The sequence below is a fragment of the Gemmatimonadaceae bacterium genome (assembly GCA_035606695.1).
Classification (GTDB): Bacteria; Gemmatimonadota; Gemmatimonadetes; order Gemmatimonadales; family Gemmatimonadaceae; genus JAQBQB01.
The window spans coordinates 57,672-115,342 of record DATNEW010000034.1; the positions used below are offsets into that span (position 1 = coordinate 57,672).

The following is a 57,671-nucleotide window of genomic DNA, read 5'->3' on the forward strand; positions in this document are numbered from 1 at the left end:
CGATCATCATGATTGCGTTCTTTTCCACGATGCCGATCAGCATGATGATGCCGACGTAGCCGTACACGCCAAGCTCCACGTGCGTGAGATAGAGCGCGAGCAGCGCGCCGAACGCGGCGAACGGCAATCCAGTCAGAATCGTGACCGGATGGATGAAGCTCTCGTAGAGAATTCCGAGAATGATGTAGATGATGAAGATCGTGATCAGGAGCAGCAGGCCCATGCCCTTCTGCGAGTCCTGGAACGCCTGCGCGGTCCCCGAGAAACCACCGGTGATCGTTGCCGGCAGCATCTGGTGCGCGATCTTGTCGACGTCCGACGTCGCGGCGCCCAGCGACACGCCCGGCGCGAGGTTGAACGAGATCGTCGTCGACGCCATCTGGCCCGAGTGCGCGACGCTCAACGGCCCCGTCGTCTGCTCGAAGTACGCGACTTCGGTCAGCGGGATTTGCTTTCCGCCCGCGCCCGGCACGAAGAACTTGTCGAGCGCATTCGCGTCGAGCTGCGCACTGGGCACCGTCTCCATCACGACGTAGTACTGATTCGTCTCGCCGAAGATCGTCGAGACTTGCTGCTGGTTGAACGCGTTCGCGAGCGCCGACTCGATACCCTGCGGCGTCACCCCGAGCTCGAGCGCGCGCTGGCGATCGATGTGAATGCGCAGAATCGGCGCGCGGTTCTGAAGATCCGAGGTCACGCCGCTCAGCATCGGATCATCCTGCAGCCGCGTGAGGAGCTTTCCGGCCTGATCGTACAGCTGCGTGATATCCGGTCCGCGCAGCGTGTACTGATACGCCGTCTTCGACCCGCGCCCACCAATGCGAATGCTCGGCGGATTGGTGACGAACACTTGCAGGCCCTGAATCCCGCGCATGCGGTCCGTCAGCTCGTGCACCATCTCGTCCGCCGGCGGACGCTGGCCCGCGGGCTTGAGCGTGATGTTCACGCCGACCTGATTCGAGCTGGCGCCCATGCCGCCGCCGGCATTGGTCGTGTACGACGCGACGTTCGTGTCCGCGTCGAGCCGGTCGCTCACGAGCTTCCGGAAACGCAGCATCTCGACGAACGTCGTGCCCTGCGCCGCTTCCGCGGTCATGTTGAGCGAGCCGGTATCGTCGGGCGGAAACAGCCCCTTCGGAATGTTCGTGAACAGAAGCGCCGTCGCCGCGAGAATCGCCGCCGAGAAGACGAGCGTGACCACCCGATGACGCATGACCCAACCCAGGCTGCGCTCGTATCCGTTCAGCAACGCCTGAAACGCGCGCTCGGTCGCGGTGAAGAAGCGGCCGTGTTCCTCGTGATGATGCTTGGCCTTGAGGAGCCGGCTGCACAGCATTGGCGTGAGTGTGAGCGCGACGAATCCGGAGACGAGAATCGCGACACTGATCGTCACCGCGAACTCCCGGAACAACCGGCCGATCACACCGCCCATGAACATCAGCGGAATGAAGACCGCCGACAGCGACAGGCACATCGACAGCACGGTGAAGCCAACTTCCGCCGAGCCTTCGAGCGCCGCGTCCATCGGTTGCTTCCCCATCTCGAGATGCCGCACGATGTTCTCGAGCATCACGATCGCGTCGTCGACCACGAAGCCGACCGCGAGCGTGAGCGCCATCAGCGACAGATTGTCGACGCTGAAGTCCAGCATGAACATCACCGAGAACGTGCCGATGACGGCCAAGGGCAGCGTGAGGCTCGGAATGAGCGTCGCGACCGGATTCCGCAGAAACACGAAGATCACGAGGACGACGAGCACGAGCGCGACGAGCAGCGACTCCTTCACGTCCTTCACCGCGCTCTCGATGCCGACCGAGCGATCGAACTGCACGTGAAGCCCAAGCGTCGGCGGCAGCGACGGCCGAATCTCGTCGAGCGCGTCGCGCACACGCTTCGCGACTTCGACGGTGTTGGTTCCCGGCTGGCGATTGATGAAGAGATTGATCGAGCGTTCCTGATCGTACCACGCCGCCGACTTGTTGTTCTGAATGTCGTCGAGCACGTTCGCGACGTCGCCCAGGCGCACCGCGGCGCCGTTCCGATAGGCGATGATCAGCCTCCGAAACTCGTTGGCGTTGTTGAGCTGCCCGGTCGCTTGAATCGTGAGCGTCTTGTCCTTGCCGTACAGCACGCCGGTCGGCAGCATCACACTATTCTGACGAATCGCCGTCGCGACCTGCGACACGCTGATGTTGCGGCTCGCGAGCTGACTCGGATCGAGCTGCACGCGCACCGCGTACTTCGCCGAGCCCCACACGTTGACCGAGGCCACGCCTTCGATCATCGACAGGCGCTGCGCGATCGTCGTTTCGGCGTACTCGTCGACTTGCTGCATCGGCAGCACGTTCGACGTCAGCGCGATGTTGATGATCGGCGCCGCCGACTGATTCTGCTTGTGGTAATTCGGCGGGAGAATGGTCGACGGCAGGAACGGCAGCGTCTTGCCGATCGCCGCGTTCACGTCCTGCGCCGCCGCTTCGACGTCGCGGTCGAGCGAGAACGTGATGTTGATGTTCGTATTGCCGTTCCCGGAGTTCGACGTCATCTCGTCGATACCGGCGATCGCGCTGAACGCTTTTTCCAGCGGGGTCGCCACGGTCGCGGCCATGGTCTCGGGACTCGCGCCCGGAAGATTGGCGCCGACGCTGATCGACGGCGAATCGACGGTCGGCAGATCGCTCACCGGCAGCTTCCGGTACGACACGATGCCGAACACGAGGACGCCGATCATGAGCAATGTCGTCATGACCGGCCGTCGCACAAACAAGCCAGTGAAGTTCATGGCAACGCCTCAGACTTGGGGCTAACGACTCCGGCGTCCGCGGCGCTGGCCTCCGCCCTGCCCTCTGCCTGCTCCGCCCGCGGAATCGGCGCGGGCGGACGGGGCATCGTCGGCATCAGCGCGCGCGGTCTCGGTGTTTGCCGGAGCCGCGGCAGCTGCAGTCGTACCGCCACGGCGACCGCCGCGACGACCACCGCCGTTATCGCTTGCGCCGCGAATGCGCACCGGGGAGTCGGGCGTCAAGCGCGACTGACCATCCGTCACCACGCGATCGCCTTCCTGAATTCCGGTCGAGACGATCGCCAGTCCGCCCGATACGCGCTCGACGATCACCGCGCGCTGGCGCGCCGTATCCGCGCGATCGACGACGTACACGTACGACCCGCGCTGACCCGTGACGATCGCCGACTGCGGAACGACCAGCGCGTTCTCCTCATCGTAGAGATGCAGCGACGTCGTCGCGAACTGTCCCGCCCACAGGCGGCCGGTCGAGTTGTCGAACGTCGCCTTGAGCTGCACCGTGCCCGTCGCGGTATCGACCGCGTTGTCGATGAACGAGAGCTTGCCGGTCATGCGCTCGCCGGCAATCGGGCCGCCCTGCTGCACCGCCTGTGTGAGCGCGCTCTGGCCGCCTACGCCGCCCGGGCCACCGGCCGCTCCCGCCCCGCCCTGCGAGTTGGAGACGCCGTGCATCGCGCCGGACGCTGCGTCGGTCGGCTGCGCCATCGCCGCGGCGGCCAACGAGTCGATCGACGGCGACGCGGGCGCAACACCGCCCGGAACCGCCGCGACCGGGAGGCCGCCTTGCGCGCCGTACTGCAGCACGACAGGCAGCTGGGACGACGGAATCGCGAAGCGCACGAGAATTGGCCGCACCTGGTTGATCACGACGAGCGGAGCCGCGCCACCTGCATGAACCAGGTTCCCGCGCTTCACGAGCAAGCTTCCCGTCTTGCCGCCGATGGGTGCGCGAACGATGGTGTTCTCGAGGTTGAACTTCGCCTGCTCGACCGCGGCGCGGTCGGCCCGCAGCGTGGCTTCAGACGTTGCCGCGCTCGTCAGCTGCTGATCGCCTTCTTCCTGGGTGATCACCTTGGCCGTCAACAACCGCTTGTAGCGGTCGGCGTTCGCCTTGGCGTTGACCCACGACGCACTATCTCGCGACAAGACGGCCGAGGCCTGTTCATATGCGTTCTGGTACGGCCGAGGATCGATATGGAAGAGCGGCTGGCCCTGGCGGACCTCCTGGCCTTCCTGGAAATCGACGGACACGACGATCCCATCGACCTGGGGAGTGACGGCGACACTCTGCAGCGGCGTGACGACGCCGTTGGCCTCGATCACGTACGGGACGGTCGCCCGGCGAGCGGGCACGACGGCGACGGTCGGGACTTGGCGTTGTTGACGTTCCTGCTTGGCCTTACAGGCCGTCGACCCAAGGGCGACGACAATAAGCGGCAACGATGCGCGACGTAGGTGCGAGCGCAATCCGGTCATCTGAAGTGGCAGATCAGCGTTGAAAGGCGGCGCGCTCCTCGCGCACCAAGGCGGGCTCGGCAACCAGGAGGTGGGGGCCGAACGAGTCACTCAAAAAGTAGTACGTGCAGCGGCGCCAATCTGTTCGGAAGTTGGCGCGGGCCCCGGATCGTGCCGAGATTGCGTCACAACTCGCATCTCAGGGGGCGACTCGTGCTTCGGTCCGCTCATTCGTACACGCGCTCGACGCGATTCCGGCCGCTCCTCGCTGCCGGTTTTCTGGCGGCCGGATTCGTCGCGCCAGCCGCAGTGCTGTCCGCCCAGGCCGGCCCCGGAGCGCCCGTCGCGGTGGCGTCCGACCGGGCCAGACTCCTTCAGCTGGAAGACGATTGGGCCAAGGCCCTCGTCAAGCGCGACCGGGGCGTGTTTCAGCGCCTGCTCGCCCCGGGATTTGTCTACACCGAAGACGACAAGCTTTCGACTCGCGACGAAGTTCTGCGCGACATCATCACCGCGGGCGACACGGTGAAATCGTCCCACAACGAAGACATGGTGACGCACTTCCGCGGCAGCACCGGCGTCGTGACCGGGTTGCTCGTGATCGAGGGCCGCGCGAACGGCGCGGGCTACGTCCACCGCTATCGATTCACCGACACCTGGGTCAAGAACGCCGACGGTTCGTGGCAGATCTTTGCCGCCGAAGACTATCTGATCCCGGCTAAGAAGTCTTAGCTGGCGACCGCATTCGGCGCGTAGATCGCCAGCGCGTCGGAGATGACGCCGAACAGCCGTTCCTGGCTGAACGGCTTTTCGACGAACCAGCAGCCGATCTCGCGCAGACGCTCGGTGTCCATGGTGTCCTTGGTGTAGCCGGACATCAGTACGAGCGGAATGTTCGGGCGGCGCGAGTGCACGTGCGCGAGAAACTCCGGACCACTGATGCCGGGCATCACGGCATCGCTCAATACCAGCGTCACCTCGGCGGCGTGCGCCTCGAACGTTCGCAGCGCGTCGGCGCTCGATCGCACCGCAAGCACGCGATGCCCCCGGCGCTCGAGCGTGCGGCGTACCGACTCGAGCACGACGGATTCGTCCTCGACGAGCAGAATCGTTCCCGCCGGCGCCAGCGTTACCGTCACGGGCCGTTGCCGCGCGCGAATCACCGCGACGGGACGAATCGTTCGCGGCAGCGTGATCCGGAATTCGGCGCCCTCGCCCGGCTCGCTCTGCAGCTGGATCGAACCACCGGCTTGATGCACGATGCCGTACACCGTGGCGAGCCCGAGGCCCGTTCCGTTCCCCGACGACTTCGTCGTGAAGAAGGGCTCGAAGACTCGCTCGCGCGTCGCGGCGTCCATGCCGTGGCCGGTGTCGCGAACGGTCAATAGCACGTGCGCGTCGTCGAGCTGCCGCGTTTCGATCGATACGATGCCGCCGTCCGGCATCGCGTCGCGCGCATTCACGACGAGGTTCACGAGCGCCTGTTCGAGCTGCCCGCGATCGGCCTCGATGAAGCAGGGGCGCGCGTCGAGCACGCACGTCAGCTGGACGCTCGCGTTGACCAGCCGGTGCAGCATGCGCTCGAGATCGCGCACCACGAGATTGACATCGAGCACCTCGGGACGAAATCCCTGCTTGCGGCTGAACGCCAGCAGCTGCCTCGTCAACAACGCCGCGCGCTCCGCGGCGCGCTTGATCTCGATGACCTCGTCATACTGATCGCCGAACAGCACGCCTTCGTCCAGCAGCAGCTCGGCGTTGCACGTGATGCCCGCCAGCAGATTGTTGAAGTCGTGCGCGACCCCGCCGGCCAGGCGTCCGAGCGCTTCCATTTTCTGCGCGTGACGAAGCTGCTGCTCCAGGTCGCGTTGGTCGGTGACGTCCTGCGTCGTACCGACGAGAATGCGCTCACTCGGCTCCCCGTACGCTTGCACGCGCGTGTGAACGGACCGCGTCGTCGGCGCGGCGACGATGCCGTGATACACCGTCCCCGGCGTGTGCGCGCGTTCCGCCTGCTCCACGGCGCGGCGGACTCGCTCGGCATCGGACGTGGGAATGCGCGTCCAGAAGGCGTCGCCCGATATCGTGGGCTCGGCGGCATCGATGCCGAGGAGGCGGCACATCTCCAGCGAGCAGGTGATCCGATCGCTGGCGCGATCCCACTCCCAGCTGCCGATTTTCGCGATTCGCTGCGCTTCGGCGAGCTGGGCTTCGGTGCCTAGAAAGCGAGTCATGAATGGGACGCGGTGGCGGGAGGGACGCGTTGTGAGAGATCTTTAATAGCCAGGTATCGCGCGGCGAGCGAGGCATAGCCCATCGTCGCGGCGACCGGGGCGTACCGATCGGCCTCGGCGACGGCATCGCCGTATCCGGCCGCGACGAGATCCGACACGACTTCGGCGACGAACCACGCCGCGCCGTACGGATCGCGCGCTTCGGCCAGGCCAACGGCGCGGCGAAATTCCGTCGTCGCCGCCGCGGTCTCGCCCGACTCGAGGGCGCAGCGTACGAGGAGCGCCTCGACCATGTCGCGACCCTGGAACCAGCGATCGCCTTCGGTGGCGATCTCGACGCGAAGTGTATCGGCGGCGAGTTGCGCCGCACCCGTCCGACCCTGGCGCAGTGCGGCCAGACCGGCGCCCGCTTCGGCGCCGAGCGCCACATCGCGGTGGCCGAGCTTCTTCGCGAGATCGCGTGTGCGAGTGAAGAGATCGAACGCGGCCGCCGCATTGCCGGACTCGCGCTCCACGGCCGCGGCATTGTATAACGCGGCCAAGCGGCAGGATTCGTTGTGCACCAGCGTGAAGAGCGTGATCGCGATAGAGAACTGTTCGCGCGCCGAATCGAGCTCGCCGGCATGCAGCTGCAGCACGCCGAGATTGATTGCGGCAAGGCCCGAGATCTCCGGTGCACGAACGCGGTCCGCGATGTCGCGCGCTGCGTGATACGCCGTGCGCGCCGCGTCGTTCCGCTGCGCGCGCGCACTCGCCACGCCGATCGCAACATGACTCCGCGCTTCGGCGTGCGCGTCGCCCAGCTCGCGCGCGAGCACCAGCGCTTCGCCGTAGACCGAGAGCGCCTGCTCGGCGTCGCGCTCGAGAATCATCGTGCCGTAGCGAACCCGCGACGTGATGCGCAACGCGCGATCGCTCGCGTCTTCAGACAGGTGCACTGCCTCCGCCGCGGCCGCCTCGGCGAGCGCTACCTCCCCGCAGCGCCCGTGTGCCATCGACCGCAGCACCGTCAGGGAGACATGCTCGTCGGTGCAGCCGAGGCGTTGGGCCTCGCTCGAGAGGGCATCGCAGGCACCGAGCGTGTCCGCCGGCGTGGTGCCGGTGCGGAATCGCGCGCGCGCACGCTGCGTCGACAGCCACAGGGCTTCGCAGGGCATCAACTCGGCGCCGACTTCACTCAACGCGCGATCGCAGAACGATTCACAGCGCGCGTGCGTCGCCATGCGCTCGGCGGCGCGAATGAGCGCGCGGTACGCATCGAATTTCTGGCGGGCGCCGGCGGCGTGACGCACCGCCATCTCGAAGAACGAGATCGCGTCGTCGGGCGCATGCAGATTCGCCGCCGCCTCGCCGGCGCGCAATGCATAGTCGTACGCGTGCTGACTAGTGCCGGCGCGATCGTAGTGCTGCGCCAACCGGGCGACCGCACTCGGCTCCCGCCGCTCGAGCGCGACGGCGATTTGCTCGTGCACCCGCTGCACGCGCCGGGGATTCAGGCCGCGGAGCAGCGACTCGCGGAGCAGCGTATGGCGAAACGCGAATTGACGTCCGTCGGCGTTGCCGACAGGAGCCACCACGTCAGCCTCGATCGCGTCATCGAGCGCTTCGAGCACGTCGTCTTCGCCCCAGCCGCCGGCTTCGATGAGAATATCCACATCGAACCCGCGGCCGATCACCGAAGCAAACGCCAACATGCGGCGTGACAACGGCGCCAAACGCTCGACGCGGCGCGCGAACAGATCGTACGACCGCTCCGGCAGCGCGACGTCCAGCGGCGTCCGCCACTGCCAGCGGGTTCCGTCATGCCACAGCGCATGCGCGTCGAGCATGGCGCGCAACAGCTGATTCACCAGCAGCGGATTGCCCTCGGTGCGCGATTGCACGAGCTCGACGAACTCCGCCGACAAATCACGCCGGTCGAGCACCGCCTCGAGCCAAATGCGCAACTCGCCCGGCGACAACGCGCCCAGATGCAGCGTGCGTACGCGCTCGTCGCGCGACAGTCGAATGCGGCGGTCCGAGTCCAACGCGCGCGACGGATCGTCGAGCACGGTGATGCACAGCAGCAGGCGCTCGCTCGTCAGGCGCGACTGCACGTGCTCGAACAAATCCCACGCGGCGCTGTCCGCCCACTGCATGTCCTCGAGCACGATCGTCAACGGCTGCGCCTCGCTCGCCGCGCGAAGCAGCTCCGCCACTTCCTCGTACAGCGCGTACTTGCTGGGCGACGCTTCGAGTGCCGGCGTGCCAAGACTCGGAATCAGGCGTGGCAGTTCGTGCCACACGCGCGGCGGGCATGCTTCGAGCGCCGCCACGCCGGCGAGCGCTTCCGCCCAGGGGCTGTATGGCGGACGAACATCGGTCTCGACGCATTGGCCGGACACGAACGCTCCGCCGCGCAGCGCGACGTCGCTCGCGAGCTGCCGCAGCAGCGTCGTCTTGCCGACGCCGGCATCGCCGCTCAACAACAGGATCTGCGGGCGGCGGCGCATCGACTGATCGAGCAGCATCGCGAGCTGCTCGAGCTCTCGGCCGCGGCCCACGAAGCGCTCGGCGCTGAGCACGGGCTCGCGGCGCGCGCGTGACTCGACGGCCGCGCCAACCTGATTGCGGCCGTTCCGCTTCGCGTCGTACATCGCGCGATCGGCCGACGCGAACAGCTGCTCGAAGGTTTCGCCGTCGCGCGGGGCCGCCGCGACGCCGACGGATATCGTCACACCGACGGATGGCTCACCGGTGTCGCCGGGGATACGGCGGCGCAGCACCGCGTCCCGCACCACCTCGGCGAACCGGCTCGCCTCATCCGCGTCGGTATACGAAAGCCACACGACAAATTCATCGCCGGCGAAGCGGCCGACGAAACCGCGGCCGTCAGCATGGGTGCGCAAGACGTCGGCGACGCCGCGCAGCACGTCGTCGCCGCGCAAGTGCCCGAAGGCGTCATTCACACGCTTGAACAAATCGACATCGACCACGAGCAGTGCGGCGGGCGTCACCGGCCCGTGTGTATCGAGCGACGCGCCCACGAGGTCGACGAACGCGCGGCGCGTGAGAACGCCCGTGAGGTCATCGGTTTCATCGTGCGCGGGCATCACCGCGACGCCGAGCGCGGGGGACGCCATCCGGCGTGCGAGCCGTGGCGGCGTGCCCGTCTCGCGCATCAGCTCCTCGAACACCGCGAAGATGGCGGGGTCGAAGCGGCGGCCGACGTCGCGCCGCATGATCTCCATCGTTTCGAGATGCGTATACGGCTTCTGATATGCGCGCTGCGAGGTCAATGCATCGTACACGTCCGCGATGCACACGACGCGCGCCGCGAGCGGAATTTCCTCGCCCGCGCTCTGGTCGGGGTAGCCGCTGCCGTCCCAATGCTCGTGGTGGCTGCGCACGATCGGCAGAACGTCTCCGGGGAAATCGACCTCGGACAGGAGCGCGACACCGGCCCCCGGATGCATGCGTACGATTTCCCACTCCGCGCTCGTGAGCGGAGCCGGCTTGTTCAGGATGTCCGACGATACCACGAGCTTGCCGACGTCGTGCAGCAACGCGCCGATCCGGAACCAGAACATCGATTCGCGCGGCACGCCGGCGCGCGCGGCGAGCGCGCAGGCAAGATTCGCCACCCGCTCGCAATGGCCGTGCGTATAGTCGTCCTTCGCTTCGATCGAATCGCCCCAGCGCTGCACCAGCTCCAGAAATTGCGACTCGAGCTTCGCATTCCGCCGCTCGATGTCGGCGACCTCGCGGCGCGACCGCAGCAGCGAGAACAAGCGATGCGACCGTGCCAGGTAGTTCAGCGCTTCCCGGTTGCGCCCTTGGCGACGATACAACTCCGCGAGCTCGCGCGACGCTTCGGCCTCGAGCGAGGCGTCGCCGCTCGCCGTCGCGAAGTCGATCGCGCGGCGGAACGCGGCCTCGCTGTCCGCGACCGCCATGCGCTCGCGCGCGAGCACGCCGGTGATGCGCGCCAGCTCGCCGTCGGCGTGGTGGTCGCCCAGCGTCCGCGCGAGCTGCTCCGCCCGCGCCGTGGCTTCCGTGGCGCGCGTCACGTCCCCGCGCGCGATCCACAGCTCCGCCACGTTTGAGTGAATCGTAATGAGCGTACTCATATCGCCGCACGACGTGCCGAGCTCGATCGCCTCGGCGTAGGCGCGCTGCGCGGCGTCCCACCGCTCGAGATCCTTGTACAGCATGCCGAGGTTGCTCAGGGCACGCAGCGTCTCGACGGAGAGACCGAGCGCGCGATAGTCCGCAAGGCTCGAGGTGTAGAAGCGAAGCGCGCCGCGGAGATCGCCGCTCATGCTGGCCATGATCCCCAGGTTCTGCGCGGTCATCGCGGCAAGCCGCGTGTCGCCGCAGCGGCGGGCGCAGGCGCGCGCCGCCACGTACAGCCGCTCCGCCTCATCGAGCCGGCCGCGCCGCCACTCGACGATGGCCAGCAGGTTCAACGCGTGCCCGACCCCCGCTTCGTCGCCGTTCGCTTCGCTGACGGCGCGCGCGGCCGTCGCGCAATCCTCCGACGCGTCGAGATCGCGGTCGACCTGATACGTGAACGCGATGCGCCGCAGAAGCATCGCCGCGGTGCTCGCCTCGTCGCCGTGACGCAGCAGCGAGAGGCCGCGCTCATAGTGCCAGCGCGCCTCGTCGCGGCGACCCGCGCGCTCGGCCTCCTGGCCGAGCGTGAACTCCTCGGTCACGTCACGACCATCACGAATATCACGAACATCACGAGCGTCGTGCGCGTTCAGCGGAACGAGCTCGAGCCCCGTGTCGCGAACCATGCGAGCGGTCATGATGATCGGCTACCAGTCGCGGCCGGCGGCCACCAAGTACCCCGAGAAGTGCCGGATCTTCGTGCTGATCGTGCCCGCCACCGCATTGTAGTCAATCGACAACAGCTCGCGCACGGTCGCGGAGTTGCTCCAACTCGACAGATCGTCGTCGTGCGCGAAGTAGCCGACCTGGGCGAAGTCCACACCGGGCCGCAGGCGCAAGGCGCTCACATCCTGCGTGAACGTCAACGCAACCGGAAAGACGTTGCCGTGCGGCTCGAAGTCGTACGCGGCCATGCGGCCGCTCAACGCCGTCACTGAAAACGTGGTGACGCGACTTACCGCTCCCATCGGCACATGCAGATGAAGCCCCGCGGTCGGAATCTCCAGATCACCGCCGCCTGGGCCGATGTCCGCCGACACTGTGATGGCCGAACCCAGCGGGCTCACCCGCTGCACACCATACACACGCGTCGCCCAATTCCCATCGTCGCGGTCATTGACGCGCGATCCTGGTGCGAGCGTGGACGTCGGGCCCGTGGCGAGCGAGCTCGCCGGCGAATTGTCAGAGCAACCGAAGGCGACGAGGACGGCGGCGGCCATGGCCGCGCGGCAGATCATGCGAGAGTTCATGGCTCACAACCCGCCGGTCGAATCGCTGTCCCGGCCTTCGGCGACATTGTAGCCGCTGAAGTGCTTGATCTTGCGGTACACCCAGTTGCCGCTGGGGTCGTACCACGTCTGCAGCTGATACGCGTTCGAGGGAAGCTGCGTTTCGTCCACGCACGTCGTATCGCTCGTCGGGCACCAGTTGATCTTCGCCGTGCTCGACGCGCTGTCGTCGCGCAGGTACAGCATCACGACGCCAGGAGCGTAATCCTGCACGGGCTTGAAGCGCAGATGCGTGTCGAACTCCACGAGCGGATGGCCGTTCACGATCGACGCGGTCGCGGTCACGGTGATCGGAGCAGTGATGGTGCTGCACGGATTGTCCCACGTGCCGTCGCCATAGCCCGACGTGGCCGGATCGCACACGGAATTCGCCGGGATCACCAGCGCGTGCGGTCCGATGAGGACCGTGTTGTCGCTCGATGGCTGAATCGTAAAGGTGACGCTGATCGGCCCCGAGGTCGTGGTCGACGTCGCGTCGAACGAGGCGAAGTTTGGCGGGGGCGGCGGCGTCAGCCACGACGGCGCGGTGTGAGGCTGAGTCGCGAGCTCATGGCCGCACGCGGCGGCGGCGATGGCGAAGCCGAAAGTCAGGACGGCCGCAAGGCGTGCACGATCTCTACGCATCTACCCTCCGTCGGGTGATGAGATGTTTTGTTCGCGGAACTCAAGTCGGCCGATCCGGCGCCCGATACTAAGCATTGCCGGCCGCGTCGCGCACCGCTCGAAGGAACCAAAGTTGAGGGGGCCAGGTTATTAGCTGGTTCAATTCGCGGCAAGCCCGAGGTTTGTCCCGTCGGACGATGGCCAAGCTGCGCCAAACCGCGCCAAAGCGCGCGATCTGACGGATTCCAGGGACCCCAGCCCGCTCGCCGGTCAGAGTGTCTAGCGCTCCAGCCGAGCCGAGTCGCCGAAAACGGACGATGTGACTCGAGCGCCGCCGAGGCCGATTGGCGCGCAACGTGCCGCTACGCGCCGGGATGGACGGCTCGACTGCCCCAGACGCCCCGCTCGAGCCTGCTCGCACCGATCGGCGCTCGGCACCGCGACCCTATCGTCCACGGCTCTCCAAACCGCATCAACGCTTGCGGTCGCGGACGAGAGAGCTTGGACCCGGGCTGATCACCGGCGCCGCCGACGACGATCCATCCGGCATCGCGACCTACTCGCAAGCCGGCGCCGCGTTCGGCTACCAGATGCTCTGGATCGCGCTGGTCAGTCTGCCGCTCATGGCCGCCATACAATTGATGTGCGCGCGCATTGGCATCGTCGCCCGCAGCGGATTGGCGAGCGTGCTACGCCAGCATTATCCGCGATGGCTGCTCTGGGTAGCCTGTTTGCTTCTGCTGTTCGGCAACACCGTGAACATCGCCGCCGACCTCGGCGGCATGGCGGCCGCCGCGGCGCTGCTCACCGGATTGCCTTCGCTGCTATTCGTACCGGCCTTCACCATCGTCATTCTCGCGCTGCTCGTCTACGCGTCGTACGAACGCATGACGCGCGTCCTCAAGTGGCTCACGATCGCGCTGTTCAGCTACGTACTCGCGGGCCTGCTCGCGCGTCCGAACGCGCTGTCCGTCGTAACCGGCACCCTCGTTCCACACATCAGCTGGTCCAGGGATTTCCTGCTGATGTTCGTCGCCATCCTCGGCACGACGATCTCTCCCTATCTCTTCTTCTGGCAAGCAGCGCAGAACGCCGAGCACGATGCCTTCTGGCGGAATCGCCTAGTCGGCCGGCCGCAACGAGCGGTACATCGCGAGCTGCGCGCCGCCGCGCGCGACGTCAACGCCGGCATGTTCTTCTCGAACGCCATCATGTACTTCATCATCCTCACGGCGGCGGCAACGTTGCATCGCGCCGGGATGACGGACGTGCGAACCGCTGAAGAAGCCGCGGCGGCGCTCCGACCGCTGGCCGGCGCGGGCGCGGCGTGGCTGTTCACCGCGGGACTCATCGGAACCGGAATGCTCGGCGTGCCGGTCCTTGCCGGATCCGGCGCATACGCGGTGGCCGAGGCAGCGGCGTGGCGCGCGGGAATGGATGAGAAAGTTCATACGGCGCGGCAGTTCTATGGTGTGATCGCGCTCGCGATGCTCGTGGGCATGGTGTTGAACTTCGCGCACGTGAACGCCATCCGCCTGCTCATCTGGTCGGCCGTGATCAACGGCCTGCTCGCGCCACCGCTCATCGCGATCATTCTGGTGGTGTGCAACAACGAGCGCGTGATGGGCAATCACAAGAACGGCTGGGGTCTCAACACGCTCGGCGGGCTGGCAACGTTGCTGATGACGGCCGCGGGAGTGGCGCTGGTCGTCTCCTGGTTGTAAGTCACGTCCGAGCGATGCGGGATTACGCGCCTCCGGGCACGGATGACGCCGGTGAGACTGGCGTTCGTGCGCCTGCGCTGAGCCCACGGACTGGGGCGTGTCGTGCGCCGATGGCGTGAGCCGTGCATTTTCGGGTATGTGACGCTGGCCCCGGGGACCGACGATGAGACACCGTACGGTAGGCATTCCGTGGTATCGCAGACAGACGTATCACACGGCGCGCGCGGTGTTCGCGGATCGCGCCGCGTTGCCGGCCAGCTACGATGAGTGGCTGCGCGTCGCCGTCGAAGATGAACGCCGAGTGACGCAGAGCGGCCAGGTTCCGGTGCGCGCCTACATCGATCCTACCGAGCTCAAGTCGTGGTGCACGTCGCGCGGGCTGCCTCTCGATTCTCGCGCGCGGCGTGAGTTCGCCGCGAAGCTGGCCCAGGAGACGTATCTGACCAGCATGGACCCCGCGCCCGTACAAGTGGCGTACTCGAACGGGCGCGAGGAGGTCGGCATTCAGATCGCGCCGACCGTAGTCGAAGTCGGCGCGGACGGCATGCTCGTCGCGCTCAACGATCGGCTCGAGCTGGACGGACGCACCGTGCGTGTCACGGCAATCAATCAGGCGTGCAAAGCGGGAGCGGCGCCGGATGGATCGGCGGAGATCACGGTGCGCCTGAGCTTCATCGAGTCAGTTCGCGCATAGCTCCATTCCGAATCGTGCGAAGACGGGACCGACCGCCTGAGGCGTCTTCTCGCGATCGTACGGCCCGGCCCACGCCGAGGCCAGCGCGCGAAAGAACTGCTCGTACTCCGGCCCGCCGATGGTCAGCAGGCGCGACGGAGTATTCCCCGCTCCGGCGAACTTGTGCTTCGCACCGCGAGGCACAGTGACCGTGTCGCCCGCGTGCGCCGTCCACGTCTCGAGTTGTCCGTCGCGCTCGAGCGTCCATTCGACCTCGCCTTCGATGACGTGGAAGACTTCGATCCATTGATCGGTATGCAGTGCCGTCGCGCCGCCGCGTGGTTGAATGACGAGCTCCATCACCGAGAACGCGCCGCCGGACTCCTCGCCAGAGACGAGGACCGTGATTTCGTTGTTGCCGAGAAAGCGAATGGATCGGGTGGTGCCGGTGTCAGCTGCGATCGACGTCATTGTGCATCTCCCTTCGGTTTGGCGTGTGGCCCGCGCGCAACTGCGCGAGCAGGGACTCGATAGCCCACACCACCGCGGTCTGCGCGCTCGATGCGCTCAGGCCCGTCTCGTCCTGGACCGCGATCCACGCGCTCGAGCTACAGAGATATCCGAGCACGCCGGCCGCGCGATCCAGCTCCGAGCGGCCGAGGCCGGGCACCTCGCGCCGCAGCGCGCGACGAATCGCCTCGGCGCGCGCCGTTCGGTACTCGCCGCGCACGGCTCGGCCGGTCGCGGTGTGCAGCAGCGCGCGCGCGAGTCGCGGCCGCTGCTCGAGGCGCTTCGCGGCCTCGCGAAAGCTGGCGGCGATTCCTTCGTCGCCGACTTCGACGGGCAGCTGCAACAACTCGCCCCGAATCCACTCGCCTGCCGCGGCGAGGAGATCGGCGCGTGTTGGGAAGTAGCGGTAGAGCGTGCGGCGCGAGACGCCGGCTTCGCGGGCGAGATCGTCCATCGAGACGTCGTCGGCGTCGCCGGCCTCGAGGTGGACGACGAGTGCCTGGAAGACGGCGTGAGTCGCGAGGGCGGCCTGCCGGTCGCGGAGCGAGAGCGGTGACTGCGTTGGTGCGGACATGAGGTAACGTTACGGGTGTGACACATTTGTGTCAAGCTGTCTCAGGTGTGTCAGAGCCTCATTCACGCGGCGACAAGTCTAGCCGCCGGAAGGTACCGTTCCCATGTTTGGCCGAGCGGTTCCCTTCCAACGCCTAGCTCACACAGAGATGCGACGACGCAGAATCCTTGGTGATCAAGAACCGGCGGCGGGCGGCTCCCTAGTCTCGACGGCGCCCTTTCCCCGGTACGAGGGCCAGGCAAGTCAACGGTTTGAGGCAAGGCGGCGTCGAATGGGACATGCTCAGTCTCATCATCGCCATTCTTGCCGCCGCCTCGGCGCCTCCGGCCCACTGCGCCTTCCATGAAGCCAACGCCCTCGTCCACCGATGGGAAGGTGGTTGCGGGCCACTGTTCGAGCAGACGCCACGCATGAAACTCGAGCCGGCGCGCGGGCTAGAGAGCGGACGTTGGCGCGCCGACATCTCACCGAGCGCGGTGTGGGCCGGCACCATGAGCGACTCGGGATACGACGACGCGGCGCTTGAACTAGAGTTATATAATGATAAAACTGGCATTCTTCGGACGGCGTATGGGTGGTACGCCGTCCGATCGTTTGCCCGCACGCGCGACTCCATGACGTTCGCGCTGGACACCTCCGCCGAGGTACCGCCGTCGCCGCTCGACGTGGAGATCATTCGGCGAGCGGACGCGATGCTGTCATCGAACGCCGTGTGGAACCGGGCCGACAACCGACGGTGTCCGGCGCGCGCGACGACGTGGAGCATCTACTGCGTGCTTGACCGCGCGGCGGTCGCAACGTCATGCGGCACACACCATCGCCGGCCGGCCATGGAGGCGGTGCGCGGCATCATCGACGAACGCACGGCCAATCGCGACTATCACCACCGTCTGATGGACTACAACAACGATTCGACGACCACGCTCGCCGACGTACACTCGCTCTTTCGCGAAGCGCTCGCGCGTCTGCACGGGTCGGAGGATCAACCGCTCGGTCCACCCGCCGTCTGTCCCCCGCCGCCCGAACCCATCGTCACCGTGGCGGACACGATGATCGTCTCGCAGATGGAGCGGCTCCTGTCGTCGGCGGACTTGTGGAACAAGCACGACGCCGACAGCCTCGACACGTGTCCGGCGACGATGCGCGGCGTCACGCTGCGGTGCGCGCTCAGCCGCGCGTCGATGGAGGTGGCGGGCGAGTACGACGGCGGCGGAGGCGCGGTAGCGCGCGAGGCGCGGCGGGCGATCGACGCGCTGCCACACCGCCAATATGATGAGCGCCTCATCGAGTTCAACAACGATCCGGCGATCTCGTTCGACGACTTGCGGCGGTACCTCGAGCTGCTCAAGTCGCGCTTGGCGAAGGAGATTGGCAGGTAGGCGAGGAAAAACGCAGAAAAGCGCAGGAAAACAAAACGCCGCAAGCACTCAAGGTGCTTGCGGCGTTTTGGATGGGCCCGGGAGGAGTTGAACCTCCGACCTCACGCTTATCAGCTGTGCAAAACGCAGCATGAAGTCCGGCAAGGGGCCGGTTAACCCAGGCAGAAGCCACTAACGCCGCTTCCCTGTCGGCCCCAATTGCCGGACTTTTCGCGTAACGGGTACCGGAACGGGTACGTGGAGCGCCTTACGCGCAAAGCCCGGAGGATGTCCCGGACGAAGCACGGCGAGTCGGCGCAGTAGCGCTTTTGGTCACAGACGTAGGTCGACTTGGAGATCGCCGATCCCCTCGGCCGCATCGTCTTCGTGGATACTAATCCCGCCGGCCCGCTGTATCCGTTCAAGCAGGTAATCGGCGAACTGATCCTTATGGTGGTCGGATGTGGCACCGCGAACCAGCACGCGGTTGAGACTCCCGGTGAAGAGATCGGCCAGCTGCAGGAGCGGCTGATCCTTTGAGTCGAGCGCTTCACAGTGCTCCACTCTGAGTTGATTGTTGAACCGGTTAGCGCTCGCTTCAATGAGAGCCTCTTTGACCTTACTCACGATGAGCTTATCGCGTCCCTGCCCTTGGGCTTCCTGATCCTTATACACGGCGATCCGACGCGGCAGGGTGGCCCGTCTATTCGCATCTTCGTGCTCAACACCGCGAATGAGCAGCTGCGTGAGCATCCATTCGAACGCCTCATCCTTTGCCCGAATACCTTGGCGCGGCACACGGATGCTCTTGAAACTGATGAGAGGGATTTGGTCGAAAACGAGATCCACAAGCGCGCGATAGACGGGAAGATTGTCTCGAGAGAGAGTCGAGTAGTGGAACTCGAGGTCGAGGCCCTTCGCGACCTTCCAGCCGGTGATGTAGCGGGCAAGCTTCCAAGTGTCCTCGGGATTCACAAACCACACACTACCAATTAAGAGATCGGTGTCGGTTTTGCCGCTCTCATCCGCATACACAACAATGGTGGGTGCCGGCGCCTCGTCGTTCGCATGGCGCTCGCGCTCTTCCTCGCTCATCTGCCCACGGCGCTTCCGCACAACATCGGTTGCCAAGAACAGCCGAAACTGATTCTGAATTTTGGCCCGCGCCCGCGCCACTGATGCGTGCCGCGTTAGCCGACGATAGGTCTGCTCGGGATCATCGCGAAATTGTTCGTATAAGTCGGCCTCATACTCCTTCCAGTAGGCAATCTGGAGGGAGATGTCCGAGTCACGCGTCTCCGGCTGTGTATTCAGAAGCCACGCGATTTTCTCTTGGAAAGTCTTGTCACTGCCGGACGCCAACGCGGCGAGCAATCGCTCGCGCTCCTCGGCAAGCTTCGCAGCCCGCTCAAGGGCGGCGGCGTCATCGCCACGGACAGGAATCTCTCCGTCGACGTTCTCTACGGCTTCGGGATCGCGATCCACGGTGGGCGCCTCAATCAGCAACGGAACGGCCACATATTAGCGCCGTGTCTGCACATTAGCATGTTCGTATATTCTACATGCACACAACCCGAGATCGAGGAACGGTCGGCCCGCACCGAAGCTCTCGTGCGGGTCATGCGGGAACGGATCTAGACCGCCGCCGCATTATGTTCAGCTCATGCGCGGTTTAATCTCTGCCGATCAGGGCAATGCAAATCGGTATTCGCAAATACTCGGAACACGGGGCAGAAAACCGGGCCCGTGACAGACCGTCGGCCAAACGCATTCCTTTCTGCTACTACTAAAAGCCCCGCGAGCTTGGCTTAAACGAATCGCTTGGCGTCGATAAGAAGGTCGCGTTCGAATGCGGATAGTTCGACGCTCGCAATGTCGAGTTCCCTCAGGGCAATTAAGGCTTCGTCCAAGGAGGCGGGCTTCCCGAGCCGGCTCGACAGCCGTTGCGCTAGCTGCAGCGGAACGCCGTACTCGTCCAACGCAGCGATGCCCGGCGGCTGAAAATAGTTCTCCAGGGACGCCGCAAACACCGCATAATCGCCGCACGGCAGGCTAAGCGGCTGAAATACCGCTCGCTGGATGCGATCGACTGCCATGAGGTAGCGCGGAAACTGGAACGTGGCCCACGTGCGAACAAAATCCAAGACATCCTCGACGGCATCGTCGGCGTCTGGCTCACGCGCCTTCATCATCTGATCGACTATCATGCGTCGCGGGCTCTTAATGGTCCGGAATGCATTGATCCGATAGGTGAGTTGGGCCGCCGAAGCCACGCCGCTTCTTGGCTGGCCGTCAAGCAAGTGCTCCCAGATCAGCTCACATACGAGCTTGAGCTCGTCGTATGACGGCATGCCGCTCCAGGCCAAGCCCCTCGCATACTCCTGCGATCTAGACAGGAGTTCCTGCGCGAGAGCGATCTGAGCCCGAGGGTCGATGCCACGATTCTCGCGAATGATATTCAACGGCAATACCTGTTGCCGCTCAATATCGGAGAGTCGCTCACGTGAGCGTGGCGTGAGATCACCCTCATCGAGCTGAATCAAGAGACTCTCCGGAGCATCCTCCGGTTGAGTGAACACCGGGATGTCCACCAGTGGCAGTTCCTCGGCGGGAGGGTCATTGAACAGATACACATGTCCGACGAAATGCTGAAACATGCGCCCCGATCTGCCCTTGATGTTGTTGAAAGTAAAGAAGTCGAACTTTCGGGTCGCCACTTTGTTGTCGAAGACAATTACGTTCTTCGCCTTCGTGTTCACGCCCTCGATCAACGTCGATGTGCAGACGAGCGTGTGAAGTTTTCCCTCATTGAACGCACGCACAAAGAACTGCTGAATGGCACGCGGCACTTTTCCGTGATGAAGTCCAATACCGCGGCGCAATGCCCGAACTAGTATCCAGTCTTCGTGATAGTGCGTCGCGATCCACTCGGCCGCCTCTTCGAGTTCCGGAGATGACTCGCGGCGTCGCGATGCCTCAAGCTCCGCGACGACCCGCCTCGCACTTGCGGGCGCCGCGCAATAGACGAGTGTCGGCTCAGCCAGGCCGCTCCACAAATCAACGAGCTTGTCGAAGCGATTGAGACGTGTGCTCGCGACGCGCGTAATCTCTGATACAACCGTCGCGAAGTCTGTAGCGATGAATCTGAACCCAATGCGATTCGGCAGATCGAGCGGAATCTGCCGAATGTTCGGCCCGAGTAGATAGAATTGAGCTCCTTGGCGGAATAGTCGATAGAACGCCTGGTTTAGGAGCGCGGCCCGTTCAACGTCGCGGGCCGGATCCAACTTGTAGAATTCATCGATTACAAAGAAGTCCACGCCTTCAAGTTCTGGTGTGTCTACAACACGCTCCTGGGTCAAGACGAAAACATTTCGCGACGCGCGCTCCTGCCCGACATGGGTAATGATCTTGAACTCGCCGCGGAACCGTTCCATTAAGCGACGTCGCGTCTCGTCGATTAACGCAATCGTGGGAACCACTACGACGATGTTTGAATAGCGATGACTCGCGATCATCGCATCGACGATCAAGCTCTTTCCAAAACTCGTCGGAGCACTCAGTACAACGTTGTGCCCGTCAAGTAGAAGTCGATAGACCTCGGCCTGCGCTCGGTGAAAAATGACCTCGTCAATTCCGCGAGGCCGGTGTGCCTCATATGCGAGCAAGTCCGCCAGCCCAAGCGTGTCAGGATCCAGATACGGAAAGAGGCCACGTTGACGCAGCAGCGTGTCGAGCACGGGAGCCGCGCCGCCAAAGTGGTCGCGCAATTCTAGGGCGCGAAGAATGAGGGACTGGACATCGGCGCTGTTCGACTCATTGGCAAGGTCGCGATTAACCAGCCTCGCTAACTCGCGCACAATCCCAAAAGGATCGGCGGCGATAGCTTTCGGATCGCGTATTCTCTCGCGCAGCGGGCGCGTTAGATCGTCTGCCATGCTAGGAGTTTCTTGTGCAGTTCTGCAAGGAGGGCTTCCTTCGTCGCGAGCGGAATAAGAAAGAGATGAATCTTTAGGTCCCCGGGAAGCGAGGAGGTTTTAAACTGCTCAAACACTGCGGTGAGCTCGTTGAGCAACTCAGCTTCGTATTCCCCCGAGCACTCCTTGTACTTGCTCGTCACGTCACCGTCGTACGTGAGCAGCACGGGAATGCACGTGGCATCGAAGATGGCGTCGAGCGAGACGTTTTCGTCGAGCAATCGCTCAAGGCGCGCAGCGTGTGGCCACGACGCATCAATCTTGTTGCGAATCGCCACGAACTCGTTGCGGAGATACTTCGCGCTGGTATGCTTTTGAAGCTCGGCGACGACATCGCGAATCGCTGCTCCGACGTCAACGTAGAATTTGACTTCACCGAGCCAGAGTTCGAGCGTACGCTCCGAAGCGATCACGTGTACCGCGTCGAATCCCTTTACGGTGTCGTTCGCTGAGTCCTTGTAGTAGATCTTGCTGATTGCCGGGATCGTATTGAAAACCTGCCGTAGTGCCACGTGCAGCAGCAATTCGCCAAACTCACCTCGTTTCGAGTACTTGTCAGTTTGGTACACGCGCTGCGCCGCTTGCCGAATCAGAGCCACTGCGTTCTTGCCTGTCATGGCCTCATACTCGCTGTAGCTGAGGCAGAATTCCGGCAGCGACTCCATCAGGTGGTCCGCGAGGGCTGCGGCCCTCCATTGCTTTAGTTCGTAACCCGCGCAAAGCCCGGTGAGGCCGGGGTTCTCGTCAGGTCTATGTACGACTACTCGAAGGACAGGCGGGCGGTCATCCATATGAGAACAATAAATCCGCGCAGCGGAAGCGGCTACAAAGTGGTACCGGATGGCGAGACACGTAGCCGTTCAGTCATCCGGGGCAAAGGGTCTCGCTGACGAGGGTTGGCAATTCGGCGAAGCTCACGGGAGAGGACGGTGATATTGCGTATGGCTAGGTTTTCTCGCGGAAGGTCGGGCCGAACACGGATACCCAATTCGCCGTTGACGCGACGAAAAACCTGCGCACCTCGATTGATCGCAAGCCGAACCGGGTCGGCCGAGACAATCGTGCAAGTGCAGCCACATTCCTGAATTCGGGCCAGCACGCCGGCGGCCTTACGCACGCCGACACCGACGACCACGACATGCATCGGTCTCGCAACCGCTCTGAGTAGCTTGAGAAGACCGTCCAAGTGTGCGTAGAACTGCGGACCATTCTTTGTTCGCGAAAAGTCTCGAGAGACCGTGCCGATTGTCGATCCGAGCAGTACCTCGGCCCACTGATACAACCCACCGTCGGTTCGCCAATACAGGTTCGGTATTACGTCAAGGCCGTAGTCGAAAAGCCGCTGGACAATCCGGTGATGACGCCTAAGCATCGTAAGGTTGTGATAGGGTCTTACACTGTGTTCACCGAGCACCGAGAACGTCGGGCCTGTGATCGCAGTGAGACCGGCATTCGCGAACTGTGGGGCGATTGCTGACAGGTCCGCGTGCCACAAGAGTTCGAGCGCGTGATCCGTGCCGCTCAAGACTGCAAGCACGCGTCCGTCTGGCGTACATCGCAACTGACGTTTGAATTCCTCCGGATTCCCGAGCCGCGGGGAAGTCCGAATCTGAGCTCTCGGGTCGCGGCGAAAGAGATCCCCCATGCCTGCCGCGACCACGGGCAAAACGGCCTGAGGCGGAAGTTCGCGAGTAATCGCGGGCACGAACGCTGGAAGATCCAATGAAACATTGGCGATTCGCAGGTCCCGCAACGCAAGCCCGTCAGCGTAGTGATTCTCACCGACATCACCGAACTCCGAGCCAATTCGCTCTCGGCAGTTCATCCAGCATTCGTCACATTGGTACGCCTGATCAGTCCCGGCGAACACGCAGGCGCATGGCGCGCTCGGCGAACCTCCGCACTCACCGAAGGCGTGGCACGACGATGCGCACATCGGCTGCCAGAGCGTTGGAAGTTCGCGGTTCGTCAAGTGGCCGTCAGGCGAGCAGAATCCAGATCCCGATAGGCAAGACGATCTTGCTGATCCGCGCGGCAGTGCATCCCGAATTGCGCACCCTGATTAATTCGGACCGGCGAATGAAACCGAGCGTGTGGCGTTGCCACTTTACGGAGACGTCACGACCGTCGTCAACCAGCGCGAGCTGATCACCACCCGCTACCTGGCGGGCACTTGACCGGTCAACACGCTCAAGCCGCAAGGCAGTCGAAACGCGGCGCGGACTGCGGCTTACTCCACTTCCCGTAGCGGGCCCTTCACCTCCACCGCCGCCGCCGTCACCATCCTGACCGCCGCCGCGAAGCAGCTTGCCCGGCTTGCCTCGCGGTTTCGCTGAAGAGCTGGCACCCATTTCATGCCTCCGAGCGAATCAAGAGCGCAACACCCACCGCGAGGCCCGCAACGGTCAGAGCGGTTCGCAGCTGTGGACTCGTTTTCTCTCCCGAGAGCGCGAATGTCAGAAAATGCTCGCAGTTGTTTCCGAAGAGATTGTACGACCGGTCTGCGAAAGCCTTGGCCACCCGTTCACGAATTCCAGCGATGTTCGTCACTTCCACGGCAGTCTCCCACGTACCCGATTCAGCGGCATAGACTGCAGCGAGACCGGTCGGCGGCTGGTGCAGGACAACCGGACCCGCACCCGGTTGCACATCGAGTCGCAGCTGATTCCCGACGTCGAGAAGTCCTACGTGCGTGACCAGCCCCGCGAGCTTTGGTCGCCTCACGACATAAAGCCCACGAGGCAGACTGGACATAGTGATCGCCATGGCTCATCCCCTCGGCGGGAATGGGTCTTCGCCGTAAGTGTTCCGTTCACGGATTTGGCCGTTTCGACCGTGAATGAAATGCTCGGATTCATTCCGCTCGGCGATGCGACGGCCCGCATCAATGGCGGCTTCCTGCGTCCGGTGATTTGCGCCGGCCGGCCTTCCGCCAACGCTGTTGATCCAGCCGGACCCAGTCGGATTCGGAGTCGTGTGCACATCCTTCTTCGCACTCATTCTGCCTCCACTACCTGTTCGAGCCTCGGTCGAATCGCCGATGGCATGCCCAAGAAGTACAGCCGTGTGACCTACGCTACAAGAATCCGCACCGAACACAAGCCGATTTGCGTTGACTGGCCAAAGAGAGCGGTGCTATAGTACCTCCATTGTATAGATCCTCCGAGCCGTAACGTCTAGCAGAAGAATTTTGTCTGCAACCATTATTCGACATGGCTGAGACCGGCGCTGATCTGAGCGCACCTGAGAAAAAACGCAGGCCATCTTGGCTGCGTCCGACCTCACGCCAGCTCGTCGTTGACCGCTGGGGCGGCGATGAGCGTGTGCTAGCCCAAGGCTTCATCCCAGTTCCGCGCTTGTTTCTTCTGTGGGGAGCCTCGCTTCTGCCAAAGCCATTAACACCGGCAGAGGTGCTCTTTATCATCACGCTTGTCGGCGTGAAGTGGTCGTCACGACATCCACGTCTCAGCTACGACACGATCGCGGCTCGCACCGGTCTGTCAGCCGAATACTGCCGGAAGATCGCCAAAACATTGGACCGTCGCGGGCTTGTGAAGCGGTCGCGGAAACAAGGCGACGCCAATCACTTCGATCTCACGGAAGTGTTTCGGCAGCTAAGCGACTTCCAAATAGATGGCGACAGACGACGGCCCGATTCGCGTGACCGCCATACCTGAATTGAAGGAGTCATGAGCCATCGAACGCCACGACACCCGGAACGCTGGACAAATTCCTCCGTTCTTACTCTATCCAGTGACGATCCCGTAACCGAGATAACCGCGCGTGCACGCGCGATGGCTCTTGAAGGCATGGATCGCGGATGGCAAGGTCCGCCATTCGATCCGCTGGCGCTCGCGGACCTTCTCGGAATCGAAATAGCGGCCAATGCGGCCATTCGCGATGCGCAGACTGTTCCCATCGGGCGCGGGAGGGTGCGGATCGAGTTCAATCCTAACCGACCGCGGGGCCGAATGAGGTATTCGGTCGCGCACGAACTCGCCCACACGTTGTTTCCTGACGTCGCCGAACAGGTGCGGCACCGTAGCCATCACCTTGAGGTTCACGGCGATCAGTGGCAACTCGAAGCGCTCTGCAATATTGCGGCTGCCGAGTTACTGATGCCCCTCGCAACATTTGCGTCGACGCCTCCCGAGGAGTTGTCGATGCACTACGTCTTGGATCAGCAACGCAAGTTCGACGTCTCGACCGAGGCTCTGGTTATTCGCCTAGTCGAAACCAGCGTCGAACCTCTGGCTGCGTTCTGCGCTTCAGCGACTGTGTCGGCGTCGGGACGGCAATACCAGCTTGACTACACGATTGGTTCCAGAGCATGGCCAAGCCGAATTCCGCCGAAGCTCCGCCTACCTCGGCACACCGTAATCGCGCAATGCACGGCCATCGGCTACTCCGCGAAAGGCACCGAGAGCTGGTCTGATCGTCTCGGCCCGGCCCGTGTTGAAGCCGTTGGGATTCCGCCCTATCCGGGCGGCGACGCTCCTCGCGTCGTTGGTTTCTTAACGCTGCCTCCGTCGAACGACGAGGACGACGCTCGCGCTCGGATCGACCTGGTGTATGGAAACGCTCTTGAACCACGAGGTGAGGACAACAAGTTCGTTGTGCATGTGGTCAACGACAAAACTCCGAATTGGGGAGGTGCAGGGTTCGCAAGCGCCTTGCGTGGTCACTGGCCGCAGGTTCAGGAGGACTTTCACGACTGGGCGGCACACCAGCGCTCCAACCTCAAGCTCGGCAGCGTACGGCTCTGCCGCGTCGATGAGCGATTGACTGTAGCGAGTGTGGTTGCACAACACGGCTACGGACCCTCGGAAAAGCCTCGAATCAGATATACCGCCCTTAGAGAGGGCCTGCGGTCCGTCGCAAAGGCGGCGGCCGTCCGCAGTGCATCGATCCACATGCCGCGAATTGGAACCGGTCAAGCCGGCGGGTCATGGGATATCATATCAGACATCGTTGAGGAGGCATTTGTCGACGAAGGAATACCGGTCACCGTATATGATTTGCCCGGCACAAAGGTTCGGGTCGCTCCGCAGATAACGTTCGACCTATTCTGATCCTTCGGAACTTCGCCCTGAGGAAACATGGGACTACGAGTCATCGTGCTATCAGGTCCGGTGGTCGGAGGAAAGTCTAATCTCGCAGAAGCGCTGGAGTCCCAATTTGGGATTCGCCGCGTCAAGACTCAGGACATTATCGTCGAGTTGACCGGCGTCGATCGCGATCGCAAGGCGCTTCAGCAAGCTGGCGAGAAACTCGACCGTACAACGGACGGGGCGTGGGTTGCGCGAGCCTTGACTAGGGTCGTTACTGGCAATGACTCAACGAATCTCGATTCTACGCACGACTCCTGGGTCCTTGTAGACGCAGTGCGAATTCCGTCACAGATCGAGCACATTCGACGGTCGTTTGGCCTTCGCGTAGTTCACATTCACGTGACTGCACCTCGCGAAGAATTGGCACGGCGATATGAGATTAGGAAAGCGTCGCATCCGGCAATGGCGGAACTCCCTACCTACGAGGAAGTAGCATCCAATCCCACCGAAGCTGCGGTCGATCAACTGCAAGACCTAGCTGATCTCGTGATTAATACGCTCCACAGCACCAGGGAAGATGTTGTAGTACGCGTCGCCGCGCAGCTTGGACTCTTCGGACGAGGGTTCGATAAGTTGGTCGATGTGTTGGTTGGCGCGGAATATGGAAGTGAGGGCAAAGGACAAATATCCGCGTACCTCGCACCGGAATATGACGTACTAGTTCGCGTCGGCGGGCCGAACGCTGGGCACCGCGTGTATGAAGAGCCGCAGGCAATGACCTATCATCACCTGCCTTCCGGAACTAACCGGAATCAGAACGCTCACATAGTGCTCGGGGCTGGTGCGGTTCTGAGAGTCAGCGAACTGTTGCCCGAGATATACGCAGCTCACGTCGAGGCTAAGCGGCTTTCGATTGATCCTCAGGCCATGATCGTAACGGATGAGGATGTTGAGGCGGAGCGTAGACTCACAGCCGCGATTGGATCGACCGGAAGTGGTGTCGGTGTTGCGACGGCACGTAAGGTCCTCCGAGAGATCGCGGAGCGGCCGGTGACGCTCGCAAAGGACGTTGCGGAATTGCAGCCCTATGTCCGCGACACACTTGCTGTGCTCGACCGCTCATTTTCCAGAGGGCACCGCGTTTTCCTCGAGGGCACTCAAGGAACGGGGCTATCTCTTCATCACGGTTCCTATCCCCACGTCACCTCACGCGATACGACAGTCGCGGGTTGTCTCTCAGAAGCAGGGATACCGCCCGGTCGAGTCAGGCGGGCGATAATGGTTTGCCGAACCTATCCAATTCGCGTCGAAAGCCCGAAGGGGCGAACATCCGGCCCGATGAGTCGGGAGCTTAAGTGGCAGGAGATTGCCAACCGATCGGGAATTGACCTCGAAGAGTTGCTAGAGGCGGAAAAGACCTCGCGTACGAAAAAGCAAAGGCGAATTGGCGAGTTTGATTGGACGCTAATTCGGCGAGCTGCCTCACTGAACGCCCCAACCGATATCGCGCTGTCATTCGCCGACTATTTTTCCATCGCGAATCGAAAAGCTCGTCGTTTTGAACAGCTGACACCGGAGACCATCTACTTCATCTCCGAGCTGGAGAGAGTCACTTTCGCGCCAGTCTCGCTCATCGCCACACGCTTCCGCTTTCGAAGCGTTATCGACAGGCGTGCGTGGTAACACCCTAGTCCAAGCATGGGAATCGACATCCAAGAAATCGTCCGGCTTCGTCCGTATCTCTTCCATCTCACCGACACGCGGAACGTAGAACGAATCCTCCGCACCCGGGTTCTGGAGCCGGCTTCACATATCATGGCGCTCGCCGGTCGCGAAGATTTGGCGGCCGTGAAGCGCGCTATGCATGTTAAGGTGTCAGTTGGCGGTGACGACGTTTTTCTCCGCGACCAAGCGCCGCTCTACGCTGGTAACATGAAGCTTCCCCCGGGGTGGGCGTTCGACACGTTCATTCAGTCATTGAACAAACGGGTTTTCTTTTGGCCTGGCTCCAATGTAGGTCCGATCGACTACGGCGTGAGGCATTTCAATCGGTACCAGGCGGAAACGCCGAGCATTCTCCGGGTTCGACTCGCGTCCCTGTTAGACGCAAACCAAGGGATCGAACTCGAAGTTTGCCGCTACAATTCGGGATCGCCACGCTGGAGTCGCGGCATTCCTGCTCCGAGGGGCCCGTTGACGTTCGTAGATCCGGCCCGCGCCGACTTCTCGACTTCCCAAATCGTAGAGATAACCGTGCCCGGACCAGTGAATCTTCCGAACGATGTAGAGATTGGCTCGGCGCCAGCCGGCCCGTGGGTGTGCCCCTGAGTTTCGCCACAGCGGCGGGCTTCAGGTCCTTCCCTCCTAGCCTTTCCATCGTGCTCCGGTACCCGTAAAGCTTCTGGCACTCTAGAGTAAACTCACACGATATCCACACGTCATCTGTCAGCCAAACGCTTCGCTGCGCATTTGCTGCGGGGGACTTGAGCTACTTGATGGCCCTCACCGGCTCACACATTAATGGCGATTGACACAGCGGCCCTGCTGAAACTCGCTGAGCGATGGGAGGGCGTCCGGGCGGCCGAGCGGGCGAACTTTCAACCGTATCTCATCGAGCTCTGTGAGGCACTCGGAGTCGAAAGACCGGGCCCCGCTGGGAGCGGTTACCAGTTTGAGTTGCCAGTCAAAGTCATAACGCGCGACGGCGTCGAAGTATCGAATTTCCTTGATTGTCACCGGACCAACCATTTCGCCATCGAAGCGAAGGACGAAGAGCCAGGCCGCTCGACCGAACTGTTATTGCGCAAGGCATTCGGTCAGCTTCGCCACTACGTAAGCCACGCGCCGGGCGGTCTTCCGCCGTATTTGATCGTGATGGACGTCGCGCGAACCGCGATTGTTTGGGACCGCTGGAATGGCAGTTACGGTGATTGGCAGGCGGGTCGTAGAATCGATTTGACTCAGCTTGCCAATCGCGAAGAGGATGCGCGTTTCCTCGAAGCAATCTGGACCGATCCGGAGTCACTCAATCCCCGATCGCGCGCCCAAGCCGTAACCAAGGAAGTCGCAGGCTACCTCGCGAACCTCGCTCGAAGTCTCGAAGCTGAGGGATACGAACAGGAGCGCGTTGCAAGGTTCACGATGCGATGCGTGTTCACAATGTTCGCAGAGGACATCGGCTTACTAGCCGACGAACCATTCCGCCAAATCCTTGAGCGGTGCTCCGATGATCCTGCGGCGTTCCAGGAGCAGGCGCTTGCTCTCTGGCAAGCGATGGACGAGGGTAAGCGCTTCGACTGGAAGAAACTCATGCGGTTCAATGGCCACTTCTTCCGCGATGCAGAAGCGCTCCCACTGACGAAGCAAGCCCTTACCGTCATGCGGCTGGCGGCAGAAGCCGACTGGCAGGATGTGGAACCCGCCATTTTCGGTACGTTGCTGACTCGCGCGCTCGATCCCGGAGAACGTCACCGATTGGGAGCTGAGTTCACGCCCAGGGAATTCGTGGAGCGCGTCGTCACTCCAACCGTGGAAGAACCCATCCGTGAGCGGTGGAAGACCGTACAGGCGGCGGTGCTTCAGCTCTCCGAAGGCGGCAAGAAACGGGAAGCCGAAAGGCGGCTAAGGGAATTTCACGAATGGATGAAGTCCCTTCGCTTCTTGGATCCGGCATGCGGGTCCGGAAATTTTCTGTATGTGACCATGCACGTTGTGAAGCGAATCGAGTTGGAGGTTCTACGGGAGTTGGATGCCGTCACCGGAAAGCACGAACTTCTCTTTGAGGAAGTTCACCCGCGGCAATTCTATGGATTGGAAATCAAGCAATGGGCCCGCGAAATAGCGGAGCTTGTGCTTTGGATCGGCTATCATCAGTTCTGGCGCGCTCACCATACTCACCGACCACAGGAACCGATTCTTCAGGACACAGGCACGATCGAATGCCGGGACGCTGTTCTCGGCTGGTCGGATCGAAAGCGCGACGTTTCTCGAGATGAGCCCGACCTAACCCCGCGCCTTCCGCATCCTGTTACCGGCCAGAGAATTCCTGACCCGGACGCGCGGCGGCCATATTTCGTTCATGAAGATGCCTGTATCGCGCCTTGGCCTCAGGCCGACTTCATTGTCGGAAACCCGCCGTACATTGGCGGGACGTCGATGCGCGAAGCGCTCGGAAGCGGTTATGTGGATGCGTTGCGTCATGTGTACGCAAACGATCTCCCGGAGGGCGCTGACTTCGTCATGTATTGGTGGTTTCGTTCCGCAGCGGAGGTAGCCGCTGGCCGAACCATTCGCGCGGGCCTCATCACTACAAACTCCATCAGTCAGAAGCGCAATCGCGCTGTGGTTGAAACTGCCGAAGCCGCCGGTGCTCGGGTTGTGTGGGCCATCGCGGACCATCCTTGGGTCGATGACGAGGACGGCGCCTCCGTCCGAGTTGCGCTAACGGTCATTTCTTCTGGTCCCGGTCCCGCGCGGCTCGTCACCGTTGACGACGATGCGCGAATTATCGGCGATGCTCAGGCCGAGCGCCTGAACTCCGACCTGTCAATAACAGTCGATATCCCAGCGGCCACGCGGATTCCCTTGCTGGCCAACCGTGGCCTTTCGTCGAATGGGTTCAACCTGAGGGGTGCAGGCTTCATCGTCGACAATGAGGAAGCCTTGTCGATGCTGGCGGCTGACTCGAAGATGGCGGCCGTGTTGCGGCCGTACCGCAACGGACGCGACCTGACGGGGCGACCACGCAATGCATATCTGATCGACTTCAATACACGCTCGAAGGAAGAAGCCTCCGAGTTTCCTGCTCTGTTCAACATCTTGCACGACCGGGTGAAGCCAGAGCGAGCCGTGAAGAAGGAGGCGCAGGCGAGAGATCTTTGGTGGCAATTGTGGCGGACGCGGGGCGAACTCAGACAGGCGCTGACCGGTTTATCGCGCTACATCGTCACGGTAGAGACGTCAAAGCATCGGTTCTTTGAATTCCTCGATGCTGCGGTTGCACCTGATCACTCGCTCGTTGTAGTCGCCTCCGACGACGCGTTTCATCTCGGCGTGCTATCGTCAACTGTTCATGTCCGTTGGGCGCTCGCTGCCGGGAGCAGATTGGGTGTAGGAAACGATCCCCGATATAACAAATCCGTTTGCCTCGACCCGTTTCCCTTCCCCGAGCCGTCCGATGTTCTGCGGAAGCGTATTTCGAAGACGGCGGAACGCATCGACAAAGATCGCAAGCACGCGCTCAGTCGTGACAAACGCGTAACGATGACCGGGATATACAACGTCATCGACAAGCTGCGACAAGGCGTTGCCCTTGAGGCTCAGGAACGCGTCGTTCATGAGATATCGGCATGTGGAGTCCTGATGGAATTGCACGAGGAACTCGACGTGCTAGTCGCGGAGGCCTACAACTGGAGCTGGCCTCTCAACGAAACGACGATCCTGGATCGTCTGGTCACCTTGCACGACGAGAGGGTACGCGAGGAGAACGCTGGTACTGTGCGCTGGCTCCGGCCAGCGTATCAGTCCAATCGCTTCGCAAGCGAGCTGCCCTCGTCGGAGCTAGAGCTCGATCAAGCCACCCCCAAGGCAGCAAAGAAAGCGAAGAAGCCTCCATTCCCGGGCGATGTGATCGGCCAGATCGGCGCGATCAAGCGTGTTCTATCCGCGCAGACTTTAGGTGCTCAAGAGATCACGTCACACTTCAGCGGCGCGAAGGCGGATTTGGTACGTCGTCATCTCGAAACGCTCATGCTCATGGGAGAAATCCACCAGAATCCTGATGGTCGTTTCCAGGGGCTTGCGTAGTCGGCGCGCCTGCCCATCGAATCGAGATGGTACTAGCCGCTTCTGCGCCACATTCCGCAGTCACACGCAATCGCACGTGGAGTTCCCAGCGCTCCCGCTCCTTCGCGCTGGATGGCGTTCGTCCAGCAAGATCACTGAGTATGACAACGCCCTCGTCATCGCAGCGTACGCGGTCACGGAGCGCCGGATCAACCGCTAGTGCGCGGACCACATTCGCGGCTCGGTCGACAGTCGTGTGCTCCCGATCCGTTGGACTCAGAAGCCGGCTCAATAGGGGGCCATCAGACACGCCACCATTCTACCTTCGAGCCATTCCCGTTCCACCATCACAAGAACGCGACTCAAGTCAAATCGTCGCGCCGTCCGAAGTCGTACACGGGTTTCGCCGTGTATGAGATTCCAAAAGGCTGAGCAGAGCGTCGAACGACAGATCTCGCCAATTCTCAGGAAACTGGTCCGTCTCCGCTAACACTTCCCAGCCGTCGCTGAGAATAAGCACGCTGCGATACTCCGTGATGTCGGCGCAGAACTCAAATATCCGGATGGACGTCCCGCCGCGATCGACCGTGCGCGTCGCAGCGCTGATCTTCCACTCGGGTTGGTGACTTCGCATGCGCACACGCATCTACTTCAGCAGCTTAAGCCCGCCGCGTTGCGGCAGTGGGCCAGTTCGCGGTTCATTTTTCGATATCGTTGTCGCCGGCTCGCCGTTCGGGCCACCGTAGGCGCCATACAATCGTTCAAAGTATTCCAGCATTTCATGCATCGACCTGAATTCTGAACGGTTATCCCGCAAAAGCCGAATGACACGGCCGGTCGATTGCTCCTGAGCAAGCCGCACGTCGACCAAGTGGCCTGCCTCAGGATGCTTGAGTCGAACCAGTGCCGTTTGTTCGCCGAGCAATTCGTATCGTAACGCGCGTTCGGCGGAGAACGTTGGGTCGTCGCGGTACGCGGCCCTGATCAACCGCCTGGCCTTCTGTGCCCGATGAGCAGCGCGCGTTGGCATTAACAAATACTACTTGGCAGAGTCCGGCACGGCGCGCATGACAACGAATTCAACGAACTTCGTGTTCGGTTCGAGCGCGAACGAGATCTGAAGCGCGCCGACTGTCACGTTCAGGAAATCGTTTGACGCGGCGTTCGCGAAGCCGGCCAGCCCTGACCGGCGCAGTTCGCGCTGCGCGTCTTCGGCGGTCTTGACGGTTGGATGTAGTGCAGCGAATTCCGTCTCAAGCCGCGACTGCTTCCAATTGGCATCTACCGACGGGGTGAGCGATCCGGCAAAAGCCTGATACCAAGCAGTATGGTCCGAGTCCCACTTCCGCGTGAGGTGCACCGTCAGTGTGGATAGATGCTGACCGGGATCTTGCTGCTTGGGACGAAACCAAAAGCTGAGCCCTTGGAGGTGATACTGAAGCTGCGGGCCGGTGATGCCTTCGACGCCGGGACTGACGGCAGATGGGCGACCGACCGCATCCGTAATAGCGTCTAACGTCCAATCAGCAATTGGTCGCCCGTTGAGCGTGCCCGCCCTCAAATCCACGGCAAGGGGCTGGCTCGGGGACTGCGCCTTTGCTGCGCCAAGCGTCGTCAGCATCAGTGGCACGAGGACGGCGCGGCAGACCGCCCGAATCTGGTAAGCCTGGAAGATCATTGCTGCTCCGGGACGGGGTATGTCGTTCAAGACTATTGTCTTAGGCTACGGTTGTTTCAAGACTATAGTCTATAGAGCGTTTGAGCCAGTTCCGGCACCTTCGCCGCATGCGACGGCAGAAGGCGCTAACCAAAGCGTTCGGTGCGGTGATTAACGGCGAGCGAAAGCGGCTGGGGATGTCCCAAGAGCGCTTGGGCCTGCGCGCCAAAATCCATCCGACCTACATCTCCCAACTCGAACGCGGCCTCAAATCGCCGTCGCTGGAAGTCATCGCAGCCTTAGCCAAGGCGCTTGGCAGGAAGCCACACGAGTTGATCCGCACGGCCGAGGAGAAAACGCACTAATAGGGCAGTCCGGCCGAAGCACGTGTGGCGGGCAAGGCAGGCGTGGCTAGGCTTTGTATACAATTAGCTGCGGGTACTGGCTGGTGGCTTCCCCAAACCGTCTACTAAAGCCCCTAAACGGCTCGCTGGGGCCTCAAACCCCCTAGCCGGCCGTGGGGCCAGCCTGCTTGCGGGCGAGGGCAGCAGGCGTAAATTGGGTGGGTGCGGCCGGACCGGGGCCGCAAAAACTGTTCGACCCAAACCCTGCGGGTTTATAGCTAGGAGAGCGTCGCCTCAGCAATCGCTGAGCGGCGCTCTTGTGTTTTTAGCGTTTTGCTATGTCAGAGTTCGACTCGTAGTTATTAGAGTTTTGGAATGTCGATGTGAGCAGGCGCCCAACTGTGCGAAAGCATTGGGCACGCGCCTCTCTGCCGTGAAGGATCGCCGCAACGCTCACACCGACAACCACTTCCTTACGAAATGCAGAGAGGCCATAAATGCTCGCGCGCGGAAATCGCAGACCCGACACAGCTGAGACCGAACGAGTCCTGCACTCTGGGCAAATCCCGAAGGAGTTGCGACGCCTGCGTCAGTGGGTGGCAGTTCGATTCGAACCGAATCCAAGTCAGCCGAGCAAGCCGGCAAAGGTGCCGTATTGCGACGAGCAAACCCGCGCGAGCCACGCTGATCCCGAGACTTGGCTATCGTACCGGCAGGCACGAGGGCTGGCGCGGGCCAAGGGATTCGCCGGAATCGGATTCGTGTTTACCGATGCCGACCCGTATGTCGGAGTTGATCTCGACGGGTGTCGCAATCCCGACAGCGGCGAGATTGCAAAATGGGCAAAACGAATCGTCAAGGTTCTGTCTTCGTACACGGAGCTGTCCCAGTCAGGCACCGGCCTTCACATCGTCGTTAAGGGGCGTCTGCCGTCCGGAATTCGGCACAAGTTTGATCGATTAATTGGCATGGCGGGCGGTAAGAAGGCCGCGATAGAGGTATACGAGCGCGTTCGATACTTCATGATGACGGGCCACGTGCACGAGGCGCGGCGCCGGATTGCGCGTTCGCGGTCGGGATTGGATTGGTTGATTCGGCGGTATCTAACGCCGTCAGTCCCTGGCACCACGATCGACGTGCCCCGCCACAACCTACAAATGCAAGATGACGAGGTGATTGCGCTCGCTGCGTCGATCAACAGATCGGAGTTTCATCGTTTGTTCGTTGCGGGCGAGACGCGGGCACCGAAGACGCAGAGCGAAAGCGACTACCAACTGGCCTGCATGTTCGTGCAAGTCGTTGGCGGAGACCTCGAGCGAATCGAGCGCTTAATGCGGCGGTCGGCGCTCAAACGAGAAAAGTGGGATCGACATCGCTCGTACTTGAAGCGCACGATCGCGGCCGCCATCAACGCCGCGGGTCTGACGAGCATCACACCGAATCATACGGAACAACGATTCTTCCCCTCGTTGCGATTTGTTATGGACAATCCCGAGCTGATGGAAAAGCCGACGGCGCTTGTGCCTCTCATCGCATGGCGCGGTCGCGTAACGCTGCTTGCCGGGCGAGAAAAACAAGCGGGCAAGTCCACTCTACTAGCCGCCGCTGCCAAAGCCGTTGCTCAGGCAAAACAGTTCCTTGGAGCGGACACATGCGAGAGGCCCGCGCCTGTTCTTTGGATAAGCGCGGATGAAGAGCACACAGCGGATGTGGCAACCCGGTTCTTGCCAATCGGTGCTAGCCGTGACCGGATCGCACTCCTGTACCCGTCCGGTTCACTGAGCGAACGACTCGCGGAGCTTGAACGAACCGTTGAGCACACGAAGCCAGCTCTCGTCATCATCGACACTCTCTCGAATTTCGCTCGAGTGCGAGATCCATTCTCTTCAACCGAGTGGCCCGAAATCTTGCTGCGCATCAAACGGCTGGCCAGAACGCACGACGCGGCAATCGTGCTGGTCCATCATACCGCGAAGAACTCGCCAAAGGAGTATCGTGACTCAACCTCGATCGGCGCGACGGTTGACCAAATAGTGATTCTCTCGCAGATCGCGGGCGCGCCATCTAGGGAGAGAGAGCTCGATTCCAGGGGTCGGATGACAGGCGTGGAAGAGGTGAGGATTGGGTGGGACGGGAGAACCTATTCCGTTGTACCCAGCCCTGCGGCAAGTCTCGCGCACCGAGTCTGCCAGTTTCTTGAAAGCCACGGGCCCGCTAGCCAACGCGCAGTCGAAACCGCAATTCGGGGAGATAGGGAACGTCTCCGCAGAATGCTCAGAGATCTGGTCAAGGGCGGCACGCTCGTTCGCGAAAAGGGCGCTCGCCGCGCCTACATGTACTCGCTCGTCTGACGGCCATGACGTCAAGACTCGCCGACAGTGCGCCGGACAGTTGGCGCATTCTCTCCCCAGCAGGAGTGCGCCAATGCGCCGGAATCCGCCCGACACATCAGCGCACTCGCCCACGCGGTTGCATACGAGTGCGCCATCCAGTGCGCTGCGCGACAAACCGATTCAGTGCGCCGGGTCCGCCCGCCCCTATGGATAGGGCGGGCGGCGCACACACACTATATAGGAACACTCATGACACTCAGTCGAATCACACGCGCAAACGCGGCACAACATGCGATATCTATTGGTGAGCGTGGCGAACTCGTAAGAACCTTCCTGCGAGATCATCCGAACGCGAGTCGTCAAGCAATTCTCGACGCGATGCCGGGCAAGCGAGCAAACTCCGGTGAAGCGCTTCGTCGCTTACTGATTCGCGGCAGCGTTGTGAAGGTGACGGGAGAAGTCGAAAACATGTACCGCCTCGTTCGTGAAGGCCACGGCTCAAGGAGCAGCACCTAACTCTGAGAGAGCGGCTTTTCACCTCACTATTCATCTACCCTACTATAGGAGAATTGGAGCACATGACGACACATGATGATCTCGGGACTGCCTGCTCATTGGCGGACGTGCGCTGCAGAGCTTGAACGTTTCGCTCCAGCAGCAGCACAAGCGTTTCGCGATGCCGCGGATCAACTCGATGCTTCTCTCCAAAGTGCAGAGGAGAGTGTCACGCTAGCAGAAGCCTCGCTCATCGGGGGCTATTCTGTCGACGCACTCCAGCGCATGGTCGCCGCTGGCCGGATCGAAAATGCAGGGCGTAAAGGCAAGCCGCGCATAAGAAAGGTCCACATACCGACAAAGCCCGGTTACGTGGCTCCTTTACAAAACTCTAAACACCGCGCTAAATTTCACCCCACGGCGGTAGTGGCTTCTGTCATTGCACGGGAGAAAACCCCATGACAATACAGGAGCGCTCTCCGGCGCAGGATCGCGAGATGTGGTCGTACGTCACCGGCAAGAAGGGCAAGAATCGCATTCGGGTTTTTGCGTGGCCGGCGAAAGGCAACTCGTTCTGGATCGACTACCGAGAGAACGGCAAGCGCATCAAGAAGTCACTCGGGCACTCGGACCACGACCGCGCGATTCGGCAAGCCGAAGAGGTAGCATCACGGTTGAGCCCTGACAGTGCTCGGCCGGCAGCGGGCGCGGTACTAACGCTGCAAACGCTTTTTGACATCTACGAACGTGAGGTCACCCCGCAGAAGAAATCAGGAAGCGCCAAGGGACATGATCGGCGTACGCTGCCGCTGTTCCTGACGTGCTTCGGTAGTGATCGCCGGCCCGATTCGTTGAACGTGCGTGACTGGCAGAGCTTCATCCGACGCAGATTGTCGGGCGAGCTGGCGCCGAAGTACAAGCGCGATGACAAGGGCAAGATCGTGTTTACTCCGGTGCGCGCACGAGTCGTCGAACAGGATTTGAAGTTGTTGCTCGCCGTTCTGAACTGGGCTGAACGTGCTCGCGGCGATGGTACCGGCTACCTGCTCGACCGAAATCCGTTGCGCGGACTGAAGCTGCCTCGGGAAGAAAGTCCACAGCGGCCGATGTTCACTCCCGAGCAGTGTTCGGCGCTTCTCCGCGCTGCCCAAGAACATTCGGCCACAGCAGAACGGTTTGTAATGCTCGCGTGGTATACTGGGCACCGTTCCGGAGCTATCCGGCAGCTACGTTGGTCGGATATCGACACCGAGGGCGGTACGATTCGTTGGCGCGCCGAGGTGGACAAGATTGGGTATGAGCACCGAAACCCGATGCATTCCGACCTAAACGCCTTTCTAAAGCGCGAACGGTCGCGGGTTGGTGCAATCGGCGACGCATGGGTATTCCCGCACGAAACCGACCCAAAGAAGCCAATGCCGCGTGAATGCGCTGTGCAGGAGCTATGGCCTGCCCTGCGCAATGCGGCCGGGGTTCCAGCCGGCGAGCGCTACGGTTGGCACTCGTTCCGTCGGGCTTTTGCCAATGCCCTGCGTGACGTGCCGTTGCGCGAGCTAAAGGACCTTGGGGGCTGGAAAAACCAAGGAACGGTCGTGGCCGTGTACCTGCGGCCCGACGAAAACGCGCAGCGCTCCGCGCTGGCCAAACTGGCAGTCGGTACCCGTTAGTTGGGTTTTGGTACCCGTTGCCATTTGGAAAAGCAAAACGCCGCAAGCAGCTAAGTGCTTACGGCGTATGCAATGGGCCCGGGAGGAGTTGAACCTCCGACCTCACGCTTATCAGGCGTGCGCTCTAACCACCTGAGCTACGAGCCCTTAGGGGCTTCGTTCGAGCCTAGAAGATTAACCGAGCGCGTAGGCAGGGTCAATCGATTGGGCGGGTGTTCCATCGCCCATCGCCCATCGCCCAGCGCCCAGCGCTCAATACCCTTTCACCCGATCCACCCAATCCATCACATCGAACGCCTGCGACCACTGCATGGCGAACGCCTGCCCGTCCGGGTAGCTGTGCGACCACCAGCGATCGCTTCGAAAAGTTGCCTTGACGATGGAGCTCGCCGTCACGCGATAGCCGAGGCCGCCCTCGCCATCCACGAAGTCGGTGAGCCGCGCCGTCCAGCCGCTGCCGTTCCCTTCGTGAATGAACGGATAGTCGTTGCGCTCGACTCGGGCCGCCACGAAGAGACGCGGCGTGATCGTGTACCGTGCCTCTCCATAGTAGGTGAAGCCGACGATGTTCGACGCCTGGCCCGGCACCTCGTAGCTGCCGCGCGCCGCCTCGAAATGCGTGTCCAAATAGCCGCGCGAGAACTCGACGTCCGCGGCCGCGACGGTCTGGTTGTAATCGCTCCACGCGCGACCGTTCAACGCGGCCGCGGGCGTATCGCGATTCAGATATGAGCCATGCGTGAACGAGGCGCCCAGGCGCAACCCGACGAACGGCGTGTAGCCGCCGCCGATCGCGGGACGCAGGCGCGGTGTCGGATCGGGTTCGTAGAGCGCGTGCGTGGTCGGCAAGCTGACCATCGCGAAGCGATAATCGAAGTGCGCCGCTTCGCCGGAAATCTTCGCGCCGATCGGATAATCGGCGGTATAGCCGTCGGGCTCGCCGATGAGCGGATTGCGCGTCGAGAAATGCCGCGACGCGAACGTGCCGATGATCGGCGTGAAGCGGCCGGCGTCGATCGAAAGCGCCGGCGACACGATGTACCGCGCGCCGAGTTGGTCCGCGTATGCCTCGGCGCCTTGTTCCAGCCGCGCCGGACCGGCTTCCACTTCGCCCTGCGCGTAGAACACGAGCGAATTCGTGGGCTGGTACGCGCCCCACAATTGGCCTCGAACGAGGCCGGCGGGCTTCCCTGAGTTTCTCGTGAGCAGGCTCGACGTGGCATTCGTCGACCAGAACTCGCCGTCGACGATGCCTTGCAGCAACACGGAGCCGCCGTTGCCTCCGCCACCGTACTGTGCCTGGGCGCGCGGCGCGAACCCGAACGTCGAAACCGCCAGGGCGATTGATGAGAGAATGCGAATACGCATGATCGGTGGCTCAGTCCGCCGCGGTGCCGACGTCGGCCGAGACGCGACGTGCGTCGAGCGCCGCGCGCACCGTGCGCGCGAGCCCCGAGGGCGTGAAGGGCTTGCGGAGGAACACGGTCGAGGGATCGAGCTCGTACTGCGACAAGGCGTCATCCGCGTAGCCTGACATGTAGATCACGATCGTGGCCGGGTGCATCGCGAGGTATTTCGTGACGAGCTGCGGCCCACTCGTATGCGGCATGACGATGTCGGTGAGCAGCAGATCGATGCGCCGCGCCACCGCGATCTCGAGCGCTTCGTTCGCATTGCGCGCGACGAGCACCGTGTAGCCGCGCTCCTCGAGCGTGCGCCGCGCGAGGATGCGCACGTCTTCCGCGTCTTCGACGATGAGAATCGTCTCGACGCCGCGCGGCAAATCTTCTTCCTCCATCGACGCGACGTCCGACGTCGCCACGGCTTCGGCCGCGGGCAGCGCGATGGTGAACGTGGTGCCGCGGTCCAACTCGCTCTCGACCGCGACCGTGCCGCCCGACTGATTGATGATGCCGTACACCGTCGACAGCCCGAGACCGGTACCCTTCCCCGGCTCTTTCGTCGTGAAAAACGGCTCGAAGATGCGCTCCTTCACGTCGGTGCTCATGCCCGCGCCCGTGTCGCACACCTGCAGAAGCACCGCGCGGTTGTCCGGCGAGTTTCGCGTACCGAGCCGCAGCGTACCGCCGCCGCTCATCGCATCGCGCGCGTTCACCGCGAGATTGAGCAGCACCTGTTCCAGCTGTCCGCGATCGGCGCGCACGCGCGCCAGCGGCTCCTGCGCCGTGATCTCGAGGACGATGTGATCGCCGATGATGCGACGCAGCATCGGCGCGATGCCCTTCACCACGTCGCTCAGATCGAGCACGGTCGGCTGCAGCACTTGCTTGCGGCTGAACGCCAGCAGTTGATGCGTGAGATTCGCCGCGCGATCCGACGCCTCGATGACCTGGCGCAGATCTTCCGCCTCCGGGCTCGTGCGATTCGTGCGCATCAGCGCCAGCTGCGTGTAGCCGGAGATGACCGTTATGAGATTGTTGAAGTCGTGCGCGATGCCGCCGGCGAGGGTGCCGATCGCCTCGAGCTTCTGCGATTGGCGCAGCTGCGCCTGACTCTCGCGCAACGCCTGCTCCACCCGCACCCGCTCGCTGATCTCGTCCGTGAGCACGACGTTCGCCGCGACCAGCTCGGCGCCGCGTTCCTCGAGCTCGCGGCGGCGAAGCGCGAGCGAGTCCATCACCTGATTGAACGAGTCGTTGAGCGATCGGACTTCGCGAGCGACATTCGACGCATCGAATCGCCCTTGCCGCTCTTCGGCGGCCGCACCCGAGCGCATGTAGCCGACAAATCGCTTGAATGGGCGCAGCACCGTTCCGGCGACGAACACCGCGCCGAACGCGGCGAGCAACACCGCAAGGGCACCATATACAAGGAAGTCGCGGCGGAGCGGCTGCGTCAGCGCGGCGACGCGCTGGCTGAGCGACTGCAACATCCAGAGTCGCACGACGCCGTGGTCCTGCGTTTCGCCGAGCGTAACGGGAGCAACCACATAGTCGGCGCCGTCCAACGTCACGGTCGACGAGCTCTCGGCGCGATGGGCGTCGAGCGCCGACGCGATCGCGGGCTTGGCGAGTGCGCTGTCGCTCGCGGCAACGACTCCGCCGTTCGCCGTGAGCACGACCGCGGCGCTCGCCGTTGCACTCTCGCTTGCGACGAACGACGCATCGAGACGGCGTCCCAGCACGAGCGCGCCGAGCGTGAAGCCGTTCTGCACGAGCGGGTAGACGGCTGATTCGACGTAGCCCGAATCCGTGCGCAGCACGGCGACCGCGCCGGTGTCGGCGGGCGCGGTTGGGTCGATGGCGTGGCGAACCGCGGCGAGCGACAAGAGACTCGCGTGATACGGGACACTCGCCCCGCGCCGACCCGCTTGCGCGAGCACGCGGCCGGAATCGTCGGTCGCGACCAGCAAATCAGCATCGACGTTTCGCAGATCGTTGCGCAGCTCGTCCTCGAGCATGTTCACGAGCTGTCGGCGGTCGGTGCCCGCCGCATTGCGCTCGTATTGATACGTGTTCATGTCGGCGCGAATCTGCGAGGCGTCCGCGATGACGGACGCGGCGAACAGCAGTTGCCGGGCGTCGCGCGCCTGGAGTTGCTGGATGGTGCGCTGGTTGCGCGCGAGTTGCTCCGTGAACACGACGCGCGTATTCGTGCGCACCTCTCTGCTGAGCGCGAACAGCGCGAGCCCGAGCACCGCCGCCGTAACCGCGGCGCCGAGCGCCGCGAGCTTGAGGCTGAGCGAGCTGCGGCGAATGCGCGTGAGCACCGACACGGGTGCGCTCACTGCATTACCGCCCGCCCTGCGGGAGCGGAATGTTGAAATCGACGGAAGTCGTCTGGCCGGCGGTGACGTGAATGCGCCGCGTGACCGCCTTGATGTGCTCGTGCCATCCGACGATGACGTAGTCGCCCTCGGGCACGTCGCCGATCGCGAAGTGGTGGGTATCGTCGGGCGATGTGAAGAACGGATTGGACAGCACGAGAACGACGGCGCTCATATCCGAATGAATGTGGCAGAACACCTGCACGGTTCCCGCGCGATCGAAGGTTACCGAGCGGGACTGCCCTTTCGGGTAGCGGCCGAGATCGAACCCCTTGGGGCCGGCCGCCGCCGAGAGCGAAAAGACGTTGTGATACACGTCGTCTTCGTTCGGGAAGTCGACGGTCGTGCCCTGGAGAACGGGCAGCACATGCGGCACGAACCGTTCGTCGTGCTGCGCGACGCGTCCGTGCGGCGCCGATTCGCCCGCGCGCCCCATGTCGCCCTCGAGATAGATGACGACGTTGTGCAGCTCCGCGGCGATCGGATCGCGCGGCGCCGGAGGCGGCGTCGAACCGGTGCCCGGCTCCGCGTACGGACGAAACTGCGGCCGGCGCGCGGACAGCGCCGTCGAGATCTCGACGGTGCCTTCGATGCGGCCCGTGGCTGGTCTTCGCGACGGTCGAGCCGTCGATCCACGACCGGCCGGCGCCATCAGCACTAGTCCGGACAGCGCGGCAATCGCGGCCCGGCTACGCCGGGCGGAATTCGTCATGTCCCAATTTTACAGCCCTGCACGGCGTCTGGCGACGGCGGCAATTGCCTGATCCTGTCCCAGGCGGTACCGTTGTCGCGTGCTATGGATCTATGAGATGCCTCTGTGGGCGCTCGCCGCCCTCCTGCTCGTGATCGTGTGGTCATACACCGTCGGCGGCACGTTGATCGCTCGCCGCTGGGTGCTTTCGTGGCCGCGCTCCGAGAATGAGACCGTTGGGTACATGCTGTCGATCGCCGGCGTCGCGTACGCGGTGCTGCTCGCGATGATCGCCGTCGGCGCGTGGAACGGCTCGTCGAGCGTCGACGTCGCCGTGCAGCAGGAAGCCAATGCGCTGGCGGGGGTGTATCGCGGCGTGGCCGGCTATCAACCGGCGGCGCGTGCACACTTTCAAGACCTCGTCCGCGATTACGTGGACTTCGCCGTGCGCGACGAATGGCCGGCGCTCAGCCGCGATGCGCGCAGCCCGCGCACGGAGCTGGCGAGCCAGACGCTCGATCAGGAACTGATCGCCTACGTGCCGACGACGCCGAATGAAACGCTGCTCAAGCCGATCATTGTCGGCAAACTGAATGAGTTCGAGGATGCGCGGCGGCTTCGTGTCCTCACCGGCACGAAGGGTCTCGACGCGGTGACGTGGCTCGTCGTCGTGCTTGGCGGAATGGTCACGATCGGATTCACGTTCTTCTTCCGCACGGAGATGTTTCGCGCGCAGCTGCTGCTGTCGATGCTCGCGAGCGGCATGATCGCGGTGGTCATCTTCCTGATCCTGGCGATGGACCATCCGTTGTGGGGCGAAGTGAGCGTGCAGCCCGACGCGCTGCGCGAAGTCCTACACGCCGTCAGCGCACCGCCGAGCAGCGTCACGGATTCAACGCAGGCGAAAATCCTGCGCTGACTCGTTGCCGGAGTTGGTCAGGTTGGTCAACTTGACCAACTCGATCAGCGCGATACCGGAACGTTGCGGCCGATCGTCGACGGCAAATGGAACGCGGCGCTCGTGCGAGGCGCACCGACGGAGATGACACTCCGTCGCGCACCGCTTTCGTCCAGCTGGAAGTAGGACACGAGCTCCTCGAGCGCCGACGCTTGCGACGACAACTCTTCCGCGGTCGCGGCAAGCTCCTCGATCGCCGCGGCGGAATCGCCGGCCACGCGCTGCGCCGTCGCCATTGTGGCATCGATTTCGTCCACGGCCTTCGCCTGCTCGCGCGCGGAGTTGTTCGCGTCTCCGACGAGCTCCGCGGCGGCGCGGCTGAATGGAACGAGCGCCTCGACCTGGCGCGTGACGGAATCCGCCGACGATGCCGTCGACGACGCGAGGGTCGCGATCTCCGCGGCTGCGATTCGCGCCCGCTCCGCGAGCTTGCGCACTTCACTCGCGACCTCGGCGAAGCCGCGGCCATGATCGCCCGCCCGCGCCGCCTCGATGCCGGCGACGAGCGCCAGCGTGTTCGTCTGCGTGGCGAGATCGTCGATTAATGAGATTTTCTCACCAATGGCCTGCATCGCGACGACCGCTTCACGCACGGCACGCGCGGTGGCTTCGGCTTCCGTGGCGCCGCGGGTCGCGAGCTGCTGTGCTTCGCCGGTATTGCGCGCACTGAGGTCGATTGCCGCGCCGATGCGTGTCAGCGCGCGCGCCGTGGCGTCCACGCCGGTCACCTGAGTCTCGGCGCCCGACGCCAGGTCCTGCGCGGTGGCGGCGAGTTGATTCGACGCGCTGGCGAGCGTCTCCGCGCCGCCGCGCACTTGACCGATCACGTTGGCGAGCCGCGACGTCATCGAGGCAAAGGCTTTGCCGAGGGTATCTCGATCCGAGCGCGGCTGTACATCGACCGTGAGATCGCCGCGCGCAATCAGCTCGGCGGCGGCGGTCATGTTTCGTTCGGAGTAGACCACGCTTCGCATGGACTCGAGCAAATGACCGACTTCGTCGCGTGTCATGACCTCGATCTCCTGCTCGAGGTCGCCTGCGGCGACCCGGTCGGCGGCGTCAGCCGCCACTTGTAACGATTTCGTAATGTGTCGGACCGTATGCGCGCAGAGGCCCACGGCCACGACCATCGCGAGCAGCGCGATGATGATGACGAGGCGCAGCAGCGCGACGTACCGCTCGTGCGCGACCTGGTGTTGGTGCTCGGCGATCTCGAGCTGGAGATTCGCCATGCGGTTGATGACCGCGGAGATCGGGTCGATGTGCTGGTACAGATCCTCGACGACGTAGCGTTTGAGTCCCGGGACGTCGTGCGCGGCGAGAATTCGCTCGAGCTGGGCGGTCGACGTATCCGCCTGGGCCAGGAGCGGCACCACGCGACCCATGAGCGTTTGCTCTTCAGTCGACTCGTAATTCGGCAAATACTGCCGCCACGTCGTGTCGATGACGCGCCGGGCGGCGCGGACCGCCGCGAGCGCCTGCGGCCACGGCACGTTCCCGTTGTTCGCCTTGTGGGCGTTGTCGACGATGTTGACCGCAAACATGTCGGCGATCGTTTTCAGCTGCCGCAGGGGGACCACGCGGTACTGAAACATGTCGTTGACGGCCGACTCGCTGGTATCCGACACATACATGCCGAACGAGGCGACGAGGACGATCGAGGTCGCGGTGACGGCGAGCAGCAAGCCCAGGCGTCCGCGAATCGTGAGATGCTTAAGCATGTCGAGGAAGGGAAAACGACAGCGAGAGGTAAAGCGCGCCCAAACCTATCGCCTGACGCGCAAACCAGCTAGCTGTGCGGACACTCGGCAATTCAAGCGCTTGCGGTGATCTGGACCCGCCTTCATATTCGCCGTCCCGCGCCGGATGCTCGGCGCGCCTCTCCTGTTTTCTAAAAAGTGACCCCGCGACTTCGCCATCTCGTAGCGCGTCGTCCCCCGCCGGGATTCGTCGCACTTCTCCTCGCAGCCGGGCTGAACGCGTGTCTGCTACATCGTGGGCCTGTGCGTACCAACGAGCTCGAGCTCGTCGCGACGCCGGCGGCGAATGACAATGGGCCGACGCCGGTCGAAGCAGTGATGGTATACGACCCTACTCTTTTAAAAACACTGGTCACGATGACCGCTGCCGAGTGGTTTGCGTCGCGCCAGCAGTTGCGTAACGATTTCCCGACAGGCTTCGCGTCGCAGGCGTGGGAGTTGGTCCCCGGCCAGCGCGTCGACCTGCGCAAGCTTCCGTTCCAGCGTGGTCTTGCGTTGCTGCTGTTCGCGAATTATCGCTCGCCCGGACCGCACCGGGCTCGGCTCGATGCGCGGTCGCGCGCTCGCGTCACGTTCCAGGATCGCGACTTCGTTGTCACGGCGGCTCCCTGATGCGCGCTCCGCCGGTTCCTGATGCAATTCAGTGGCACGAGGGAATGCTCCTCGCGCCGCAGCACTTTCAGCAGCTCGCGGCGCGGACCGACGCGCTGCTTCAATACCATATGCTCGGGGCGGCCCCCTTCCATTGGGGTGTCCGTCGGCTGCGCCTGGATTCCACGCAACTGCTCGACGGAACGCTGCGGATCATCGAGCTCGAAGCGGTCATGCCCGATGGTTTGGCCGTATCGTACCACGAGGGCGATCCGAACAGCCTGACGCTGGATGTCGCGAGCCGCGGTCTCGATCGCGGCGGCCGCCTCATGGTCTACCTCACGGTGCCGGCGGCGCGCGGTGCCGCGCAGGCGACGGGCGAGTTCGCGCGGTACTCATCATATGTCAGTGCGCCCATTCCCGATCTGAACACGGGAGAGGGTGAGCTCGTCGTGCCGAGGCTGCGGCCGCGCATCATGCTGATGGCCGGTGACGCGCCGCCCGACAAGTACGTGAGCTTTCCGCTCGCCGAAGTGGTCTATCGCGACGAGTCATACTCGCTCACCGAGTACATCCCCCCGCTGCTTCACGTCGGTGAGGATACGGCGCTCGGCCAGCTGTGCGCGCGCGCGCTCAAGCGCGTTCGGGAAAAGGCCGTGTTTCTCGCGGATCGCGCGCGAGCGGCGTCGGCCACGGCGAAGCGTCCGCTGGTGCTCGAGACGCAGCTCATGGCGCACACGCTCGCGTGCGGGCTGCCGCCCGTCGAGGCGATGGTGCGAACCGGCGTTACACATCCGTATCCGATCTTTCTCGGCTTCTGCGGACTCGTCGGGCAGGTTGCTGGAATCGGCACGGCCCTCGTGCCCCCGGTCCTCGACGCCTACGACCATCGCAATTTGCGCCAGACGTTCGATCAGGTCGCCGAGTACATCAACGGCGTGCTGGATGTCATTCATGAGGATTTCCGGCCGGTGCCGTTTCGTCCGATCGAGGGCGGCTTCGAGCTCGCGATCGAGCCGGAGTGGTTGGCGGGCGGCCGGCTTGTCGTCGGCGCCGTCGGCCCGTCGGCCGTGCCGGAGAGCGATCTCGCGGCGTGGATCGACAGTTCTCTCATCGGTTCGAAGACACGCATGACGGCGCTGCGCGAGCGGCGCGTGCGTGGTGCGGCGCGCACGCGTGTCGACGCGCCGGATACCGTCGGCATCGCGCCACGGCGCGGTGAAGTCGTCGTCAGCATTGCGGCGGACGCGCATTACATCGAAGCAGGCGAAGTACTTCAGGTGCTCGGCGCTGGAGATTCCGGCCAAGGGCGTCCTGACGAGCTGGTGCTTTATGTTGCGACTCGGGCTTGAAAAAGAGCGGCCGCTGGCGCCGCCGGACCTCACAGCGAAAGCTGATACACTGGACGCGCGCACCGCGCCGCCGGCGTCTGACGCGAAGCGCGCGACCGCGCCCGACGCGGGCGTCGACGGAGGTCCGTTCGATCCCCAGCGTTCGTTCTTGCTGGCGAGCTTCCGCGAATTCTTCGCCGAGGTCGTTCGCCTTCGTGACCTCGCGGTGCGCGATCCCGGCTCGCTGCTGCCGATCGAGCCGTCGGAGTACACGCCGGAGCACGGCGCAGCGCAAATAGCGCGCGGGATCAGCCAGCAGCTTCAACACCTGATGGAGCAGCTGGCACTCGATGCGAGTGTCAAGGCGGGCGAATACGGCGCGGCGCTGTTCGGCGAAGCGCAGTATGTCATGGCCGCCATCGCGGACGAGACGTTCCTGGCCACGGACTGGATTGGCCGCGAGGCGTGGCTGCGCTTCCTGCTCGAGCAGTCGGTGTTTCGCTCGCAGATCGCGGGCGAAGAGATTTTCCGGCGCATCGACAAGCTGTTGTCGCGCCGCACTGGAGTCTCCGCGGAGCTCGCGGCGGTGTATTTCGTCGCACTCGGCGCGGGCTTCGAGGGGCAGTATCGCGGCACGGGCGATCCGGCGCTCCGCGAATATCGGCAGAAGCTCTATCGCTTCGTCTTCCAGCGCGATCCGAGCCGCGTGCCGGCCGTGCTGTCCGCACAGCCGTACGATCATACCGCCGGCGCGGCGCGGCCCACCCGGTTGCCGCTGGTGCGGCGATGGACGCTGATCTTCGCGGGCGCCGCGATCGTATACATCGCCGCGGCATTCATCATCTGGCGCAGCCTGACCAGCGAGCTGCGGCAGATCAACTCCGAGATTCGCCGCGAAGTCGCGGATACCGTCCAAGTGTCGCAATGAGCGCGATATCACCGTGGGTGATCGCGCTGACGCTGCTCGGCGTCCTGATCTTCGTCGCGATCGCGTTCATCGTGCTGCGTGCCGCGCGGGCGAAGACGCCGATGGTTCCCGCCGCGATGGCGGGCGCGGCCGGTGCGCCGGCGGCGGCGATACCCGCGTCCGCGGCGCCGCATCTGCAGGACCGGGGAGTGGGCGGCGCGCTCGCCGTTCGCCGAGCGTTCACGGAGGCTCGCCGCGTATTAGGAAGTTGGTATCGCACCGCCGAAGATCACTCGGCGCTGCCGTGGGTGTTGTCGGTCGGCGAAGCGGGCAGCGGCAAGACGACGCTGATTGGTTCGATCGACGCGCCGCGACTTGGCGCGGCATCGGGCGCGGCGCCTGGTGCCTCGTCGCCCGGCGGCGACGACGCGCCGGTGACTTTCCAGTTCTTTGAAACCGGTGTCGTGCTCGACGTCGCGGGGGATCTGCTGTCGAATCCGGCACGTCCCGGCGCCGACGACCGCGCGTGGCACGCGCTCGTCGGACAGTTGCAGCGGCACCGCCCCGAACGCCCGCTCGACTCGATCGTGCTGTCGATTCCGGCGGCGGATTTCGTTGGCCCCGCACGGCTCACCAAGGACGCGCTCACGACGAAGGCGGCGCGCATCGGCGATCGATTGGCCGAGCTGCAGGCGTCGTTGTCGCTGCGCCTGCCCGTGTACGTCATCGTCACGAAGTGCGACGCCATTCCCGGATTCGCTGAGCTCTGCCGCGGCCTCGAAGCCAAGCGCCATGGCGACATGCTTGGTTGGTCGTCGCCGTACAGCGCGGACGCGGCATTCGCGCCGAGCTGGGTCGACGAAGCGATGGACACGCTCCTCCGCAGCGTACAGGAAGCGGAGTTCGGCGTGCTGGCGCGCGAAGAAACGGCGCGCGACGGCGATTCGCTCTTCCTGCTGCCGCTGCACCTGGGCCGCGCGCGCTCGCCGCTGCGCGACTTCCTGCAGCGCATGTTCCAGACGACGACGTACGAGCGCGGCACGTTCCTTCGCGGATTGTACTTCGTCGGCGACGCGGCCACGGCGCCGCCGCACAAGCCGGCCTTCGTCGCCGACCTGTTCTCGGAAAAGATTTTCGGCGAGCGCGGACTTGCCAAGCCGGGCCCGCGCGTGTTTCCGTCGAAGAACAAGGTCGTCGCGCGACTGCAACTCGCGACGCTCGCCATCATTCTTGGCGGACCGTTCGGGCTCTATGCCGGCGTGAACGGCGTGCGGGTTGGTCCGTGGCGCTTGTCGCGGGGCGTGAAGGCGGAAGAGGCGAGCATTCGTCCGCTGCTGCGCACGATCGACGTGGCGGTGCACGCGATGCGCGTGCGGCGCGACGCGTTCTCGAACGTCTCCGCGGTGACGCCGCAGGAAGACATGAGCGTGTTCCGCCTGCTCGACGACATGGCGAGCCTCAGCACCAATCACATGTGGTCGGTGTTTCTGCCGGGCACGCTGCTCAGTCCCTTGCATCACGACATCACCGACGCGATCGGCCTGAGCTTCCAGACGATCATTCTGCCGGAGTTCCGCGCGCGTATGCTCTATCGCGCGCGCCGCCTGACCGATCCGACGACGCGCGGCGTGGGCCGCGAAGCGGCGTACGGGAACGACGTACGGCTCCCGCAGTATCTCGCGGAAATCAGCGCACTCGGCTCCAACATCGAGCGGTTCAACTCGCTCGCGCAGTCCGACAAGGGTGAGCTCGAAGATCTCGCGGCGATCGTTCACTACCTGTACGGCGAGCAGGTCGCGCCCGGCTTCATGGACAACGACGGCTACTATCGTCGCGCGCTCGCCGAGGCGCATGCGCATCCGATCGTGATCGATGAGCGTATGCGCACGCTGGCGCTTCGCCGCTCCGGCCAGCTCACGCGGGACGCCTATCAGGCGCTGCTCACGCGCTTGAGCGGCTCGACCATCGGCGCGGACAACGGCGCCGACAGCGATGCCGACGAACCAGCCGATTCACTCGATCTGCGCGCGGCGCGGGCGGACGTCGACGCGGTCGTGGGATTGCGCGCATTCCTCGATTCGGGCAGCCCGGTCGAGCAGGCGCTCGACTCGATTCACGCGCCCTTCGCGTTCGGCGACGGATTCGCCGCCGCCGTGCGCGACACGCTGGCGTACTATAAGAACGAGCTCACCGGTCGCGTGCTGCCATCGTACGCCGACAACCAGCACACGGCCGACGGCGCGTTGCGCGCGCTCGATGCCCTGCTCCGTCAACCGTTCATGCAGGCACCGGCGACGCGGGCCATCAACGCGGACGTCGAGGCCGGCGTGTCGCTGGCGTGGGACCCGGCGCGTCTCGACGAAGCGCTCGCGATGAAGACGGCGTTCGACACGTTCATGGCGCGCGGCCTCGACCCGTTGCCCGAAGCGCTGCGCAATCGCGTGCGGCGTTTGGCGACCGTGCAGCTCGGCGCCGCCATGACGGACATCGTCGCCGGCGGGGTGCGCGAGGATCACGCGCTGTCGTTGCGCGGCGACGACTCGCACGATCTCACCGAGCGCGTCAACGCCTTCACGCAGGCATCGACGCGCATCGCGCAGCTGCTCGACGTCTTCGACGCGATCGGCGCGACGAGCAGCTACGACGCGCTGCTGGACTTGAGCTCCGCGCACGCGAACGCGCTTCTGGCGCGCGCCGACGCGATGCTCGATCTCCCGAGCCGCTACCGGCTGTCCGCGACCGCGGTGAACGCGTGGAACGGCCGTGCGCCGTTCTCGGCCGTCGGGTTCGGGACGCGGCCCGGCGCGCTCGACGACTACCTCGCGTCCGAAGCCGCCACCGTCCGCTCCGCGGCGGTGCTTGCTAAACCTTTAATTAGTTTTCTCGAATCGCACGAAAGCGACGGCGAGACGCGCGTCGCGTCCCTGCGGACGTGGGACGCGGTGCTGAGCGACGTCGACCGGCTCGATCGCAAGCCGGCCGGTGGATCGATCGCCGGCATCGAGAGCATGATCCGCCTGGAGCTCGATTCCGTCGACGTGAATGGATGCGCGCGCCGTGCGCCGCGCCCCGCCTCGAACGGCGACGTGTTCGCCCAGCGCGGCGACGCGATGTGGAGCGCCGTGTGGCGCCGGTGCGTCGACGTCGCATCGCGCGACATGGTCGCCGCGTACGGGCGGCTGCAGACGTCGTTCCGCACGAAGCTCGCGGGGCGGTTCCCCTTCGCGGCGCCCGATGCACCGAGCGACGCGGCCCCCGCCGACATTGCCGACGTGCTGCACGCGTATGACGCGCTCGCAACGATGGGCGCCCGCACCGGCCCCACCGACGATCCCTACGGATTCCTCGGCACGCGTGCCGAAGCGTTCCTGGGCGACCTCGCCAAGGTGCGCACGTTCCTGAGCGCCTATCTCGACAGCGCCGCCGCCAACCGGCCGCCCATGTTCGACTATCAAATCGACTTCCGCGTGAATCGCGCGCGCGAGTCGGGCGCGAATCAGATTGCCGAGTGGACCGCTGACATCGCGGATCAACACGCGGCGCTCGGCACGGCCGCCGCCGCGCGACGCGGTCGCTGGCGTGCCGGCGACGATGTGAGTCTGGCGCTGCGTTGGGCGACGGGCTCGCCGCTGGTTCCCGTCGAGCCCGCGCCGCCCGGCGCGCGTCTCGACGACGACGGCGTCGAGTTCACGACGACCGGCGTCTGGTCGATGCTGCGATTGCTGCGCGTGTACGAGAGCGATGTGCCGGACCCCGATGGTGGCGCGACGCTCAAGCTCGCGGTGCACACCGCGCGGCGCACCGCACTGCACGAGCCGCCGTCGACGACGCGCGCCTACGTGCGCGTGCGTCTCTTTCATCCTGACACGAAGGCCGAGCTGACGGTGCCTCGCTTCCCTGTCGTCGCGCCGCCGGCCGGCACCGAGGATCGTCGATGACCACGCCCGAGGTGCGCCTGGCGGCCTTGAGCGCGGGACTCGCGGCGGACCCGCGTGCGTCGGGTACGCGCGAGTTTGCCGACCTCGCCGCGTTGCTCGCGCCGATCAGCGAGACGGCGCCCGCGGGCGAATGGCTTCGCTACGACCCGGCGTTCGATGCGCTGCGTGAAGCGCGGCGCGAAGAAGATCCGACGACGCCGCAGGGCATCTGGGCGCGCGATCTCAAGCGCGCGGAATGGACGACGGTGCATGCGCTGGCGAGCGATCTCCTGGCGCATCGCAGCAAGGACATTCAGATCGCGGCGTGGCTGCTCGAGGCATGGGTGAAGCTGTATGGTTTCGCCGGCATGCGTACCGGGCTCGCGTTGATCGCATCGATGTGCGAGACGTACTGGCCCGATCTGCATCCGTTGCCGGACGAGGACGATCATTCGGCGCGCATCGCGACGGTCGAATGGATCAACGAACGCATGCCGGCGCGCATTCTCGACGTGCCGCTCACGCAGCCGAGCGATCCCGATTCGCGCGCGTGGTCGTGGGGCGATCGCGTCGAGGCGCTTCGTCGCGAGAACGTCGCGAAGCGTGCGGGCAAGCAGGCGAAGCCCGCGGCGGGCGGCGATGCCTGGCTGACCGTCGCGAAGTTCGCGAGCAGCGTCGGCGGCACGCCGCGCGCCGTGCTCGCGCGCCATCGCGACGATCTCGGCGCGGCGATCGAGAACGCGCGTGCGCTCGAAGCGCAGCTCGACCGCCGTTGCGGAGCCAATGCGCCGAGTCTCACTCGGCTGATCGAGCTGATGTCGGAGATTCGCCGGTTCGTCGCCGGCGTCGTCGATGAACGCGGCGCGGATGCGTCGAGCGCCGCGGTCGCGTCGTCCGCGCCGTCCTCACCGTCGCCGTCGTCGGCGGCGGCCACCGCGGGCGAGTCGCAGGACTCGGCCCTCCTCACTGCCGTCATGACTCAAACCACGAATCCGCCCGCGGCGGCGGCGGCGCCGTTGGGCGCGACCGCCGACCACGCGGCCACGCGCACCGAGGCCTATCGCAAGCTCGCCGAGGCGGCCGACACGCTCATGCGGATCGAGCCGCACAGTCCGACGCCGTATCTGGTGCGGCGGGCGATCGCGTGGGGCGGGATGAGCCTGGCCGAGCTGATGAAGCATTTCATCGATAGCGGATACGATTTAAAGTCCTTATATTCAATGTTGGGAATGAACGAATGAGTCGCCTGTCGCTCGGTCATCTCCCCGCGCGGGCCAGTCCCGCGGTGCACGCCCGAGAGCTCGGATCGCGGCCGCCGCCGGTGCGCCCCAGCCTCCCTTTCCTTTGTGGTCGCTCGTCCCTGTTCCTCTTCCTACCTCCATCGGAGTGATGATGCCGGAAAGCACACAGCACAAACTCGACCGAGTGCGGCCGCCTCGGGTTCAGATCACCTACGACGTCGAGATCGGCGGCGCGATGCAGAAGCGCGAGCTGCCGCTCGTCGTCGGCATCATGGCCGAGCTCTCGGGCAAGCCGTCCGAAGCGCCGGCGGCGCTCAAGACGCGCGGCTTCGTCAACATCGACCGCGACAACTTCAACGACGTCATGACGTCGATTCAGCCGCGCCTCGCGTTCCAGGTCGACAACAAGATCGCGAACGACGACAGCAAGCTGAATGTCGAGTTGAACTTCCGCACGATCGACGATTTCGAGCCGGTCTCGATCATCCAGCAGGTCGCCGCCCTGCGCAAGCTGTTCGAAGCGCGGCAGAAGTTGTCCGATCTCCTCACGAAGCTCGACGGCAACGACGAGCTCGATCGACTCCTCCAGGAGATCGTGTCGAACACCGAAGGGTTGACGGAACTGAAGGCCCTGGGCGCCGGCGCCCCGGCCGATCAACCCGCGAGCTGACCTACGCCACTCAAGCGACCGTCGGCCAAGACCGGCGTTCGCCACACCTTTTGAGGAGTCGAAGCAATGGCACAAGCACAAACCGCGACGTCGGCGAATTCGACGTTCGCTCCCGAGCCGGGCAGTCTCCTGGCGCGCATCATCGACGAAGGCCGCATGGCGCGCGATCCCGTGCAGACGACGTACGCGCGCGACCTGATCGCCGAGTTCGCGGCGCAGGTGCTGGATGAAGGGATGGCGGTCAGCCGCGACACCGCGGCGATGATCAACGCCCGCATTGCGCAGATCGATGTGCTGATCAGCGCGCAGCTCAACCAGGTCATGCACGCGACCGACTTCCAGAAGCTGGAAGCGTCGTGGCGCGGCCTGCACTTCCTCGTCATGAATTCCGAGACGGGCACGCGCCTCAAGCTGCGCCTGCTCAACGCCTCGCGCGACGAGCTCCAGAAGGATCTCGAGAAGGCGGTCGAGTTCGACCAGAGCGTGTTGTTCAAGAAGATCTACGAAGAGGAATACGGCACGTTCGGCGGTCATCCGTTCAGCGTGCTGGTCGGCGACTTCGAGTTCGGCCGCCATCCGCAGGACATGGCGTTCCTCGAGAAGTTGTCCAACGTCGCGGCGGCGGCGCATGCGCCGTTCATCGCGGCGGCGAGCCCCAAGCTCTTCGACATGGACAGCTTCACCGAGCTCGGCGTTCCGCGCGATCTCGCGAAGTCGTTCGAGTCGGCGGAGCTGATCAAGTGGCGTGCCTTCCGTGACTCGGAAGATTCGCGCTACGTGGCGCTCGCGCTGCCGCACATTCTCATGCGCTTGCCGTACGGCCCGAACACCAAGCCGACCGAAGGCGTGAACTTCGTCGAGGACGTCGACGGCACGGATCACTCGAAGTATCTGTGGGGCAACGCGGGATATGCGCTCGCGCAGCGCATCACGAACGCGTTCGCGCAGCACAGCTGGTGCGCGGCGATTCGCGGCGTCGAAGGCGGCGGTCTGGTCGAAGGCCTCCCGACGCACACGTTCCAGACGGACCAGGGCGACATCGCGCTCAAGTGCCCGACGGAAATCGCGATCACCGACCGCCGCGAGAAGGAGCTCAACGATCTTGGCTTCATCTCGCTGTGCCACTGCAAGGGCACCGACGTCGCCGCGTTCTTCGGCGGCGCCACGGCGAACAAGCCGAAGCTGTACAACACGAACCAGGCGAACGCGAACTCGCGCATCTCGGCCATGCTGCCGTACGTGCTCGCCGCGTCGCGCTTCGCGCATTACCTCAAGGTCATCATGCGCGACAAGATCGGCAGCTTCATGACTCGCGGGAACGTGGAGCAGCTGCTCAACAACTGGATCGCGGAATACGTGCTGCTGAACGACGACGCTCCGCAGGCGGTCAAGGCGAACTATCCGCTGCGCGAAGCGCGCGTCGACGTCACGGAGATTCCGGGCAAGCCGGGCGCGTACAACGCCACGGTCTTCCTCAAGCCGCACTTCCAGCTCGAGGAGCTCTCGGCATCCATCCGCCTCGTCGCCGAGCTGCCGCCGCCGGCGGCGTGATGCCGGCCTGACGATCCGATGATCACGGCGGTGCGCGCGTCGTTCGGCGCGCACACCGCCATCCCCGTGGACGATTCTCTTTCCGATACTCGAGGACCAAGATGTCTGAACAAATTCTGATGAAAATCGGCGACGGCACCACCGTGCCGGGCGAAAGCAAGACCAAGGATCACCTGAACGAGATCGAGCTGCTCTCGTTCAGCCACAACGTCGCCATGCCGATGACGGGCGATCCCAGCAACACCAAGCGCACGTCGGGCACGGCGATGGTCGGCGAATTCGTCATCACCAAACTGCTCGACAAGGCCACCCCGGTGCTCAACCAGAAGTGCTGTCAGGGCCAGGACTGCGGCGAAGTGACGGTGACCGTGTACCAGAATGACCAGGGCACGGTGATTCCGCTCATGGTGTACACCATGACGAACACGCTCGTCTCGAGCGTCTCGATCGGCGGCTCGGCCGGCGGCGGCATGCCGACGGAAACCGTCACGCTCAACTTCACGAAGCTCAAGTGGGACTACAAAGCCCAGAAGTCCGAGGGCGCGCAGGAAGGCACGGCGTCGGCCGTGTGGGATCTCGCCGCCAACGCCGCGGAGTGAGTCCCATGTCGTCCGTCCCCACGTCGCGCGCCACGCGAGCACCGCTGTTCGATCGGCTCATGGACGCCGACGCGGACGGACGGACGGATGTCGCACACGTCATTTCAGGGGCCGAGCTTCGCGCGTCACTGGCGCGCGAGCTCGCGTCTCTGCTCAACACCCGGATCGATCCGGCGATCGACGCGATCGATCCACGCGAACGGACGGTATTGGAGTACGGACTGCCTGACTTCACGGCGCTGGCCGCGCAGAGCAACGGCGACACCACGCGCCTCGCGCTCGCCGCACAGCGGGCCATCCTGGCCTTCGAGCCGCGCCTCGGGCGGCCCCGCGTCGACGTCATCGTCGAGCGGACGAAGCGAGACAGTGTTGCGTTCCTGGTGAGTGGCATGCTCGTCGTCAACGGCGTGGCCGAGCCGGTGACGTTCCCCGTCGAGCTCGGGGCATCGGGAGAGAACGGCGATGCCGGCTGACGCCAACGCCGAGCTGCTGCAGTACTACCGCGAGGAGCTGAGCTATCTCCGGCGGATGGGAACGGCGTTCGCGCACCGCTTCCCCGCCGTCGCCGCACGGCTGGAGCTGGGCCCGGACGTCGTGCCCGATCCGCACGTCGAGCGGCTCATCGAATCCTTCGCGTTCCTCACGGCGCGCATCCGCCGGAATCTCGATGCCTCGCTGCCCGAGATCACGACCGCGCTGTTAGAGTTGTTGTATCCGAATTTCGTCGCGCCGCTGCCGTCGATGTCCATCGCGCGCTTCGAGGTGGATCCCGACCAGGGCAAGCTGACGTCGGGCTACCTTCTGCCGAAGCACACGCCGGTCATCGCCGAGAGCACCGACGGCGGACCCGCGCCGCGCGCCGTGCGCTTTCGCACCGGCTACGCGACGGCGCTCTGGCCCGTCGAAGTCGAGAGCGCCGCGTTCGAGGTTCCTGACCAATTCGCGTTTCTCGACCGCGCGACCGACGTCGCCAGCGTGCTGC

41 protein-coding genes and 1 tRNA gene (2 of these 42 cut by a window edge) are annotated in these 57,671 nt (G+C 63.8%); 23 read left to right on the plus strand and 19 right to left on the minus strand.

Features of this window, described 5'->3' with window-relative positions; translation table 11 throughout:
• A protein-coding gene (locus tag VN706_18640) for an efflux RND transporter permease subunit (protein HXT17664.1) crosses the window boundary here: on the minus strand, positions 1-2,782 show its 5' portion. The gene continues 329 nt to the left of window position 1, outside the view; 2,782 of the gene's 3,111 nt are visible here — the first part of the coding sequence; it begins with the start codon at positions 2,780-2,782; its stop codon lies beyond the left edge, outside the window.
• A gap of 21 nt (positions 2,783-2,803) precedes the next feature.
• Positions 2,804-4,156 (minus strand): efflux RND transporter periplasmic adaptor subunit, encoded by a 1,353-nt coding sequence (locus VN706_18645; protein ID HXT17665.1) that lies wholly within the window; start codon positions 4,154-4,156, stop codon positions 2,804-2,806.
• Between the two features lie 411 nt (positions 4,157-4,567).
• Between VN706_18645 and VN706_18650 the strand changes: the two genes are divergently transcribed.
• A complete protein-coding gene (locus tag VN706_18650) occupies positions 4,568-4,990 on the plus strand; it encodes a nuclear transport factor 2 family protein (protein HXT17666.1) in 423 nt (140 codons plus the stop codon).
• Here the strand turns inward: VN706_18650 and VN706_18655 are convergent.
• The 4 genes from VN706_18655 to VN706_18670 are packed head-to-tail and all read right to left on the minus strand — an operon-like array spanning position 4,987 to position 12,560.
• Positions 4,987-6,492 carry an ATP-binding protein gene (locus tag VN706_18655; GenBank protein ID HXT17667.1) on the minus strand — a complete coding sequence of 502 codons (1,506 nt, stop codon included), beginning with the start codon at positions 6,490-6,492 and terminating at the stop codon, positions 4,987-4,989. The two genes, VN706_18650 and VN706_18655, sit on opposite strands and share 4 nt — an antisense overlap.
• The gene (locus tag VN706_18660; protein ID HXT17668.1) at positions 6,489-11,285 is read right to left on the minus strand and encodes a diguanylate cyclase; all 4,797 of its coding nucleotides are present in this window, start codon (positions 11,283-11,285) and stop codon (positions 6,489-6,491) included. Before VN706_18660 ends, VN706_18655 begins: the two co-directional genes overlap by 4 nt.
• A gap of 9 nt (positions 11,286-11,294) precedes the next feature.
• Positions 11,295-11,897 (minus strand): hypothetical protein, encoded by a 603-nt coding sequence (locus tag VN706_18665; GenBank protein ID HXT17669.1) that lies wholly within the window; start codon positions 11,895-11,897, stop codon positions 11,295-11,297.
• Positions 11,898-11,900: 3 nt separating this feature from the next.
• Entirely contained in the window at positions 11,901-12,560 is a 660-nt protein-coding gene (locus VN706_18670) for a hypothetical protein (protein ID HXT17670.1), read from the minus strand.
• 458 nt (positions 12,561-13,018) lie between these two features.
• Here VN706_18670 and VN706_18675 point away from each other — a divergent pair, with 458 nt between their 5' ends.
• Entirely contained in the window at positions 13,019-14,263 is a 1,245-nt protein-coding gene (locus VN706_18675; GenBank protein ID HXT17671.1) for an Nramp family divalent metal transporter, read from the plus strand.
• A 163-nt stretch (positions 14,264-14,426) separates the two neighbouring features.
• Positions 14,427-14,957, plus strand: coding sequence for a hypothetical protein (locus VN706_18680; GenBank protein HXT17672.1), 531 nt, complete (start codon positions 14,427-14,429; stop codon positions 14,955-14,957).
• Here VN706_18680 and VN706_18685 read toward each other — a convergent pair.
• A complete protein-coding gene (locus VN706_18685; GenBank protein HXT17673.1) occupies positions 14,943-15,407 on the minus strand; it encodes a cupin domain-containing protein in 465 nt (154 codons plus the stop codon). The genes VN706_18680 and VN706_18685 overlap by 15 nt on opposite strands.
• Positions 15,388-16,020 (minus strand): helix-turn-helix domain-containing protein, encoded by a 633-nt coding sequence (locus VN706_18690; GenBank protein ID HXT17674.1) that lies wholly within the window; start codon positions 16,018-16,020, stop codon positions 15,388-15,390. The genes VN706_18685 and VN706_18690 overlap by 20 nt, the downstream gene beginning before the upstream one ends.
• Before the next feature lie 278 nt (positions 16,021-16,298).
• Between VN706_18690 and VN706_18695 the strand changes: the two genes are divergently transcribed.
• On the plus strand, positions 16,299-17,399 hold the full coding sequence (locus VN706_18695) for a hypothetical protein (protein ID HXT17675.1): 1,101 nt from the start codon (positions 16,299-16,301) through the stop codon (positions 17,397-17,399).
• Between the two features lie 312 nt (positions 17,400-17,711).
• Here VN706_18695 and VN706_18700 read toward each other — a convergent pair whose 3' ends face one another.
• The 4 genes from VN706_18700 to VN706_18715 form a co-directional block, all read right to left on the minus strand.
• Positions 17,712-18,896, minus strand: coding sequence for a DUF3800 domain-containing protein (locus tag VN706_18700; protein HXT17676.1), 1,185 nt, complete (start codon positions 18,894-18,896; stop codon positions 17,712-17,714).
• Between the two features lie 290 nt (positions 18,897-19,186).
• Positions 19,187-21,316: a DEAD/DEAH box helicase gene (locus VN706_18705; protein HXT17677.1), complete on the minus strand. Its 2,130-nt coding sequence runs from the start codon at positions 21,314-21,316 to the stop codon at positions 19,187-19,189.
• Positions 21,301-22,146: a DUF1837 domain-containing protein gene (locus VN706_18710; protein HXT17678.1), complete on the minus strand. Its 846-nt coding sequence runs from the start codon at positions 22,144-22,146 to the stop codon at positions 21,301-21,303. Before VN706_18710 ends, VN706_18705 begins: the two co-directional genes overlap by 16 nt.
• A 32-nt stretch (positions 22,147-22,178) precedes the next feature.
• The gene (locus VN706_18715) at positions 22,179-23,225 is read right to left on the minus strand and encodes a hypothetical protein (GenBank protein ID HXT17679.1); all 1,047 of its coding nucleotides are present in this window, start codon (positions 23,223-23,225) and stop codon (positions 22,179-22,181) included.
• Between the two features lie 1,342 nt (positions 23,226-24,567).
• On the opposite strand from VN706_18715, the gene VN706_18720 reads away from it, so the two are divergent.
• From VN706_18720 to VN706_18735, 4 genes are all read left to right on the plus strand, one after another.
• Positions 24,568-25,032, plus strand: coding sequence for a hypothetical protein (locus VN706_18720; GenBank protein HXT17680.1), 465 nt, complete (start codon positions 24,568-24,570; stop codon positions 25,030-25,032).
• A 117-nt stretch (positions 25,033-25,149) separates the two neighbouring features.
• A complete protein-coding gene (locus tag VN706_18725) occupies positions 25,150-26,427 on the plus strand; it encodes an ImmA/IrrE family metallo-endopeptidase (GenBank protein ID HXT17681.1) in 1,278 nt (425 codons plus the stop codon).
• 27 nt (positions 26,428-26,454) lie between these two features.
• Entirely contained in the window at positions 26,455-28,089 is a 1,635-nt protein-coding gene (locus VN706_18730; GenBank protein ID HXT17682.1) for an adenylosuccinate synthetase, read from the plus strand.
• 837 nt (positions 28,090-28,926) lie between these two features.
• Positions 28,927-32,211, plus strand: a complete 3,285-nt coding sequence (locus VN706_18735; protein HXT17683.1) for a DNA methyltransferase — start codon at positions 28,927-28,929, stop codon at positions 32,209-32,211.
• A 625-nt stretch (positions 32,212-32,836) separates the two neighbouring features.
• On the opposite strand, the gene VN706_18740 is transcribed toward VN706_18735, so the two are convergent.
• Positions 32,837-33,220, minus strand: a complete 384-nt coding sequence (locus tag VN706_18740) for a hypothetical protein (GenBank protein ID HXT17684.1) — start codon at positions 33,218-33,220, stop codon at positions 32,837-32,839.
• A 9-nt stretch (positions 33,221-33,229) separates the two neighbouring features.
• Positions 33,230-33,868: a hypothetical protein gene (locus tag VN706_18745; protein ID HXT17685.1), complete on the minus strand. Its 639-nt coding sequence runs from the start codon at positions 33,866-33,868 to the stop codon at positions 33,230-33,232.
• A gap of 107 nt (positions 33,869-33,975) precedes the next feature.
• On the opposite strand from VN706_18745, the gene VN706_18750 reads away from it, so the two are divergent.
• The 4 genes from VN706_18750 to VN706_18765 all read left to right on the plus strand — a co-directional run bounded on the left by VN706_18750 (position 33,976) and on the right by VN706_18765 (position 38,686).
• Entirely contained in the window at positions 33,976-34,212 is a 237-nt protein-coding gene (locus VN706_18750; protein HXT17686.1) for a helix-turn-helix transcriptional regulator, read from the plus strand.
• 476 nt (positions 34,213-34,688) lie between these two features.
• On the plus strand, positions 34,689-36,542 hold the full coding sequence (locus VN706_18755; protein ID HXT17687.1) for an AAA family ATPase: 1,854 nt from the start codon (positions 34,689-34,691) through the stop codon (positions 36,540-36,542).
• A gap of 231 nt (positions 36,543-36,773) precedes the next feature.
• Complete coding sequence (locus tag VN706_18760; GenBank protein HXT17688.1) at positions 36,774-37,040, plus strand: hypothetical protein; 267 nt, start codon at positions 36,774-36,776, stop codon at positions 37,038-37,040.
• Between the two features lie 437 nt (positions 37,041-37,477).
• Positions 37,478-38,686: a tyrosine-type recombinase/integrase gene (locus VN706_18765; GenBank protein HXT17689.1), complete on the plus strand. Its 1,209-nt coding sequence runs from the start codon at positions 37,478-37,480 to the stop codon at positions 38,684-38,686.
• 73 nt (positions 38,687-38,759) lie between these two features.
• Here VN706_18765 and VN706_18770 read toward each other — a convergent pair.
• The 4 genes from VN706_18770 to VN706_18785 form a co-directional block, all read right to left on the minus strand.
• A tRNA-Ile gene (locus tag VN706_18770) sits at positions 38,760-38,833 on the minus strand.
• Positions 38,834-38,938: 105 nt separating this feature from the next.
• Positions 38,939-40,054: a hypothetical protein gene (locus tag VN706_18775; protein HXT17690.1), complete on the minus strand. Its 1,116-nt coding sequence runs from the start codon at positions 40,052-40,054 to the stop codon at positions 38,939-38,941.
• Between the two features lie 10 nt (positions 40,055-40,064).
• The gene (locus VN706_18780) at positions 40,065-42,434 is read right to left on the minus strand and encodes an ATP-binding protein (protein ID HXT17691.1); all 2,370 of its coding nucleotides are present in this window, start codon (positions 42,432-42,434) and stop codon (positions 40,065-40,067) included.
• 4 nt (positions 42,435-42,438) lie between these two features.
• Complete coding sequence (locus VN706_18785) at positions 42,439-43,185, minus strand: plastocyanin/azurin family copper-binding protein (protein ID HXT17692.1); 747 nt, start codon at positions 43,183-43,185, stop codon at positions 42,439-42,441.
• A 97-nt stretch (positions 43,186-43,282) separates the two neighbouring features.
• Here VN706_18785 and VN706_18790 point away from each other — a divergent pair, with 97 nt between their 5' ends.
• Positions 43,283-44,083 (plus strand): hypothetical protein, encoded by an 801-nt coding sequence (locus VN706_18790; GenBank protein HXT17693.1) that lies wholly within the window; start codon positions 43,283-43,285, stop codon positions 44,081-44,083.
• A gap of 44 nt (positions 44,084-44,127) precedes the next feature.
• Here VN706_18790 and VN706_18795 read toward each other — a convergent pair whose 3' ends face one another.
• A complete protein-coding gene (locus VN706_18795; protein ID HXT17694.1) occupies positions 44,128-45,843 on the minus strand; it encodes a methyl-accepting chemotaxis protein in 1,716 nt (571 codons plus the stop codon).
• A gap of 282 nt (positions 45,844-46,125) precedes the next feature.
• Between VN706_18795 and VN706_18800 the strand changes: the two genes are divergently transcribed.
• The 10 genes from VN706_18800 to tssF all read left to right on the plus strand — a co-directional run.
• A complete protein-coding gene (locus tag VN706_18800) occupies positions 46,126-46,494 on the plus strand; it encodes a hypothetical protein (protein ID HXT17695.1) in 369 nt (122 codons plus the stop codon).
• Positions 46,494-47,825, plus strand: coding sequence for a type VI secretion system baseplate subunit TssK (tssK, locus tag VN706_18805; protein HXT17696.1), 1,332 nt, complete (start codon positions 46,494-46,496; stop codon positions 47,823-47,825). Before VN706_18800 ends, tssK begins: the two co-directional genes overlap by 1 nt.
• The gene (locus VN706_18810) at positions 47,806-48,732 is read left to right on the plus strand and encodes a DotU family type IV/VI secretion system protein (GenBank protein ID HXT17697.1); all 927 of its coding nucleotides are present in this window, start codon (positions 47,806-47,808) and stop codon (positions 48,730-48,732) included. Before tssK ends, VN706_18810 begins: the two co-directional genes overlap by 20 nt.
• Entirely contained in the window at positions 48,729-52,649 is a 3,921-nt protein-coding gene (locus VN706_18815; protein HXT17698.1) for a type VI secretion system protein, read from the plus strand. Before VN706_18810 ends, VN706_18815 begins: the two co-directional genes overlap by 4 nt.
• On the plus strand, positions 52,646-53,869 hold the full coding sequence (tssA, locus tag VN706_18820) for a type VI secretion system protein TssA (GenBank protein HXT17699.1): 1,224 nt from the start codon (positions 52,646-52,648) through the stop codon (positions 53,867-53,869). Before VN706_18815 ends, tssA begins: the two co-directional genes overlap by 4 nt.
• 151 nt (positions 53,870-54,020) lie before the next feature.
• Entirely contained in the window at positions 54,021-54,539 is a 519-nt protein-coding gene (gene tssB / locus VN706_18825; protein ID HXT17700.1) for a type VI secretion system contractile sheath small subunit, read from the plus strand.
• A gap of 66 nt (positions 54,540-54,605) precedes the next feature.
• On the plus strand, positions 54,606-56,090 hold the full coding sequence (tssC, locus tag VN706_18830; protein HXT17701.1) for a type VI secretion system contractile sheath large subunit: 1,485 nt from the start codon (positions 54,606-54,608) through the stop codon (positions 56,088-56,090).
• A 101-nt stretch (positions 56,091-56,191) separates the two neighbouring features.
• The gene (locus VN706_18835; protein HXT17702.1) at positions 56,192-56,689 is read left to right on the plus strand and encodes an Hcp family type VI secretion system effector; all 498 of its coding nucleotides are present in this window, start codon (positions 56,192-56,194) and stop codon (positions 56,687-56,689) included.
• Positions 56,690-56,694: 5 nt separating this feature from the next.
• Positions 56,695-57,162, plus strand: a complete 468-nt coding sequence (gene tssE, locus VN706_18840) for a type VI secretion system baseplate subunit TssE (protein ID HXT17703.1) — start codon at positions 56,695-56,697, stop codon at positions 57,160-57,162.
• On the plus strand, positions 57,152-57,671 hold the start of the coding sequence (gene tssF, locus VN706_18845; GenBank protein HXT17704.1) for a type VI secretion system baseplate subunit TssF. It continues 1,292 nt past the right edge of the window; 520 of the gene's 1,812 nt are visible here — the first part of the coding sequence; it begins with the start codon at positions 57,152-57,154; the stop codon falls past the right edge of the window. The genes tssE and tssF overlap by 11 nt, the downstream gene beginning before the upstream one ends.

Coding starts and splice junctions, on each gene's coding strand:
- VN706_18755 (HXT17687.1), top strand. CDS start 34,689: ATGCTCGCGCGCGGAAATCGCAGACCCGACACAGCTGAGACCGAACGA.
- VN706_18815 (HXT17698.1), top strand. CDS start 48,729: ATGAGCGCGATATCACCGTGGGTGATCGCGCTGACGCTGCTCGGCGTC.
- VN706_18760 (HXT17688.1), top strand. CDS start 36,774: ATGACACTCAGTCGAATCACACGCGCAAACGCGGCACAACATGCGATA.
- VN706_18705 (HXT17677.1), bottom strand. CDS start 21,316: ATGGCAGACGATCTAACGCGCCCGCTGCGCGAGAGAATACGCGATCCG.
- VN706_18680 (HXT17672.1), top strand. CDS start 14,427: ATGAGACACCGTACGGTAGGCATTCCGTGGTATCGCAGACAGACGTAT.
- VN706_18725 (HXT17681.1), top strand. CDS start 25,150: ATGGCTCTTGAAGGCATGGATCGCGGATGGCAAGGTCCGCCATTCGAT.
- VN706_18730 (HXT17682.1), top strand. CDS start 26,455: ATGGGACTACGAGTCATCGTGCTATCAGGTCCGGTGGTCGGAGGAAAG.
- VN706_18795 (HXT17694.1), bottom strand. CDS start 45,843: ATGCTTAAGCATCTCACGATTCGCGGACGCCTGGGCTTGCTGCTCGCC.
- VN706_18835 (HXT17702.1), top strand. CDS start 56,192: ATGTCTGAACAAATTCTGATGAAAATCGGCGACGGCACCACCGTGCCG.
- VN706_18745 (HXT17685.1), bottom strand. CDS start 33,868: ATGATCTTCCAGGCTTACCAGATTCGGGCGGTCTGCCGCGCCGTCCTC.
- tssE (HXT17703.1), top strand. CDS start 56,695: ATGTCGTCCGTCCCCACGTCGCGCGCCACGCGAGCACCGCTGTTCGAT.
- tssA (HXT17699.1), top strand. CDS start 52,646: ATGACCACGCCCGAGGTGCGCCTGGCGGCCTTGAGCGCGGGACTCGCG.
- VN706_18750 (HXT17686.1), top strand. CDS start 33,976: ATGCGACGGCAGAAGGCGCTAACCAAAGCGTTCGGTGCGGTGATTAAC.
- VN706_18775 (HXT17690.1), bottom strand. CDS start 40,054: ATGCGTATTCGCATTCTCTCATCAATCGCCCTGGCGGTTTCGACGTTC.
- VN706_18720 (HXT17680.1), top strand. CDS start 24,568: ATGGCTGAGACCGGCGCTGATCTGAGCGCACCTGAGAAAAAACGCAGG.
- VN706_18655 (HXT17667.1), bottom strand. CDS start 6,492: ATGACTCGCTTTCTAGGCACCGAAGCCCAGCTCGCCGAAGCGCAGCGA.
- tssC (HXT17701.1), top strand. CDS start 54,606: ATGGCACAAGCACAAACCGCGACGTCGGCGAATTCGACGTTCGCTCCC.
- VN706_18695 (HXT17675.1), top strand. CDS start 16,299: ATGCTCAGTCTCATCATCGCCATTCTTGCCGCCGCCTCGGCGCCTCCG.
- VN706_18690 (HXT17674.1), bottom strand. CDS start 16,020: ATGTCCGCACCAACGCAGTCACCGCTCTCGCTCCGCGACCGGCAGGCC.
- tssB (HXT17700.1), top strand. CDS start 54,021: ATGCCGGAAAGCACACAGCACAAACTCGACCGAGTGCGGCCGCCTCGG.
- tssK (HXT17696.1), top strand. CDS start 46,494: ATGCGCGCTCCGCCGGTTCCTGATGCAATTCAGTGGCACGAGGGAATG.
- VN706_18810 (HXT17697.1), top strand. CDS start 47,806: ATGTTGCGACTCGGGCTTGAAAAAGAGCGGCCGCTGGCGCCGCCGGAC.
- VN706_18710 (HXT17678.1), bottom strand. CDS start 22,146: ATGGATGACCGCCCGCCTGTCCTTCGAGTAGTCGTACATAGACCTGAC.
- VN706_18660 (HXT17668.1), bottom strand. CDS start 11,285: ATGACCGCTCGCATGGTTCGCGACACGGGGCTCGAGCTCGTTCCGCTG.
- VN706_18785 (HXT17692.1), bottom strand. CDS start 43,185: ATGACGAATTCCGCCCGGCGTAGCCGGGCCGCGATTGCCGCGCTGTCC.
- VN706_18685 (HXT17673.1), bottom strand. CDS start 15,407: ATGACGTCGATCGCAGCTGACACCGGCACCACCCGATCCATTCGCTTT.
- VN706_18790 (HXT17693.1), top strand. CDS start 43,283: ATGCCTCTGTGGGCGCTCGCCGCCCTCCTGCTCGTGATCGTGTGGTCA.
- VN706_18740 (HXT17684.1), bottom strand. CDS start 33,220: ATGCCAACGCGCGCTGCTCATCGGGCACAGAAGGCCAGGCGGTTGATC.
- VN706_18735 (HXT17683.1), top strand. CDS start 28,927: ATGGCGATTGACACAGCGGCCCTGCTGAAACTCGCTGAGCGATGGGAG.
- VN706_18665 (HXT17669.1), bottom strand. CDS start 11,897: ATGAACTCTCGCATGATCTGCCGCGCGGCCATGGCCGCCGCCGTCCTC.
- VN706_18765 (HXT17689.1), top strand. CDS start 37,478: ATGACAATACAGGAGCGCTCTCCGGCGCAGGATCGCGAGATGTGGTCG.
- VN706_18670 (HXT17670.1), bottom strand. CDS start 12,560: ATGCGTAGAGATCGTGCACGCCTTGCGGCCGTCCTGACTTTCGGCTTC.